The sequence below is a fragment of the Streptomyces sp. 351MFTsu5.1 genome (genome assembly GCF_000383655.1).
Lineage (GTDB): Bacteria > Actinomycetota > Actinomycetes > Streptomycetales > Streptomycetaceae > Streptomyces > Streptomyces griseorubiginosus.
Genome location: NZ_KB911795.1, coordinates 115,343 through 171,666 on the forward strand (window position 1 = coordinate 115,343; position 56,324 = coordinate 171,666).

The 56,324-nt window shown below is 72.0% G+C and carries 52 protein-coding genes, 1 other RNA gene, 2 pseudogenes and 1 riboswitch (2 of these 56 running past the window's edge); of the genes and pseudogenes, 26 read left to right on the forward strand and 29 right to left on the reverse strand.

From position 1 onward, the window contains the following. Positions 1-300, reverse strand: the 5' end (the start) of a protein-coding gene (locus tag H295_RS0135035) for a protein NO VEIN domain-containing protein (protein ID WP_020140024.1). Its footprint begins 717 nt before the window's first position; the window shows 300 of its 1,017 coding nt (coding positions 1-300); it begins with the start codon at positions 298-300; its stop codon lies beyond the left edge, outside the window. Positions 301-823: 523 nt separating this feature from the next. Between H295_RS0135035 and H295_RS48805 the strand changes: the two are divergent. Beyond that, positions 824-961 (forward strand): annotated as a pseudogene (locus H295_RS48805) (IS30 family transposase); the annotation flags it as partial. Positions 962-1,311: 350 nt separating this feature from the next. Here H295_RS48805 and rnpB read toward each other — a convergent pair. The 6 genes and pseudogenes from rnpB to H295_RS0135060 form a co-directional block, all read right to left on the reverse strand. Beyond that, positions 1,312-1,729, reverse strand: an RNA gene (rnpB, locus tag H295_RS44855) — RNase P RNA component class A. A 142-nt stretch (positions 1,730-1,871) separates the two neighbouring features. Beyond that, positions 1,872-2,654, reverse strand: a pseudogene (locus H295_RS48810) (DMT family transporter); the annotation flags it as partial. 19 nt (positions 2,655-2,673) lie between these two features. Continuing rightward, positions 2,674-3,507, reverse strand: a complete 834-nt coding sequence (locus tag H295_RS0135045; protein WP_020140026.1) for a helix-turn-helix domain-containing protein — start codon at positions 3,505-3,507, stop codon at positions 2,674-2,676. Between the two features lie 20 nt (positions 3,508-3,527). Next, complete coding sequence (locus H295_RS0135050; RefSeq protein WP_020140027.1) at positions 3,528-4,088, reverse strand: TetR/AcrR family transcriptional regulator; 561 nt, start codon at positions 4,086-4,088, stop codon at positions 3,528-3,530. Beyond that, positions 4,081-4,497, reverse strand: a complete 417-nt coding sequence (locus H295_RS0135055) for a DUF4260 family protein (protein ID WP_020140028.1) — start codon at positions 4,495-4,497, stop codon at positions 4,081-4,083. Before H295_RS0135055 ends, H295_RS0135050 begins: the two co-directional genes overlap by 8 nt. Before the next feature lie 99 nt (positions 4,498-4,596). Then, positions 4,597-6,024, reverse strand: coding sequence for an RNB domain-containing ribonuclease (locus H295_RS0135060; RefSeq protein ID WP_020140029.1), 1,428 nt, complete (start codon positions 6,022-6,024; stop codon positions 4,597-4,599). Positions 6,025-6,087: 63 nt separating this feature from the next. Here H295_RS0135060 and yaaA point away from each other — a divergent pair, with 63 nt between their 5' ends. Both yaaA and H295_RS0135070 read left to right on the forward strand, forming a co-directional pair. Continuing rightward, complete coding sequence (gene yaaA, locus H295_RS0135065; protein WP_020140030.1) at positions 6,088-6,870, forward strand: peroxide stress protein YaaA; 783 nt, start codon at positions 6,088-6,090, stop codon at positions 6,868-6,870. Positions 6,871-6,941: 71 nt separating this feature from the next. Then, entirely contained in the window at positions 6,942-7,583 is a 642-nt protein-coding gene (locus H295_RS0135070) for a bifunctional 4-hydroxy-2-oxoglutarate aldolase/2-dehydro-3-deoxy-phosphogluconate aldolase (protein WP_020140031.1), read from the forward strand. Here H295_RS0135070 and H295_RS0135075 read toward each other — a convergent pair. From H295_RS0135075 to H295_RS0135085, 3 genes are read right to left on the reverse strand one after another with little or no spacing between them, the layout of a single operon-like run. Next, positions 7,566-8,720: a bifunctional RNase H/acid phosphatase gene (locus H295_RS0135075; protein WP_028810027.1), complete on the reverse strand. Its 1,155-nt coding sequence runs from the start codon at positions 8,718-8,720 to the stop codon at positions 7,566-7,568. The two genes, H295_RS0135070 and H295_RS0135075, sit on opposite strands and share 18 nt — an antisense overlap. A 44-nt stretch (positions 8,721-8,764) precedes the next feature. Then, complete coding sequence (locus H295_RS0135080; RefSeq protein WP_078616839.1) at positions 8,765-9,508, reverse strand: zinc ribbon domain-containing protein; 744 nt, start codon at positions 9,506-9,508, stop codon at positions 8,765-8,767. Continuing rightward, a complete protein-coding gene (locus tag H295_RS0135085; protein ID WP_020140034.1) occupies positions 9,505-10,362 on the reverse strand; it encodes a Nif3-like dinuclear metal center hexameric protein in 858 nt (285 codons plus the stop codon). The genes H295_RS0135080 and H295_RS0135085 overlap by 4 nt, the downstream gene beginning before the upstream one ends. A gap of 187 nt (positions 10,363-10,549) precedes the next feature. On the opposite strand from H295_RS0135085, the gene H295_RS0135090 reads away from it, so the two are divergent. Further along, a complete protein-coding gene (locus H295_RS0135090) occupies positions 10,550-12,088 on the forward strand; it encodes a hypothetical protein (RefSeq protein WP_020140035.1) in 1,539 nt (512 codons plus the stop codon). Positions 12,089-12,184: 96 nt separating this feature from the next. Next, a complete protein-coding gene (locus H295_RS47665) occupies positions 12,185-12,337 on the forward strand; it encodes a hypothetical protein (RefSeq protein ID WP_020140036.1) in 153 nt (50 codons plus the stop codon). Between the two features lie 86 nt (positions 12,338-12,423). Here H295_RS47665 and H295_RS0135100 read toward each other — a convergent pair whose 3' ends face one another. From H295_RS0135100 to H295_RS0135110, 3 genes are all read right to left on the reverse strand, one after another. Further along, the gene (locus H295_RS0135100; protein ID WP_020140037.1) at positions 12,424-13,371 is read right to left on the reverse strand and encodes a 3-oxoacyl-ACP reductase; all 948 of its coding nucleotides are present in this window, start codon (positions 13,369-13,371) and stop codon (positions 12,424-12,426) included. An 11-nt stretch (positions 13,372-13,382) separates the two neighbouring features. After that, positions 13,383-14,459: a Zn-dependent alcohol dehydrogenase gene (locus H295_RS0135105; RefSeq protein ID WP_020140038.1), complete on the reverse strand. Its 1,077-nt coding sequence runs from the start codon at positions 14,457-14,459 to the stop codon at positions 13,383-13,385. A 78-nt stretch (positions 14,460-14,537) separates the two neighbouring features. Further along, positions 14,538-15,395, reverse strand: a complete 858-nt coding sequence (locus H295_RS0135110) for a MaoC/PaaZ C-terminal domain-containing protein (protein ID WP_020140039.1) — start codon at positions 15,393-15,395, stop codon at positions 14,538-14,540. A 354-nt stretch (positions 15,396-15,749) separates the two neighbouring features. Here H295_RS0135110 and H295_RS44100 point away from each other — a divergent pair, with 354 nt between their 5' ends. Both H295_RS44100 and H295_RS0135120 read left to right on the forward strand, forming a co-directional pair. After that, positions 15,750-17,222 carry a sensor histidine kinase gene (locus tag H295_RS44100; protein ID WP_020140040.1) on the forward strand — a complete coding sequence of 491 codons (1,473 nt, stop codon included), beginning with the start codon at positions 15,750-15,752 and terminating at the stop codon, positions 17,220-17,222. A 476-nt stretch (positions 17,223-17,698) separates the two neighbouring features. Then, positions 17,699-18,331: a response regulator transcription factor gene (locus H295_RS0135120; RefSeq protein ID WP_043218524.1), complete on the forward strand. Its 633-nt coding sequence runs from the start codon at positions 17,699-17,701 to the stop codon at positions 18,329-18,331. 47 nt (positions 18,332-18,378) lie between these two features. On the opposite strand, the gene H295_RS0135125 is transcribed toward H295_RS0135120, so the two are convergent. The 3 genes from H295_RS0135125 to H295_RS0135135 form a co-directional block, all read right to left on the reverse strand. Then, positions 18,379-19,197, reverse strand: a complete 819-nt coding sequence (locus H295_RS0135125) for a hypothetical protein (RefSeq protein ID WP_020140042.1) — start codon at positions 19,195-19,197, stop codon at positions 18,379-18,381. Then, positions 19,194-19,733 (reverse strand): SigE family RNA polymerase sigma factor, encoded by a 540-nt coding sequence (locus H295_RS0135130; protein ID WP_020140043.1) that lies wholly within the window; start codon positions 19,731-19,733, stop codon positions 19,194-19,196. The genes H295_RS0135125 and H295_RS0135130 overlap by 4 nt, the downstream gene beginning before the upstream one ends. 158 nt (positions 19,734-19,891) lie before the next feature. After that, a complete protein-coding gene (locus H295_RS0135135; RefSeq protein ID WP_020140044.1) occupies positions 19,892-21,325 on the reverse strand; it encodes an MFS transporter in 1,434 nt (477 codons plus the stop codon). A 136-nt stretch (positions 21,326-21,461) separates the two neighbouring features. Here H295_RS0135135 and H295_RS0135140 point away from each other — a divergent pair, with 136 nt between their 5' ends. From H295_RS0135140 to H295_RS0135165, 6 genes are all read left to right on the forward strand, one after another. Next, positions 21,462-23,195 carry an MFS transporter gene (locus tag H295_RS0135140; protein WP_028810029.1) on the forward strand — a complete coding sequence of 578 codons (1,734 nt, stop codon included), beginning with the start codon at positions 21,462-21,464 and terminating at the stop codon, positions 23,193-23,195. A gap of 501 nt (positions 23,196-23,696) precedes the next feature. Next, positions 23,697-24,350 carry a class I SAM-dependent methyltransferase gene (locus H295_RS0135145; protein ID WP_020140046.1) on the forward strand — a complete coding sequence of 218 codons (654 nt, stop codon included), beginning with the start codon at positions 23,697-23,699 and terminating at the stop codon, positions 24,348-24,350. 22 nt (positions 24,351-24,372) lie between these two features. Then, positions 24,373-25,281: an N-acetylmuramoyl-L-alanine amidase gene (locus H295_RS0135150; RefSeq protein WP_028810030.1), complete on the forward strand. Its 909-nt coding sequence runs from the start codon at positions 24,373-24,375 to the stop codon at positions 25,279-25,281. Positions 25,282-25,367: 86 nt separating this feature from the next. Then, positions 25,368-26,204 (forward strand): DUF5336 domain-containing protein, encoded by an 837-nt coding sequence (locus tag H295_RS0135155; protein ID WP_051135666.1) that lies wholly within the window; start codon positions 25,368-25,370, stop codon positions 26,202-26,204. 340 nt (positions 26,205-26,544) lie between these two features. After that, the gene (locus tag H295_RS0135160; RefSeq protein ID WP_028810032.1) at positions 26,545-27,555 is read left to right on the forward strand and encodes an LLM class F420-dependent oxidoreductase; all 1,011 of its coding nucleotides are present in this window, start codon (positions 26,545-26,547) and stop codon (positions 27,553-27,555) included. A gap of 40 nt (positions 27,556-27,595) precedes the next feature. After that, complete coding sequence (locus tag H295_RS0135165; RefSeq protein ID WP_028810033.1) at positions 27,596-27,889, forward strand: hypothetical protein; 294 nt, start codon at positions 27,596-27,598, stop codon at positions 27,887-27,889. A 79-nt stretch (positions 27,890-27,968) separates the two neighbouring features. On the opposite strand, the gene H295_RS0135170 is transcribed toward H295_RS0135165, so the two are convergent. Genes H295_RS0135170 through H295_RS0135180 form a run of 3 tightly spaced genes read right to left on the reverse strand, consistent with a single transcriptional unit; the run spans position 27,969 to position 31,398 of the window. Continuing rightward, a complete protein-coding gene (locus H295_RS0135170; protein WP_020140052.1) occupies positions 27,969-29,039 on the reverse strand; it encodes a prenyltransferase in 1,071 nt (356 codons plus the stop codon). Further along, the gene (locus tag H295_RS0135175) at positions 29,036-29,779 is read right to left on the reverse strand and encodes a class I SAM-dependent methyltransferase (RefSeq protein WP_020140053.1); all 744 of its coding nucleotides are present in this window, start codon (positions 29,777-29,779) and stop codon (positions 29,036-29,038) included. The genes H295_RS0135170 and H295_RS0135175 overlap by 4 nt, the downstream gene beginning before the upstream one ends. Then, positions 29,773-31,398 carry a glycosyltransferase family 4 protein gene (locus tag H295_RS0135180; protein ID WP_020140054.1) on the reverse strand — a complete coding sequence of 542 codons (1,626 nt, stop codon included), beginning with the start codon at positions 31,396-31,398 and terminating at the stop codon, positions 29,773-29,775. The genes H295_RS0135175 and H295_RS0135180 overlap by 7 nt, the downstream gene beginning before the upstream one ends. Before the next feature lie 227 nt (positions 31,399-31,625). Between H295_RS0135180 and H295_RS0135185 the strand changes: the two genes are divergently transcribed. Then, on the forward strand, positions 31,626-32,261 hold the full coding sequence (locus H295_RS0135185; protein WP_020140055.1) for a TetR family transcriptional regulator: 636 nt from the start codon (positions 31,626-31,628) through the stop codon (positions 32,259-32,261). Positions 32,262-32,312: 51 nt separating this feature from the next. Here H295_RS0135185 and H295_RS0135190 read toward each other — a convergent pair whose 3' ends face one another. The 4 genes from H295_RS0135190 to H295_RS0135205 form a co-directional block, all read right to left on the reverse strand. Then, positions 32,313-32,585, reverse strand: a complete 273-nt coding sequence (locus tag H295_RS0135190) for a hypothetical protein (RefSeq protein ID WP_020140056.1) — start codon at positions 32,583-32,585, stop codon at positions 32,313-32,315. Between the two features lie 43 nt (positions 32,586-32,628). Continuing rightward, on the reverse strand, positions 32,629-33,492 hold the full coding sequence (locus tag H295_RS0135195) for a tetratricopeptide repeat protein (RefSeq protein ID WP_020140057.1): 864 nt from the start codon (positions 33,490-33,492) through the stop codon (positions 32,629-32,631). 104 nt (positions 33,493-33,596) lie between these two features. Beyond that, positions 33,597-33,830 (reverse strand): ferredoxin, encoded by a 234-nt coding sequence (locus tag H295_RS0135200; RefSeq protein WP_020140058.1) that lies wholly within the window; start codon positions 33,828-33,830, stop codon positions 33,597-33,599. 4 nt (positions 33,831-33,834) lie between these two features. Beyond that, complete coding sequence (locus tag H295_RS0135205) at positions 33,835-35,292, reverse strand: aldehyde dehydrogenase (protein ID WP_020140059.1); 1,458 nt, start codon at positions 35,290-35,292, stop codon at positions 33,835-33,837. A 168-nt stretch (positions 35,293-35,460) separates the two neighbouring features. Here H295_RS0135205 and H295_RS0135210 point away from each other — a divergent pair, with 168 nt between their 5' ends. The 7 genes from H295_RS0135210 (at position 35,461) to H295_RS0135240 (ending at position 43,130) form a co-directional block, all read left to right on the forward strand. After that, positions 35,461-36,486, forward strand: coding sequence for an MBL fold metallo-hydrolase (locus H295_RS0135210; RefSeq protein ID WP_020140060.1), 1,026 nt, complete (start codon positions 35,461-35,463; stop codon positions 36,484-36,486). A gap of 93 nt (positions 36,487-36,579) precedes the next feature. After that, positions 36,580-36,652, forward strand: a riboswitch (cobalamin riboswitch). 132 nt (positions 36,653-36,784) lie between these two features. Further along, entirely contained in the window at positions 36,785-37,960 is a 1,176-nt protein-coding gene (locus H295_RS0135215; protein ID WP_020140061.1) for a prenyltransferase/squalene oxidase repeat-containing protein, read from the forward strand. Then, positions 37,957-38,607: an SCO2322 family protein gene (locus H295_RS0135220; protein WP_020140062.1), complete on the forward strand. Its 651-nt coding sequence runs from the start codon at positions 37,957-37,959 to the stop codon at positions 38,605-38,607. Before H295_RS0135215 ends, H295_RS0135220 begins: the two co-directional genes overlap by 4 nt. Then, the gene (locus tag H295_RS0135225; RefSeq protein WP_420706282.1) at positions 38,600-39,784 is read left to right on the forward strand and encodes an energy-coupling factor transporter transmembrane component T; all 1,185 of its coding nucleotides are present in this window, start codon (positions 38,600-38,602) and stop codon (positions 39,782-39,784) included. The genes H295_RS0135220 and H295_RS0135225 overlap by 8 nt, the downstream gene beginning before the upstream one ends. Beyond that, positions 39,781-41,550, forward strand: coding sequence for an ABC transporter ATP-binding protein (locus H295_RS0135230; RefSeq protein ID WP_020140064.1), 1,770 nt, complete (start codon positions 39,781-39,783; stop codon positions 41,548-41,550). The genes H295_RS0135225 and H295_RS0135230 overlap by 4 nt, the downstream gene beginning before the upstream one ends. Further along, a complete protein-coding gene (locus H295_RS0135235; RefSeq protein ID WP_020140065.1) occupies positions 41,547-42,425 on the forward strand; it encodes an ECF transporter S component in 879 nt (292 codons plus the stop codon). The genes H295_RS0135230 and H295_RS0135235 overlap by 4 nt, the downstream gene beginning before the upstream one ends. Before the next feature lie 285 nt (positions 42,426-42,710). Further along, on the forward strand, positions 42,711-43,130 hold the full coding sequence (locus H295_RS0135240) for a transglycosylase SLT domain-containing protein (RefSeq protein ID WP_020140066.1): 420 nt from the start codon (positions 42,711-42,713) through the stop codon (positions 43,128-43,130). A 46-nt stretch (positions 43,131-43,176) separates the two neighbouring features. Here the strand turns inward: H295_RS0135240 and H295_RS0135245 are convergent, their stop codons facing one another. Continuing rightward, positions 43,177-44,427 (reverse strand): hypothetical protein, encoded by a 1,251-nt coding sequence (locus tag H295_RS0135245; protein WP_028810035.1) that lies wholly within the window; start codon positions 44,425-44,427, stop codon positions 43,177-43,179. Between the two features lie 104 nt (positions 44,428-44,531). Here H295_RS0135245 and H295_RS0135250 point away from each other — a divergent pair, with 104 nt between their 5' ends. Beyond that, positions 44,532-45,230, forward strand: a complete 699-nt coding sequence (locus H295_RS0135250) for a YoaK family protein (protein WP_020140068.1) — start codon at positions 44,532-44,534, stop codon at positions 45,228-45,230. A gap of 5 nt (positions 45,231-45,235) precedes the next feature. On the opposite strand, the gene H295_RS0135255 is transcribed toward H295_RS0135250, so the two are convergent. Next, a complete protein-coding gene (locus H295_RS0135255; protein ID WP_020140069.1) occupies positions 45,236-46,069 on the reverse strand; it encodes an alpha/beta fold hydrolase in 834 nt (277 codons plus the stop codon). Between the two features lie 105 nt (positions 46,070-46,174). Between H295_RS0135255 and H295_RS44105 the strand changes: the two genes are divergently transcribed. Then, positions 46,175-48,496, forward strand: coding sequence for an ATP-binding protein (locus H295_RS44105; RefSeq protein ID WP_234021754.1), 2,322 nt, complete (start codon positions 46,175-46,177; stop codon positions 48,494-48,496). 79 nt (positions 48,497-48,575) lie between these two features. On the opposite strand, the gene H295_RS44110 is transcribed toward H295_RS44105, so the two are convergent. Both H295_RS44110 and H295_RS0135275 read right to left on the reverse strand, forming a co-directional pair. Beyond that, positions 48,576-48,884 (reverse strand): hypothetical protein, encoded by a 309-nt coding sequence (locus tag H295_RS44110; protein WP_020140071.1) that lies wholly within the window; start codon positions 48,882-48,884, stop codon positions 48,576-48,578. 333 nt (positions 48,885-49,217) lie between these two features. Then, positions 49,218-50,387 (reverse strand): steroid 3-ketoacyl-CoA thiolase, encoded by a 1,170-nt coding sequence (locus H295_RS0135275; protein WP_020140073.1) that lies wholly within the window; start codon positions 50,385-50,387, stop codon positions 49,218-49,220. A 222-nt stretch (positions 50,388-50,609) separates the two neighbouring features. Here H295_RS0135275 and H295_RS0135280 point away from each other — a divergent pair, with 222 nt between their 5' ends. Continuing rightward, positions 50,610-51,848, forward strand: coding sequence for a cytochrome P450 (locus H295_RS0135280; RefSeq protein ID WP_020140074.1), 1,239 nt, complete (start codon positions 50,610-50,612; stop codon positions 51,846-51,848). On the opposite strand, the gene H295_RS0135285 is transcribed toward H295_RS0135280, so the two are convergent. Then, positions 51,835-53,862, reverse strand: coding sequence for a phosphatase PAP2 family protein (locus tag H295_RS0135285; protein WP_020140075.1), 2,028 nt, complete (start codon positions 53,860-53,862; stop codon positions 51,835-51,837). The genes H295_RS0135280 and H295_RS0135285 overlap by 14 nt on opposite strands. A 311-nt stretch (positions 53,863-54,173) precedes the next feature. Between H295_RS0135285 and proP the strand changes: the two genes are divergently transcribed. Both proP and H295_RS0135295 read left to right on the forward strand, forming a co-directional pair. Beyond that, positions 54,174-55,538, forward strand: coding sequence for a glycine betaine/L-proline transporter ProP (proP, locus tag H295_RS0135290; RefSeq protein ID WP_020140076.1), 1,365 nt, complete (start codon positions 54,174-54,176; stop codon positions 55,536-55,538). Positions 55,539-55,625: 87 nt separating this feature from the next. Continuing rightward, complete coding sequence (locus H295_RS0135295) at positions 55,626-56,297, forward strand: O-methyltransferase (protein ID WP_020140077.1); 672 nt, start codon at positions 55,626-55,628, stop codon at positions 56,295-56,297. An 11-nt stretch (positions 56,298-56,308) separates the two neighbouring features. Here H295_RS0135295 and H295_RS0135300 read toward each other — a convergent pair whose 3' ends face one another. Next, on the reverse strand, positions 56,309-56,324 hold the final stretch of the coding sequence (locus tag H295_RS0135300; RefSeq protein WP_020140078.1) for an FHA domain-containing protein. 377 nt of this gene lie beyond the right edge of the window; only the last 16 of its 393 coding nucleotides appear in the window; its start codon lies beyond the right edge, outside the window; it ends in the stop codon at positions 56,309-56,311.

Below are 56,324 nucleotides of genomic sequence, written 5' to 3' on the forward strand. Positions count from 1 at the left end.
TGCCTGGTAGAAGTTCTCACGTACTTCGAACAGGTACAGAGTGATCTTCTTGGTACTCCATACGTCGAGTTGTACGCGCGGGCCCACTCCCGTGGCCAGCACGGCGAAGCGTGGGCGCGCGAACCGGTACTCGGGCCTCCATACAGGGAACCCCCACGACCGAGTTTCGATCCCGTACTGCAGGTTGCGCTGGTTTCCGGTCGATTGGCCTACGTGAACCATCACGAACGAGGCTGTCCGCGAGAGACCGTCGAGGGGAGCAGGATCGTAGTCCTTGCGGCTGTCCGCGTGCCTCGCCAAGTGCCTTCCTCCGTGACCGCCTACCTCTGCGCCGATCCCAAACGATCGACTGAGCCCATGACCATGCCACATGGCAGTCAGATTTTCATACAACTAAAGCCCACGGTTGGCGAGTTGGCGGCACAAATCAGACACTGGACGGGAGGACATCTCAGTGCTCTACCCGGACCTGCTCAAGGCGGGCCGGTCAACAAGCTGGCGTCCCGCGCCCACGCACGCGCCAAGTGGCTCAGCCCCCGAAGACGGACCACGCCTATCTGCCGGGCAGCGTTAGGAGTGTCCTGCTGACGAGACGCCGTTGTCGCCAGCGACGAAGGTCCTTCGCAGACTCATCGCTAGACCAGCAGCGACTGAAGCACTTCTCGCGGCCCGCGGTCACGATCAGCAAAGATCCGGCCGAGGCTGCTGACCGGGCCGAAGACCGGGCCGCTGAACGGAGAGAAAGGCTCTGCCATCGGGATACCGGTTGAACGCAGCATCCGCTTCGGCTCGCTCATTCATTGCCCACGCACACCGCCGCCAGCTGAAGCGGTCTCTGACGTGGGATCAGGACTCTGGGATGGCCGCGTACTACGACTTCACCGTCGCTACCAATGTCCCGGTCTGCTCTGGCGACCCGGCCAGCGCGGGCTCCAACGAGAACACGAACGGCCTGCTGCGCACTTCCCCAGGGTGCCGGCCTGTCCACTCATGCCCCGTGAGGAACTCAACGCCTCGCCATCGAACCGAACCGTCACCCACTCAAGACGTTCGGCTGAGAAACCCCAGCCGAGCCTGTGTCTACTGCTCGCTGACTGACCCAGCCGCTACGTGTTATGCGGTCACTGGAACTCCAGCCCCCCTCGGACTCGGTGCCGGTAACTCATCGAACCCGCCGCCCAGCACCGCACCCCGTGCACAACGCGTGCACACTTGCTCGGAACTCCAGGGAACTCGCAGCTAGAAGCGGAAGCGCATGAAAATGATAACGAACCCTGACCATGCCATAAGGCCAGGTCAGAGCCCTGCTGGCAGACGAGTCGGGCTGTACGCCGGGTTCTGTTCCGAGGGGGTCTCGCGAACCCCTCGGCGACGGCCATCCATCTAGGGCCTACGTTGCCGTAGGCCTCGTGCGGTCTACCCACGGACTTGGGCGGGCAGCCCTCAAACGTCCGCGCAGGAGCCCTTTCCTATCCTTGGAAGGAACTCCCTTTTGACCTTGCTCCGGGTGGGGTTTACCTAGCTGCCCAGGTCGCCCTGGGCACTGGTGGTCTCTTACACCGCCGTTTCACCCTTACCCAGCGCCGAAACGCCGGGCGGTTTGTTTTCTGTGGCACTTTCCCGCGGGTCACCCCGGGTGGCCGTTAGCCATCACCCTGCCCTGTGGAGCCCGGACGTTCCTCGGGGAGTCCTCCAAGAGGGGATTCCACGCGGCCGTCCGCCCGGCTCGTCTGCCGTGGGGACCATGCTACCGGGGACACCGGGGACTCAGTGCAGGACGGTTCGGCGGTCACCCGCACCGGGCCCGCCGTGGCCAACACCGAGCCCGCCAGGATCAGCGCGAAGGCCACACCCACGCCCACCGTCAGGGGCTCGGAGAGGAACAGCACCCCCGCCACCACCGCCACCGCCGGGTTGACGTACGTGATCACCGTCGCCCTCGTCGGGCCGATCTCCTTGATCAGTTCCAGGAACGCGACGAACGCCACCGCCGTGCAGATCACTCCCAGGCCGGCCAGTGCGACCAGGACGGAGGTAGAAGGAAGAGAAGAAGGCCACGTCAGCGCCGCCCCCGGCGCGTACACCAGCGCCGCAAGCGCCAGGCACGGGGCCGTCAATTGCAGCGACGGGATGTCCTTCAACCAGCGTGCCGCGATCAGCGGGGCCGTCGCATAGCCCACCACCGTCACCAGGACCTCCGCCATCGACTTCGCGTCGCCCCCGGTGAGGTGCGGGACGGTCAGGACTCCCACCCCCGCCAGTCCCAGCGCCAGGCCCATCACCCTCCGCGCGCCCAGCCTCTCCGTGTCTCCGAAGAAGCGGGCCAGCAGCACGCCGACTATCGGTACGCCCGCTATCAGCAGGCCCGCCGTCGAGCTGGACAGGTGGCGTTCCGCGTCCGTCAGCGTGTACCAGGGGCCCATGATCTCGATGACCGCGAAGGCCAGCATCGGCAGCCAGTGCGACCGTACGACATTCAGAAGGCCGCCCTGCCTGATCGCGAACGGCAGCAGGAGCAGCGCGCCCAGGGCGCAGCGTACGAACACCACCATCGCTGCCGACAGCGGGGCGTCCACCGCCACCTTGATCATCAGGTAGGGGATGCCCCACACCACTCCCATCAGGGAGAACAGGAACCAGCCGCGTGCACTCATACGGCCATCGTCGGCGTCCTCAGCGGCTCGCGTCTTGAACGCTGTTGCGGTACGCCGCCGGGGTCACCCCCAGCACGCGCCGGAACCAGCGTGTCAGGTGCGCCTGGTCCGCGAAGCCCACCGCTCCCGCGACCTCGGCCGGCCGGAGGCCCGACTCCAGCAGGCACCGCGCTCTGCCGACCCGGTACTGGGCCAGCCATGCGTACGGCGGCACCCCCATCGTCGTACGGAACGCCCTGAGGAGCTGGTAGCGGGACAGGCCCAGGTCCGCCGCCAGGTCGGCCAGGGACGGGGGTGACAGCAGTTCGTCGGCCAGGCGGTCGCGGACCACGCGCGCCACCGCCGCCGCGCCCGGGATCGCGCAGGTCTCCACGCGTGCCGTGGAGTGGCGGCAGGCCAGGGCCGTCAGGAGCCAGGGGAGGCGGGACTCGGCCTCCAACGGGTCTGGGCAGACGCTCAGTTCGGAGTGGGCCGAGAGGATGGCCGCGGCCAGGTCCGGGTCGTCCAGCAGGGGGTTCCGGAAGTGCGGGAGGGACTCGTCGAGAGAGCCGTCCGCGAGGAGGGTGGGTGCTGCGTAGAGGGCTCGGTAGGCGTAGCCGTCAGTCGTGTTTCCCGGGCCGCCCGTGTGCATCTCCCCCGGGGCCAGGACGACGATCGAGCCGGGGCCCGTGCGGATGTGGCCGCCGCGGTAGTCGATGATCTCCGAGCCGCCGACGCAGACGCCGATCGTGTACTCGTCGTGGGCGTGCGGGGCGTAGATGTGCTTGTCGAAGCGGGCCGTCAGGAGGTCAAGGGGCGGGCCGCAGCGGCCCAGCCTGGTTCTCGTCCACAGGGCCTGTTCCCGTGCGCTCATCCCCACACCCCCGACCGTCGCTACTGCGGGTGCAACGTCAGAAGGCCCCGCTTCCATGCCGCGTCCAGGTCCGCGTCCTCCGGAAACCTGCCGTGGATCTCCAGGATCACCATGCCGTGGGCGAAGGCCCAGACCGAGCGGGCCAGGTCCAGGTCGCCGTCGCAGGCCCGCATCAGCGGCATCGCGGCCCGGTCCTCCAGGCCCGGCGGGAGCGCGGGGCGCGGGAGGGGGCGTTCGGTGCTGAGGCAGTAGAGGTGGGGGTGGTTCAGGGCGTACGCCCGGTAGGCCTCGGCCAGGGCCGGGAGGGAGCCGGGCGCTCGCCGCTCCGCCGCCTCCAGAGCCTCCGCCGACTCCTCCAGCATCTGCGCGATGAGCTCGACCTCCACGGCCTGCTTGTCCGGGAAGTGCTTGTAGAGGGAGGGCGCCTTGATGCCGAGGCGGTCGGCCAGGGCCCGCAGGGTGAGCGCGGTGGGGCCGGACTCCTCCAGCAGTTCGCGTGCGGCGGTCGCGATCTGCCGGGCGCGGGGGGTGAGACGGTCGCGCTGCCCCTGCGTCGCGCTCCCCGGTTCGCCGTCAGCCACGCTGGAACCCCTCCTTCGTCCGCAGCCCGTACCCGAAGGCGCGATCGTACGAGATGTGGGCGAGCCAGCCGCACAGGGCCGCGAACGCCGGGGGCCAGGCCACGGGGCCGAACGTGTACGCCACCATCAGCGCCAAGGGGACCACCGCCCGGTGCAGCGCGTTGTAGTACGGCACCGCGCGGGGCGGCAGCTGCCCCTTCTCCATGCCGGGTGCCTCGTCGAGGGCCACCAGGAACGTCAGGTCCGGGAGGACGAAGAAGGCGAGGGCGAGGGTGCCCGCGAGCCAGCCGTGGTTGACGGCCTCCAGGACCGCGAACGCGGACCAGAACAACGCCCCGGCGAACCAGGCCGTACGGCGGACGACGGTGAGGGTACGGCGGGTTCGGGCGGGGGTGGCGACCGTGCTCATGATGACCTCCGGCAGCTCGGCTAACGTCGTTAGCCAGAACCGTACGGCTAACGCCGTTAGCCGTCAAGGTGTCGAGGGGTCTCCGGCGTCAGCGGCGGCTCACGCAGGCGCGAACCGCACCGTTCCGCCGCCCGGCCCCCCGACGTCCGCCCGGGTGAGCCTGACCCGCAGCCGCTCCCCCGGCTCGAGCCCCTCCCCCTCCACCCGGCCGATCACCGCCGGCGTCTCCAACTGCACGGTTCCCACGGTCGGCCGGTGTTCGTCCAGGTCCACGACACAGCCGTCGAACACCTCCCCCACCCGGTCCTCCAGCACCGCCGCCTCGACCAGGTCGACGCACGCCCGTTCCACCGAGGCCGCCCGCCGACCGCCCTCGGACATCTCGCTGGGCAGGGCATCGAAAGCCGCGAGCACCCACTCCGGTACGGCCTCCCCCGCCACCGCCGCCAGACAGATCTCCGACGCGTACCGGTCGACGAGCCGCCGCAGCGGGGCCGTGCAGTGGGCGTAGGGGGCGGCCACCGCCGCGTGAGTGGTGAGGGCGGGCCGGACACCGTCGCGGAAGACCGTGTAGCCCGCCCCCCTCAGCAACGTCGTGCACTCCTGGAGGAACGCCGCGTGCGACGGGACCCCGGGATCGAGCGAGCGGACCAGCGCCGCGTACGACACATGGTGCGGCCACTCGATGTGCAGGGCGAGAGCGGTGCGGCGCAGGCGGCCGACCGCGCCGTCCGGGGCCGCCGGAAGCGTACGCAGCACCCCCGTCCCGTACGCGAGCATCAGGTCCGCCGCCGCCATCCCCGTGAGCAGGGAGATCTGGGCGTTCCAGCCGTCGGCGGGCACCCCCGCCCGGTACGTCAGCTCATAACCGCCGTCCCGCTCCACGATCTCCTGCTCCGGGACCCGCAGCGAGATCCCGCCCCGCTCGACCTCCAGCGCCTCCCGCAACTCACCGATCTCCTTCAACAGCAGCAGCGGTTCCTCGGCCGTGCCCGTGTCGATCGACTTCTGCACGCCCTCGTAGTTCAGCTTGGCGCGGCTGCGGACGAGGGACCGGTGGACCCCGGCCGCGGTCGTACGGCCCTCCGCGTCGAGGTCGATCGTCCACAGCGCGGCCGGGCGCACCTGGTCCGGGAGGAGACTCGCGGCAGCCTCGCTCAGCACCGGCGGGTGGAGCGGGACGCGGGTGTCCGGGAAGTACAGGGTCATCACCCGTCGGTGCGTCTCCGCGTCGAGCGAGCCGCCCGGTACGACGAAGGCCGCGACGTCCGCGATGGCGTACCGCAGGCGATAGCCCGTGCCCCGCCGCGCGAGGTGCATCGCCTGGTCGAGGTCGGTGGAGGCGGGCGGGTCGATGGTGAAGAGGGGGATGTCGGTCGCGTCGACGTGAGCCCCTGGACGTGGGGGGCGGTCGGCCTCGGAAAGCACCTCCGGCGGGAAGTCCGCCGGCACATCCAGCTTGGTGCGCAGGGCCGTGAAGGCGGCCCGGAGCGGGTCGTCGGTCACACGTATGCGGCGGCGGGGCATACAGCGAGGGTAAGCAGATCGGGCCCCGTACGCTGTCCGGAGCTCAACAGAAGGAGATCCTCCGTGCTGGTCCTGCTGCCTCCCTCCGAAGGCAAGGCGTCCTCCGGTCGTGGCGCCCCGCTGAAGCTGGAGTCGCTGTCGCTGCCCGGGCTCAGCGAGAGCCGGGAAGCCGTCCTAGACACGCTCGTCGAGCTGTGCGCCGGCGACGAGGAGAAGGCGCGGGACGTCCTCGGGCTGAGCGAGGGGTTGCGCGGCGAGGTCGCGAAGAACGTCGAACTCCGGACCGCCGGAGCGCGGCCCGCGGGTGAGATCTACACAGGAGTGCTTTACGACGCCCTCGACCTGGCATCTCTCGACGCGGCAGCGAAGAGGCGTGCAGGGCGTTCCCTTCTTGTGTTCTCGGGGCTTTGGGGAGCGGTCCGGGTGACCGACCGGATTCCGTCGTACCGCTGTTCGATGGGGGTGAAGCTGCCGGGGCTCGGGGCGCTGGGCACGCACTGGCGGGCACCGATGGCCTCCGTGCTCACCGAGGCCGCCGGGAACGGGCTCGTGCTGGACCTGCGCTCCTCCGCCTACGCCGCCGCCTGGAAGCCGAAGGGCGAGGTGGCCGGGCGGACGGCGACCGTGCGGGTGCTGCACGCGCCGACCCGGAAGGTCGTCAGCCACTTCAACAAGGCGACGAAGGGGCGGATGGTGCGGAGTCTGCTGTCGGCGGGGGTCGCGCCGAAGGGGCCGGCCGAGCTGGTGGAGGCGCTGCGGGACCTCGGGTACGTGGTGGAGGCGGAGGCACCGTCGAAGGCGGGGCAGCCCTGGGCGCTGGACGTGCTGGTGGACGAGATTCACTGAGCACACCGTGCGGTGTTGCACAGGATGCAATGACCTTTGCGTAAGGTGCAGCGCTTGGCCATGATGACGTCGTGGCCACCTCCCCGCTCGACCTCGCGCCCGTCCTCCCCGTCGTCGTGCTCCACGACGCCTCCGACGCCGTACCGCTCGCCCGGGCCCTCGTCGCCGGGGGGCTCCCCGCGATCGAGGTGACCCTGCGGACCCCCGTCGCGCTCGACGCGATCCGGGCGATCGCCGGGGAGGTGCCGGACGCGGTGGTCGGGGCCGGGACCGTCATCGCCCCTCAGCAGGTGAAGGAGTCGGTGGCGGCCGGCGCCCGCTTTCTCGTCAGCCCGGGCTGGACGGACGTACTGCTTCAGGCGATGCGGGAGTCCGGAGTGCCGTTCCTGCCGGGGGTGTCGACCGCCTCGGAGGTCGTGGCGCTGCTGGAACGGGGCGTGACGGAGATGAAGTTCTTCCCGGCGGAGGCCGCCGGCGGTACGGCCTACCTCGCCTCGCTGGCCGGCCCGTTGCCACAGGCGCGGTTCTGTCCGACCGGAGGGATCGGGGCCGCGAACGCGCCGGAGTACCTGGCGCTCCCCAACGTCGGCTGCGTGGGCGGGACTTGGATGCTCCCGGCGGACGCGCTCGCCGCGCGGGACTGGGACCGGGTCGAGAGACTGGCCCGGGAGGCGTCCGAGCTTTCCCGGCTACGCCTACGGCCGCAGGTGTGACGTGTCGTTGAGCAGCCGTACGCTCGCGTTGCCGTCGGCGTAGTACGCGACCGCCGAGAGGGAGGCCGCGGAGAGTTCCATGCGGAACAGGGACTCCGGCGGGGCGCCCAGGGCCAGGCGTACGAACGTCTTGATCGGGGTGACGTGGGTGACGAGCAGGACCGTGCGGCCCGCGTAGGCCGCCACCAGCCTGTCCCTGGTCGCGGCGATCCTCGTCGCGGTGGCCGCGAAGCTCTCGCCGCCGCCGGTGGGTTCGGCCTCGGGGTCCGCCAGCCACTTGGTCAGGTCGTCCGGGTAGCGCTCGCGCACCTCGCCGAAGGTGAGGCCCTCCCAGGCGCCGAAGTCGGTCTCGATGAGGCCGTCCTCGACGGTGACCTCGATACCGAGCCGTTCGGCGACCGCGGCGGCCGTCTGACGGGTGCGGGTCAGCGGCGAGGCGAGGATGTGCTGGATCGTGCCCCGCCTGGCCAGCGCTTCGGCGGCCCGTTCGGCCTGCTCGCGGCCGATGTCGGAGAGGGAGGGATCCGTGCCGCCGCTTCCCGAGAACCGCTTCTGGGGGGTCAGCGGGGTCTCACCGTGCCGCAGGAGCACGAAGGTGGCCGGTGCGCCCATGTCGGCCGGGGCCCAGCCGGGGGCGGCGACGGTCTTGGCGGCTCGTACGTCGGCGTCGGCTTTGGCGGCACGCACATCAGCAGCTTCGCCGGAAGTCGGCTTCCGTACCGAACTCGCCGAACCCTCTGAGTCCATCGCCTCGTTCGCCAACCGGTCCGCCCTCTTGTTCTGCTCGCGCGGGATCCACTCGTAGGTGACCTGCCCGGGAGGGAACACCCGGCCCGCCTCCAGGGCCAGCGGCTTCATGTCCGGGTGCTTGATCTTCCAGCGGCCCGACATCTGTTCCACGACGAGCTTGGAGTCCATGCGGACGTGGACGCGGGCCGAGGGGTCGAGGTCGTGCGCGGCGCGCAGGCCGGCCAGCAGCCCCCGGTACTCGGCGACGTTGTTCGTCACGACGCCGAGGTACTCGTACGTCTCGACCAGCGTCTCCCCCGTCGCCGCGTCCAGCACCACGGAGCCGTAGCCGGCCGGGCCCGGGTTGCCCCGTGAGCCGCCGTCCGCCTCGACGATGAACTCCCGCACGTCCACAGCTCCTTGGCTTCCTCGCTACCTGGCTGCCCGCGTCCTTACAGACCGGAGTCGGACGTGCGCACCAGGATGCGGCGGCAGTTCTCGCAGCGCACCACGGTGTCGGGCGCCGCCGCGCGGACCTCGTTGAAGTCCGTGATGGAGAGCTCCTGGCGGCAGCCCTGACAGGTGCGCTGGTACAGCTTGGCCGCGCCGATGCCGCCCTGCTGCTCGCGGAGCTTGTCGTAGAGCTTGAGAAGGTCCGCGGGGACGACGGCCGCGATGACCTCGCGCTCCTTGGTCACCGAGGCGATCTCGCCGTCCAGCGTCTCGAAGGCCGCGTCACGGCGGGCCGTCGCGTCGTCGATCTTCGACTGGACGGAGGAGACGCGCTCGGTCAGCTCGGCGACACGCTCCTGCGCGGACTCGCGGCGCTCCATGACCTCCAGGACGACGTCCTCCAGGTCGCCCTGGCGCTTGGCGAGGGAGGTGATCTCGCGCTGGAGGTTCTCCAGGTCCTTCGGGGAGGTCACGGCACCGGAGTCCAGGCGCTGCTGGTCGCGGGCGGCGCGCTGGCGCACCTGGTCCACGTCCTGCTCGGCCTTGGTCTGCTCACGGGCGGTGTCGCTCTCTTCCGTCTGCGCGGCGACGAGCAGGTCGCGCAGCTGGGTGGCGTCCTTGGTGAGCGCCTCGATCTCGGCGTGCTCGGGCAGCGAGCGACGCTTGTGGGCGAGCTGCTGGAGGCGGACGTCCAGGGCCTGGACGTCGAGGAGTCGGATCTGGTCGGCGGGCGCGGCGTTCAGTTGGGGGCTCCCAGTGAGCTAGAGGTCGGGTTGGACGCCGCGTGGGCGGTCCAGGGGTCGGTGACCGTCTTCGAGACATGCACGCGCAGGTCCCAGCCGTGACGGTCGGAGATCTCGTCGAGCTGGGCGGCGGCCAGCTCGCACCAGGGCCACTCGGTGGCCCAGTGCGCCGCGTCGAGCAGCGCGAGGGGACTGTGGGCGACCGCTTCGGACACCGGATGGTGGCGCAGGTCGGCGGTGAGGAAGGCGTCGACGCCGGCCGCGCGGACCTGGTCGAAGAGGCTGTCGCCGGAACCGCCGCTGACGGCGACCGTGCGGACCGTCGCCTCGGGGTCGCCGGCCACGCGGATGCCCTGCGCGGTCGCGGGCAGGCGTTCGGCGGCCCGTGCGGCGAGCTCCCTGACCGACAGGGGGTGCTCCAGCTCGCAGATCCGCCCGAGGCCCCGCCGCCCGTCCGGGTCCGACGGGTCCGGCACCAGCGGCCGTACGACACGCAGGTCCAGCGCGCCGGCGAGGGCGTCCGAGACACCCGGGTCCGCGGTGTCCGCGTTGGTGTGGGCCACGTGCAGCGCGATGTCGTTCTTGATGAGGGTGTGGACGACCCGGCCCTTGAAGTGGCTCGCGGCGACAGTCGTCGTACCGCGCAGATAAAGGGGGTGGTGGGTGACCAGCAGGTCCGCGCCCAGCTTCACCGCCTCGTCCACGATCTCCTGGACCGGGTCGACGGCGAAGAGGACCCGCGTGACTTCCTGGTCGGGTTCGCCCACGACGGTGCCGACCGCGTCCCAGGACTCGGCCCGCTCGGCGGGCCACAGGTTCTCCAGCGCGGCGATGACTTCAGACAGACGGGGCACGGGGAAAGGCTACCTGCCTGGTCCACCCGGTTGAACCTGAGCCGCCCGAGGCGGCCCCGCTCAGCACAGCCGCCCCGCTTCCCTCAGGCGAATCGTTCCTCTGCCATCCCTTTGTGTGAAGCGGAAGCCCGCCCGTCCCACGCCCGTGCGTACGAAAACTACTTTCGTGGCTGGAGGTGACCAGACGATGACGGCCTGTGCCATCGAGCCCGCGACGTCGGACGAGGACGTGGACGGCGACGGGGACGGGGAGATCCCGAGGACGGAGTACGTGATCGCTGAGGACGGGGGCGGGGGAGGTCCGGCGGCGGAGTATCCGGGCGCCAGGGATGCGGATGAGTACGGGGGTGCCGAGCACGGGGTGGCCGCGGCGGCGGAGTACCCGGGCGCCGGGGACGGGGAAGCCCTGGGGGCGGAGTACCCGGCCGCCGGGGATGCCGACGAGTACGGGGAGAGCGACCACGGGGTGGCCGCGCCGACGGAGTACCCGGCCACCGCCGCGGAGGCCGGGTACAGGGGCGCCGGGTACGGGGATGCCGACTACGGCCCCGCCGCGCACGCCGCCTGTGTGATCACCGTCGCCGGTTCCTACGCCGCCCGGCTCGCCCGGCACGGTGACTCCTGGTTCCCGGAGCGGTGGACGCTGGACGGGCCCGAGCCCTACGCGGTGCCGTTGCCGGGCCGGCAGCCGGAGGAGCCCGGCACCGAGGTGCACCCGATGGGGGACGGGCGGGTCCTGATCAGGCGGTTCGCCGACGGGCGGCACAACTTCGCGCTGCTGTACCCGACCGGGCCCGAGACCGGCGAGCTGCCGCTGGGCGCGGTCGAGTGCCCGGACCGGGCCACGCTCCTACGGCTGCTGCCGCCGGCGCCGGGCGGGGAGAAGGCGTACGCCCTCGCCGTGGGCCGGCGTTCCAGTGCCGTGTGGCTGGTGGCGGGCGGTGCGTTCGGGCCCGAGCATCTCGCGGAGATCCCGGGGCGCTGCTCGGGCGGGGTGTGGCTGGACGGGACGGGGCGGATGCTGGCCCTGGACCGTGAGGTGGGCGGGCGGACCAAGACGATCGTGGTGGACCTGGAACGGGGCGGCGAGGTCTCGCCGCTGCTCCAGATCGCCGACGGCAGCGACGACCGGCTGCTGCTCGCCGACCCGGACAGCGGACTGCTGCTGATCTCCTCGGACGCACCGTCGCCGGGGCGGGCCCGCCTGGGCTGGGGCGTCCTGGGCAGCACCCTGCCGGTGCGCTTCCCGGAGTGCCTGCGGGTGCCCGACTGCGCGGTGACGCCGTTCGCGATCCAGCCCGGTCAGGTCCTGATGCCGGAGAGCTGCGGGGTGGCGCTGCGGGTCGACGGTCCGACGGGCAGCTGGGTGGGCGTGTGGCGGCCCGCGGCCCGCCAGGTGGAGCATCTCCCGGCGCCCGAGGGGTGGTTGACGGGTGCGGGGCTCTGGACCGGGGAGGGGGAACTGCTGCTGCCGTACGCCACGGAGGGGATGCCGTGCGGGGTGGTGCGGTGGGCGGCGGCCGGGTCTCCTTCCGGGGTGGCGGGCGGCCACGGGAACCCGGGGTCAGGGGAGCCCGGGGTGGGGGAAACGGGGGTCGGGGGCGTGGGCCCGGAGGATCCGGACGGAGGTGTCGGCCCGGCCTCGGAACCGGGTCCTCCGGAGCCTGTCGCACTGCGCCCTGTGCCCTTGCAGCAGGCCCCGTTGGGCAATCTTGTAACGAAGTAGTGCCGGTTGGTCCGGCCGCCTGGAATCGCCCCATGGGGTGCCGGTTAAAATCGCCCCGCTGTAAGAAAGATCATGTTGACGGGGTGAATCACTTCCATGAGCGACGCCAGCACGAAGCAGTCGACTGCCGACGTCCAGGAGCCTACGGGCCACGGCAAGCACCGGGGCCCGGTCTCGGTCCAGGACAGCGAGACGGCCCCGCGTGGGCGGCACCGCAAGTCGGTCGAGCAGACCGAGGCCGCGGCCTGACGGTGGACGACGGCACACGGCCCGCTCCTCTCACGGGGAGCGGGCCGTTGCGCGTCTGCTCCCCCCGGTTTCTACCCCCCCCGTTTCTACTCCCCTCGTTTCAGCCCCAGCACTTCGGCCGCCGCGAACGTCTCCCCCGTCGGCCGCCGCGCGTAGTGCGGAGTGAGCAGCGCGTCCAGTTCGTCGTAGGTGAAGGTGTCCTGCTTGCTGTCGAACTTGGCCTGCACCCGCGGTCGTTCGACGACGGCGATCATCCCTCCGTGTACAACGAGCAGCTGGCCGTTGACGCGTTCGGCGGCGGGTGACGCCAAGTAGCCGACGAGCGGGGCGACATGCTCGGGGGCGAGCGGGTCGAGTCCCGACTCCGGTTGCTCGAAGCCCGCTCCCGCGAAGACGTCCTCGGTCATCCGGGTGCGGGCGCGCGGGCAGATGGCGTTGGCGGTGACGCCGTACTTGGCGAGCGCGAGAGCGGTGGAGGTGGTGAGTCCGACGATTCCCCCCTTGGCGGCCGCGTAGTTGGGCTGCCCCGCGGACCCGGCGAGGAACGCCTCCGAGGAGGTGTTGACGACACGGCCGTACACCGGCCTGCCGGCCACCTTGGACCGCTCACGCCAGTGCGCCGCCGCGAACCGGGTCGTGTTGAAGTGGCCCTTGAGGTGGACCCGGATCACCGCGTCCCACTCGCCCTCGGTCATGGAGAAGACCATGCGGTCGCGCAGGATGCCCGCGTTGTTGACGAGGATGTCGAGCTTGCCGAACTCGGCGATCGCCAACTCGACCAGTTCGCGCGCCTGTTGGTGGTCGCCGACGTCACCCGTGTGGGCGCGGGCCTGTCCTCCCGCGGCCCGGATCTCCTCGACGACCTGCTGGGCGGGGCCCGCGGAGGCCTCGCCGGAGCCGTCCCGGCCGGGCTGTCCGTAGTCGTTGACGACCACGGCCGCACCGAGCCGGGCCAACTCCAGCGCCTCGGCCCGGCCGAGCCCCCGGCCGGCGCCGGTGACGACGGCCGACAGTCCCTCAAGTGGCAGCGACATCAGCGGGGCCCTCAGATCTCGATGCAGGTGCGGAGGGAGGTCCCCGTCCGCATCTGGTCGAGCGCCTCGTTGATCTCGCTGAGCGCCACCCGGTGGGTGATCAGGCCGTCCAGGTCGACGCGGCCGGCCCGCCACAGGGCGATGGTCCGCTCGTAGGAGCGCAGGACGTCCCCGCCGCCGTACATGGACGGCAGGATGCGCTTCTCGTCGAAGAACAGCTCGAACATGTTGAGCTGGAGGAAGTCGTCCATGGCGCCCGCGCCGACGACCACGAGGGTGCCGCCGCGCCGGGTCGTCTCGTACGCCGTGCGGGCGGTCGCCGACCTGCCGACGACCTCGAAGACGTAGTCGAAGCCCTCACCGGCGGTGACCTGCTGCTTGGCGTCGGCGAGTTCGTCCGGGGAGACGGCCCGGGTGGCGCCGAACTTCAGGGCGGCCTCGCGGCGGGAGGCGACCGGGTCGACGGCGACGATCTCGGCGGCGCCCTTGAGACGGGCCCCCTGGATGGCGGAGATGCCGACGCCGCCGCAGCCGATGACGGCGACCGACGAACCGGCCTCCACGTCCGCGGTGTTGAGCGCGGCCCCGAGCCCGGTGGTGACCCCGCAGCCGATCAGGGCCGCTATGTCGAAGGGCACGTCGTCGGGGATCGGCACCGCGCAGCCCGCGTCGACGACGACCTCCTCGGCGAAGGTGCCGGTGCCCGCGAAGCCGAAGACATCGCCGCCGGGGCGCCGGAAGTTGGGGGTGCCCGCGTTCATGAACCCGGCCAGGCACAGCTCGGTCTGGCCGCGTTTGCAGGCCGGACAGACCCCGCAGGCCGGCAGCCAGCACACGACGACCCGGTCACCGGGCTTCAGGTGCCCGACTCCCTCGCCGACCTCGAGGATCTCCCCCGCGCCCTCGTGGCCGGGGACGAAGGGTGCCGGCTGCGGCAGGACCCCGCTCATCGCGGACAGGTCGGAGTGGCACAGGCCGGTGGCCCGGACCCGGATCCGCACCCTGCCGGGCCCGAAGCCCACCGCCTCGACGTCGTCGAGGACCTCGAGTTTTTCCTGGCCTATCTCGTGCAGTACGGCTGCGCGCATGGTGCGGCTCCCCTCGTACGGCGTGCTGGTTCAGGAGTGTTCTGGAGCAGGTGCTCAGGCGTGTCCTGGAGCGGGTGCTCAGGCGTGTTCGACGACGGTGTCGGCGAGGACGGGCGCGTCGTCGCGTTCCACGGCACTGACGGCGACCCTGGTGGACTCCGGCGTGTGCCACATCCGGATCCGCAGCGTCTCCCCCGGGTAGACGACCCCGGCGAACCGGGTGACGTAGGACCGCACCCGGGTCACGTCCCCGCCGAGCAGGGTGTCCACGACCGCCTTGAGCGTGATGCCGTAGGTGCACAGCCCGTGCAGGATGGGCCGCTCGAAGCCCGCCACCTTCGCGAACTCCGGGTCGGCGTGCAGGGGGTTCCAGTCGCCGGAGAGCCGGTACAGCAGGGCCTGGTCCTCGCGGACGGGGCGCTCGACGGTCCGGTCGGGCTCGCCGGCCGGGGGTTCGAGACGGGCGGAGGGGCCCCGGTCGCCGCCCCAGCCGCCCTCTCCCCGGACGAAGATCTGGGCGTCGTTGGTCCACAACGGGCCCTCGGCATCCGCGACTTCGGTCCGCATGACCAGAACGGCCGCCTTGCCCTTGTCGTAGACGGCGGCGATCCGATTCGTGGCGGTGGCGGAGCCCGCAGCCGGGAGGGGGCGGTGGATCACGAGACTCTGCCCGCCGTGCAGCACCCGGGCGAGGTCGACCTCGATGCCCGGCATGGACAGGCCGCTGATCACCCCCGGCGACCCGGAACCCGCGACGGTGGCGAAGCTCGGCAGGACGTGCAGCCGGGATTCGAGGGTGTAACGCAGTTCGTCGGGGTCGGTGGCGGGGATGCCCGCGCCGATTCCGAGGTGGTAGAGCTGGACGTCCTTCGAGGTCCAGGAGATCTCGCCGGTCCGGGGCTCGGCGGCGAGGGCTGCGGCGGCATCGATGGGCATACGGCTCCTGACAGTGACGGATTGAAGACCTCGGTACGGCCGTCCGCACCGTCGGCCGCACCGAGGTCGTCGCGGGCCGATCTAGAACGCGTTCCAGTCCGGCGCCCTCTGTATAGCCGAGCCCACCGCACTTGTGAAGGCTCCTGACGGAGTGTCAGGTCTGTCGCTTCTGCGGGCTCACGGCTTCTCCTGGCGCGGCTTCTCCCGGCGCGCGGCTTCTCCCGGCTCCGGCACCCGGGACATTTGTCCTGCCCGAGTCCGTACATCCGCATCTCCCGGGCCGGGGTGCCGCTCCGTAGCGTTGTTCCCGTCGTCCCGGCCGCCCGCCGGGAACCCCTGAGCGGAGGAACGGTCATGTCCTGGTCGCGCAAGCTCTCGTGCCGCGTGGGCGAACTCCGCCAGGAGGTGCGCTCGGCGCGGGAGCACCAGCGGTACTACGAGGCCAACAAGAAACAGCTCAAGGCCGAGTACAAGGCCGCGCAGAAGGCCGGGAACGTCCCCACCAACGCCGGCCTGGGCAGCGGCTTCGGACTTCTGCCGTGGCTGCTGCTGGGGATGGGCGCCTTCTCCAACCTCTTCCAGGGCGAGGCCGCCGACCCCTGGATCGCCGGCCTCGGGCTGCTCACCTTCAACTCGCTCTACATCTACGTCACCTTCCGCGCCTTTCGCAGGGAGACCCGGGACTCGCTCTCCACACGGCTGGCGCTGGTGGTGCTGGGTCTGGTGACCTGCGGTCTGGCGATGGGGTACGGCGGGAACTGGCTGCTGTTCTTCCCCCTGTTCGGACTCGCGACCGGTGCGGTGGTGCGGCTGCCGCACCTGCGCTGGGTGGCTGCCGTGGTGACCGTGGTCGCCGGTGCGGCCTCCGTCCTCCGCGACGGCTGGGGCGGGCTCGACACCGCCTACGCCACCTGGATCTCCACGATGGTCACGGCCGCGATCCTGTCCCTCTCCGAGGCGGTACGGCAGTTGCGGGAGGCCCGTGAGGAACTGGCCCGGCGCGCGGTCGAGGAGGAACGCCTGCGGTTCTCCCGGGACCTGCACGATCTCCTCGGCCACACCCTGTCGGTCATCGTGGTCAAGTCGGAGGCGGCCCGTCGGCTGGCCCCGGGCAACCTGGACGCGGCGCTCGTCCAGATCTCCGATATCGAGTCGGTGGGCCGCCAGGCCCTCACCGAGATCCGCGAGGCGGTGACCGGCTACCGCGAGGGCAGTCTCAGCACCGACCTCGACCGGGCGGCCTCCGCGCTGCGCGCCGCGGGCATCGAGCCGACCGTCCACCTCTCCGGCCCGCCCCTGGCCGCCCAGACCGAGGCGCTGCTGGGCTGGGTGGTGCGCGAGGCGGTGACCAACACCGTCCGGCACAGCGGGGCAACCCGGTGCGAGATCTCCGTAGACGGCTCGGCGGAACGGGTGCGGCTGCGGGTGTGGGACGACGGCCGGGGAGGGCTCGCGGGGCCGGGGGTCGGTGTGGGGAGCGACGACACCGGGACTGCGCCTTCTGAGCTGCGTGACCTGCCTGACCTGTCTGAGCCGTCTGTGTCGCCTACGCGGGCTTGTGCCGATGTGGTGGCCGGGGCGCAGACACCGGGGATCGGCGGGACCGGGCTCAAGGGGCTCGCCGAGCGATTGGCCGCGGCCGGGGGGCGGTTGGAGGCCGGGGCCGGGCCACGGGGAGGTTTCGTGGTGCGGGCCGAGCTGCCGGTCGAGTCGGTGGAGCCGGGGTGGAGTGGTGGAGAGGTACCGGGTGGTGCAGCGGGGCGGGCCGACGGGGCACGGCAGGCCGATGCGGCGGGGGCGGCCGGTGGGCCGGTGCGGGCCGGTTAGCGGATCGGCTCGCGGGTGCGTCGGCGCCGACCGTCAGCGAGCCCCGGGCGGGCGGGTCGGTGGGGTCGCTCGCGTGGCTTCGATGGCGCCTGTACGGGAGGAGCCGGGGTGCGGACGTGGGCATGGGTCCGTACGCCGGGAGGGGCTGGCGTACGGGTGTGGGCATAGGTCCGTGCACCGGGAAGGGCCGGCGCACGGACGTGAGCACCGGTCCGTGCGCCGGGCGCCACCGTCAACGGCGTCTCCGCCGACGGCTCGACCGCCCGGGTCGGCTTCGTCCCGCCGGAGCGTCGGAACGGCAAGAGACCTCGCCCCCCGGGTTCCCTGCCCTGGGCGCCCGTCCGCCCCGCGCCCCTGCACCCCGCACCCCTCGGCCTCCCGCCCTAACCGCTCACTCTTCAGTTCTCAAGGACCACGCGCGTGAGCGCACCCAGGTCAAGTCGCCCCTCGCCCCCTACGCTTGGGCCGTGAACGAGATGCCCCGGGATCACCGGCCCTCCAAGTCGATCCGCGTCCTGCTCGCCGAGGACCAGGGCATGATGCGCGGGGCGCTCGCGCTGCTGCTCGGGATGGAGCCGGACATGCAGGTGGTGGCCAAGGTCGCGGCGGGGGACGCGATCGTGGACGCGGCCCTCACGCACCGCCCCGACGTGGCCCTGCTCGACATCGAACTGCCGGGCATGAGCGGTCTGGACGCCGCCGCCGAGCTGCGCGACCAGGTGCCGGACTGCCGGGTGCTGATCCTGACCACCTTCGGGCGGCCCGGCTATCTGCGCCGGGCGATGGAGGCGGGTGCCGCCGGTTTCCTCGTCAAGGACGGGCCCGTGGAGGAGCTGGCCGCGTGCATCCGCCGGGTGCTGACCGGTGAGACCGTGATCGACCCCGCCCTCGCCGCGGCCGCCCTCAGCGCCGGCCCGAACCCTCTCACCGCCCGTGAGTGCGAGGTCCTCAAGGCCTCCACGGACGGCGCGACGGTGGCCGACATCGCCGACAGGCTCCATCTGTCCGAGTCCACCGTCCGCAACTACCTCTCCTCCGCCATCGGGAAGACCGGCACGCGCAACCGGATGGAGGCGGTGCGGGAGGCCCGGCAGCAGGGGTGGCTGTGAACTCCGGCCCTTTGTCCTTGATCCCCCTCCCCACCTGATTCCCCTCCCTACTTGATCACCTCCGCCGACTTGTACTCCGTACCCTTCGGAGCCAGGCACACGAACCAGTCGTAGGGCGAGCCCTCAGCCGAGCGGATCACCCCGGCCTTGGTGCCGCTGCCGGTGCCGGCCCGCTCCACCACGGTCACCGTCTGGTTCGTCCAGTTGCAGTTGACGCGCTGGGCGGTCCTGGCGAGGGAACCGACGACGAGACGGATGTCCTTGTCGCCGGGTGCGAGAGGGAGGGCTCCTGAAATGAGGTCCGTGGTGGTCATCCTGTCCGACGCGGGGACCACGTTCTCCATGACCTTCGACCAGGTACCGCCGTAGTCGCGGTGCACGAAGTACGCGATCTTGCCCACCAGGTCCGAGGCCTTGCGGACGTCGGCCGGGTCCTCGCCGTGCGCCCGCATCGCGTTCAACGTGGCCTGGGCCTCGGCGGTGTCGACCGGTGCCGGCCAGGTGTCGAGGGTGACCCGCCACTCCTTGCCGTCCTCCGTGCCCGACGCCAGCGTGACCCGCTTGGCGGGCTCGGACACGCCGGGCGTGTGGGTGGCCGTGGCCGGTGGCTGGGTGGCCACCGCCGCTGCGCCGCCGCTGTCCCGGCCCGGCAGCCCCGCCGCGGCGAGCGTCGCCGAGGAGCCCGCGAGCACCAGTGCCGTGGCCGCGGCCACCGCCCAGCGGCGGGCCCTGCGCCTGCGGCCACCGCGGATCACCGCGTCGTAGGGGGCTATGCCGATCTCGACCTCGTCGGCGGCGTCGGCCAGCAGGAGGGCGATGTCGCTGTCGCTCATGTGGTGGTTCGTCTCCCGGTCCGCGCTCGTCACTTCCGGCCTCCCTGCGTCACCATGTCGGCCAGTCCGGGTATGGCGCGAAGTTTCGCGATCCCCTTGGCCGCGTTGCTCTTCACCGAGCCGACCGAGCAGCCCATCGCCTCGGCCGTCTGTGTCTCGGTCAGGTCCTCCCAGTAGCGCAGGACCACCGCCTCCCGCTGCCGGGGAGGGAGTTGGGCCAGCGCCTTCAGCAGGGCGCTGCGGTCGTCGGCCTGGGCGATGCGGTCGCCGGTGTCGGCGACCTCGCGCACCAGGCCGGAGTCGTCGCCCCTCGCCAGGAACTCCCTGAGCCTTTTGCGGTGCTTGCGCGCGTGGGCGTTGACCATCACGCGCCGTACGTAGGCCTCGGGGTCATCGGCCGAGCCGACCTTTCTCCAGGCCACATAGACCTGTTCGAGCGTCGACTGGACCAGGTCCTCCGCCGCGTGCTGCTCCCCCGTGAGGAGAAATGCCGTCCGCATCAGCCGTGGCCAGCGGCCGATGACGAAGCCCTGGAACTCCTCGTCCCGGGCCTGTTTCCGATCCCCCATGGGCACCTCCTAGATGTCTTAAGGAGTCCATGAGCACGCCGGACCGTTGCCTCGCCCGAGCGGAATCTTTGCACTGCCCCGCCCGACCGGAACTTCTCACCACCCCACCCGACCGGAAACCGTTCACCGCCCCGCCCGACCGGAAACTTTGCACCGCCTCACTCAGCCGGAATCCTCCGCGGCAGCCACACCACCATCAGCACCACCGCCCCCGCCAGCACGACCGTCCCCGCCCGGAAGGCCAGCGCGTACCCCTCCGTCAGGGCCACGCTCGAAACCTCGCTGCCCGTCCGGGCCGTCGCGAGGGTCGAGAGGACCGCGAGGCCCAGGGAGCCGCCCATCGTGCGCGAGGTGTTGACCAGGCCGGACACCAGGCCCGCCTCCCCCGGCGCCGCCCCGGACGTGGCCAGCGAGGCGAGCGGGGTCGAGGCGAGGCCCGCGCCCAGCATCATCAGGATCCCGGGGATCATGATCGAGGTGACGTATCGGCCGTCCGCCGTCATCGTCGACTGCCAGGCGTAGCCGGCGAGCGCGACGAGGGTCCCGAGGACCGCCACCCGGCGAGCCCCGGAGCGGCGCATCAGACGGGGCGCGAGCTTGGAGCCGAGCACGATGGCCAGGGAGCTGGGCAGCATGGCGAGTCCGGCGTCCAGCGGGGAGTACCCGAGGACGTTCTGGGCGTAGAGCGTGATGAAGTACCACGTGCAGAACAGGGCGGAGCCGCTGAGGAACATCGCCGCGTTCGCCGACGCCACCGCCCGCACCCTGAGCAGTCCGAGCGGCATCAGCGGCGCGGTCGTACGGGACTCGACGAGGAGGAAGGCGGCCACCAGCGCCGCTCCGACGGCCAGCGGCACCAGCGTGGCGGCGGCCGTCCAGCCCGAGGCCTCGGTCTGTGAGATGCCGTACGCGAGGACGGCCAGGCCTCCGGTGACCAGCAGCGCGCCCGGCAGGTCGAGGCGCCGGCCGTCCCCGGCGCGGCTCTCGGTCAGCCACAGCAGCGAGCCGAGCAGGACCACCGCGCCGACCGGCACGTTGATCAGCAGCACCCAGCGCCAGGACAGGGTGTCCACCAGGAGGCCGCCGAAGAAGCCGCCGGCCGCGCCGCCGCCCGCGCCCACGGCGGTCCAGGTGGCGATCGCACGGGCCCGCGCGGGGCCCTCCGGGACGGCCGAGGTCACGATGGTGAGGGTCGCGGGGGCCAGTACCGCCGCGCCGAGACCCTGTGCCGCGCGAGCGAGCAGCAGCTGTCCGCCGCCCTCGGCCAGGCCGCCGGCCAGCGAGGCCGCGGTGAACAGGCCGAGCCCGACCAGGAACATCCGCTTGCGCCCGTAGAGGTCGCCGGCCCGGCCGCCGAGCAGCATGAACCCGGCGAAGGCGATGGAGTAGGCGTTCACGACCCACTGGAGTCCGGTGCCGCTCATGCCCAGGTCGGCGCGGATGGACGGCAGCGCCACGTTGACGACGGACACGTCGAGCACGACCAGGAACTGGCCGGCGCAGGCCAGCGCCACGACCAGCCAGGCGGGGGGCGCGGGACGGGACCGGCCGGACACAGGAGCGACGTCAGGGGCTTCGAGCATGACGGTCATGGTCTCAACCGGGGCCCGCTTCCCCAAGAGAATATAAAGAATTCGTTAGTACGTCGAAGCATCGGAATAGTTGCCCATGCATACGTAGTTCACCCCACACGTAAGCCGATCTTCCAGGCCCGGAGGCCTCCCTCACATGACGCACACGCCGACAGACCAGCCCAACCGGAGAGCGTCCGGCGCTGTCGTCCCGGTGCTCGCCTTCGCGGGCATCGTGGTCGCGGTGATGCAGACCCTGCTCGTCCCGGTCATCAAGGACCTGCCGCAGCTGCTGAACACGGAGCCCAGCAACGCCACCTGGGTCCTGACCTCCACCCTGCTCTCGGGTGCCGTCGCCACCCCGATCATGGGCCGCCTCGGCGACCTGTACGGCAAGCGCCGCATGCTGATCCTCAGCCTCGCCGTGATGGTCGTCGGCGCGCTGGTCAGCGCCCTCACCAGCGATCTGCTCACGATGATCGCCGGCCGCACCCTCCAGGGCTTCGCCATGGGCGCGATCCCGCTCGGCATCGGCCTCATGCGCGACATGCTGCCCCGCGAGAAGCTCGGCTCGGCGATGGCCCTGATGAGCTCCTCGATCGGCGTCGGCGGCGGACTCGCGCTGCCGCTCGCGGCACTGGTCGCCCAGCACGCCGACTGGCACGCCCTCTTCTACGGCGCGGCCGGCCTCGGCGCCCTCGCGATCGGCCTCACCCTCCTCGTCGTACCGGAGTCCCCGGCGCGCGCCGAGGGCACCTTCGACGTGCTGGGCGCGATCGGCCTCTCCGCCGGCTTGGTCCTCTTCCTCCTGCCGATCACCAAGGGCAGTGACTGGGGCTGGACCTCCGGCACCACGCTCGGCCTGTTCGCCGCCTCCGCGGTCGTCCTCGTCCTGTGGGGCGTCATGGAGCTGCGGGTGAAGGCCCCCCTGGTCGACCTGCGCACCACCGCCCGCCCGGCGGTCCTCTTCACCAACCTGGCGTCGATCATGGTGGGTGTCTCCTTCTACGTCGTCTCGCTGGTCCTTCCGCAGCTGCTCCAGCTCCCGAAGGCGACGGGCTACGGCCTCGGCCAGTCGATGGTCGTCGCGGGTCTGCTGGTCGCCCCGCTGGGCCTGACGATGATGGTCACGGCGCCGGTGTACGCCCGCCTGTCCGCGAAGTACGGGCCCAAGTTCACCCTCATCCTCGGCATGCTGATCATCGCGATCGGCTACGGCGCGGGCCTCGGCCTCATGAGCGCGGCCTGGCAGAGCCTCGTGATCGCGGTCGTGCTCGGCGCGGGCATCGGCCTCGCGTACTCCTCGCTCCCCGCGCTGATCGTCGGGGCGGTCCCGGCGTCGGAGACGGGCGCGGCGAACGGTCTCAACACGCTGATGCGGTCCATCGGTACGTCCGTGTCGAGCGCCGTGATCGGCATGGTCCTTGCGAACACGGCGAACGACGTCGGGGGTGTCGCGATCCCGACGATGCACGGCTTCCGGGTGTCGTTCCTGATCGCGACGGGTGCGGTGGCGATCGGACTGCTGATGGCGGTGTTCCTGCCGAAGCCGAACCGGGCTCCGCAGCTGCGGGCCAGCAGCGAGGAGGAGGCGAACCTGGAGCACGCGGAGGAGGTTCTGCGGGGCTTCCGGGGCCGGGTCCTCGACGCCTCCGGTGCTCCGGTCGCGCGGGCCAAGGTCACGCTGATCGACCGGCGGGGGCGTCAGGCGGGTTCCGCCGTCGCCGACGAGGACGGGGTGTACGCCCTCGGCGTGCCGGGCGGCGGTGCGTACGTGCTCGCCGCGCGAGCCGTGGGGCACGGTCCGCTCGCGTCGTCGGCGACGCACGCCGGGGACGAGCGCGCGGTGAGCCTGGACCTGTCCCTGCCAGGCGAGACGGTCACGACCTGACCGACGCCGCCCATCCCACCGCACCCCCGTTCCGCGCCTGGGACGGGGGTGCGGTGCGTCGGGGGGGGGAGTGCTGACGGCCGTAGGACGGGCAGACGGTGACCGGACTCACGCCGATCCGGCCGGGTCCGGTGCGACCGGCTCCGGTGCGACCGGGTGCGGTTCGAGCGGGTCCGGTCCGGTGAGGTCCGGTCGAGCCTGGCCCGGTGGGGTCCGGTCCGGTGAGGTCCGATCCAGTCGTCGCACCCTCGCAGAACGACCGGCACCCGCCCCCCGTCTCTCCTCCGACGACGCGTGCGGCAGCATGGGCGGTCGCAGGGGTTCCGGCACCTGCTCCCCGCACGACCGACCCGCTCGACCGACCCACACACCAACGCGCGCGCCCGATCCACCGACCCGCCGCAACAGCTCCACCGCTCCACCGATCCGTACGACCGACTCGCACGAGCGCCCCGTACAACCAACCGGCACAAACAACCCCGCACCACCGAGAGGAACCCCATGGCCGCGGCCGCACCCAAGCCCGAGATCCTCGCCTCCTTCGAGGCCGCGAAGGGGTTCATGCCCCTGGGCGAAGGGCTGGCCCTGTACGAGGCCGCTCTGGAGGCCGGGCGGCTCGGGCTGCCGCTGCTCGAGGTCGGCACGTACTGCGGCCGCTCGGCGATCCTGCTCGGGGACGCCGCCCGGGAGGCCGGGGTGGTCGCGCTGACCGTCGACCACCACCGGGGCAGCGAGGAGCAGCAGCCGGGGTGGGAGTACCACGACCCGGAGACCGTCGATGCCGAGCTCGGCGTGATGGACACGCTGCCGGCCTTCCGGCGGACCCTGTACCGGGCCGGCCTCGAGGAGCACGTCGTCGCGCTGGTCGGACGGTCGCCGCAGATCGCGAAGGTCTGGGGGACGCCGCTCGGGCTCGTCTTCGTCGACGGCGGCCACACCGACGAGCACGCGAACGCCGACTACGAGGGCTGGGCCCCCCACGTGACCGAGGGCGGACTGCTCGTCATCCACGACGTGTTCCCGGAACCGGAGGACGAGTTCACCGGTCAGGCGCCGTACCGGATCTACCTACGGGCCCTCGCCTCCGGCGCCTTCACGGAGGTCTCCGCCACCGACTCGCTCCGGGTGTTGCGGCGGACGCGGGCGGGGATCTGAGCGTCGTATTAGAGTCGCAGGCGTGTCGTACGCAGGCCCTGAATTCGAGTCCCCGCAGCCGCGCCGCCCCCGCCGCCGGCCCCTGACCCTCGCCCTCGCTGTACTGGTGCCGGGCGCGCTGCTCGGGTGGCTGCTGTACGAGGGGGTGGGCGGGGCGGCCGACGCAGGCGGCGGGACGACGGCCGCGGTGGGCAAGGTGACGAGCACCGCTCCGCCGAGCGTCTCCTCCACCACCGCCGACGACAGGAGGCCGCCTCTCCCGCTCAAGGGGAAGGTCGTCGTCATCGACCCGGGTCACAACCTGACCAACTTCCGGCACACGGCCGAGATCAACCGCAAGGTCGACATCGGTACGAACCGCAAGGAATGCGACACGACGGGGACGTCCACCAACTCCGGTTACGCGGAGGCCAAGTTCACGCTCGACGTCGCCCACCGGCTGCGCACGCTGCTGGAGCGGCAGGGCGCCACGGTGAAGTTGACGCAGGACGCCGACCGTCCCTACGGCCCCTGCGTGGACGAGCGGGCGCGGATCGGCAACAGGGCCAAGGCCGATGCGGTGGTGTCGATCCACGCGGACGGCGCGGGCTCGGGCCAGCGCGGCTACCACGTGATCCTGCCGGGCCGCGTCCACAAGGGCATCGCCGACACCCGCCGTATCGTCGCCCCCTCCGCCACCCTCGGGAAGCGCATCGCGGCCGACTTCAAACGCGTGACGGGCACCAAGCCCTCCAACTACGTCGGCCACGGCACCGGCATGGTCACCCGCACCGATCTGGGCGGCCTCAATCTGTCGACGGTCCCCAAGGTCTTCATCGAATGCGGCAACATGCGCGACAGCAAGGACGCGGCGTTGCTCACCAGCGCGGCCTGGCGCCAGAAGGCCGCGCAAGGAATCTCTGAGGGAATCGTGAGTTTCCTGCGCGGGTGACGATCAGCGCGCTGCACCCGTCGTACGCTCCGCCAGGGCGGACGATAGGGTCTACCGACGACGAGACGACCTACGAAGGACCTGAAGTGAATATCCGCTCTCTCACTCGAGGCGACGGCGTGGTGATCGGAGCAGCGGTATTGCTGTTCATCGCGTCGTTCCTCGACATCTACGCGGTCGACGGGGCTCCGGACGACGCCGAACTCCCCAACTCCTGGGAGAGCGGCCCGGTTCTGATGGGGGTCGTCCTCGCGGGCCTCATCGGTGCCGGGCTCGTCGTCGCCTCGCGCGGCCTGCCGCAGGTCCCCAAGGTGGCGGGCCTCGACCTCGGCCAGTTCGGCGTCGCGTTCACCGTGTTCGCCGCCTGGACCGCGCTCGGGAACATCTTCGACCCGCTGGGCGGCACCGACAACGCGGGCTCCGGTTCGGGCAGTGGTGTCAGCGCCGGTATCGGCCTGATCCTCGCTCTCGTCGCGACCCTCGTCATGGCCGGCGCCGCCGTCGCCACGCCGCTCGTCCCCGCCCTCCAGGCCGGTCTGGTCCCGGCCCCCAAGCCGCCCCAGCCGCAGCCCTACGGCGCCCAGCCGCCCGGTGGTTACGGCTACCCGGGCGCCCAGCAGCCGGCGCAGGGCGGTCAGCCTGGTCAGCCCTACGGCGGTCAGCCGCAGCCCGGTCAGCCCTTCGGCGGGCAGCCGCAGGCCTCGGCCCCGCAGCCGCCGGCCGCGGAGTTCTCGCCGTTCTGGTTCGCCGTGCCGGTCCCGCGTCCGCTGTTCGCGGAGGACGGTTCGCCGACGCCGATCGCCGAACTCGCGCCGGGCACCTGGTACTTGGCCGTGGAGCAGCGCGGTCCGAGTCTGGTCGCCCAGACGCAGGACGGGCGCCGCGGAGTGCTCCAGGACACGAGCGGCATCCAGCGCGGCTGACCCCTTCGAGGTCGTACGACGGCCCCTCGCCCTTTCCGGGCGGGGGGCCGTCGCCGTTCCCGCACCTTCCGGGCGGGAGGGCGGGGGCCTCGCCGTTCACGACACTGACGGTCGGTGGCCGTTGGGCGACAGCGCCCCTTCCCGTCGGTGGCCGTTGACAGCGCGCGCACCTTCTGGACCGGGGCAGGTGACCGTGCATGCCCCTTCCCGTCGGCGGCCGTTGACCGTGCGCGCACCTTCCAGACCAAGGGCCGGTGACGTGCGCGCCCCTTCCGGGCCGGGGCCAGGTGCCGTACATTCTCGGACGGTCCCGATATCTGACATACCGTCAGGAGGCGTCGTGCGGCTCGGTCTTGCGCTTGGTTACTGGGGTCGCGGTCCCTCCCCCGACCATGTGCCGCTGGCCCAGGAGGCCGAGCGGCTCGGCTACCGCTCGGTGTGGACGGCGGAGTCGTGGGGGTCGGACGTGTTCACCCCGCTCACCTGGATCGCGGCGCGGACGTCGACGATCGGGCTGGGTACGGCGGTTGCGCAGATGGCGGCCAGGTCGCCCACCACGACCGCCATGCACGCCCTCACCCTGGACCATCTCTCCGGCGGCCGGGTCATGCTGGGCCTCGGCCTGTCCGGCCCGCAGGTCGTGGAGGGGTGGTACGGGCGGCCGTTCCCGAAGTCGCCGCTGACCGCGACCCGGGAGTACGTCGAGGTCGTACGGCAGGTGCTGCGGCGGGAGGCGCCGGTCGCCTCGGAGGGGCGGTTCCATCCGCTGCCGTACCGGGGGCCGGACGGGACGGGTCTCGGCAAGGCACTGAAGCCGATCACCCATCCTCTCCGCTCCGACCTGCCGATCCTGCTCGGTGCCGAGGGGCCGAAGAACATCGCCCAGACGACCCGGATCGCGGACGGCTGGCTGCCGTTGTACTGGTCGCCGACCCGTCCCGAGGTGTACGAGGCCTCGCTCGCCGACGCCCCGGAGGGGTTCCTCGTCGCGCCCATGGCCCAGGTGCGGGTGTGCGACGACGTGGCCGAAGGGCTGCTGCCCGTCAAGACGATGCTCGGCTTCTACATCGGCGGGATGGGGCACGCGGCCCGCAACTTCCACGCCGACCTCATGGCCCGGATGGGGTACGAGGAGGAGGCCCGCAGGATCCAGCGGCTGTTCCTGGAGGGACGGCGCGAGGAGGCGGTGCTCGCCGTGCCCGACGCGTTCGCCGACGAGATCTCGCTGGTCGGTCCGCGTGAACGGATCGCCGAGCGGCTGGAGTTGTGGCGCAAGGGGCCGGTGACGGACCTGTTGGCCCTGGCGCCGGACGCGCACACTCTGCGGGTGCTGGCGGAGCTCAACGGATGATGCCAGGTTTCGTTCGAGCAATCCCGGCCATTCGAACACCATGTCCACTCATACGCGCCGTGGTGCCAATTCCGCCGGGACGGTCATAGCGGTCGTCGCCGACATCATGGCCCTCATCCTGGGCCTGTGGATCCTGATGTACCTGCTGGACGCCAACCGCGGGAACGACTTCGTGCAGTTCATCCACGATGCCGCCCGCTGGCTCGCCGGCTGGTCCTACGACCTCTTCACCTTCGACGAGGCCTGGGCCCGAGTAGTCGCCGGCTACGGCCTGGCAGCGGTGGTCTACCTGTTCGTCGGCCACGCGATCGCGAACCGGGCCCACCGTCACTGAATCCGGTCAGGGGCGCGGGGAACTGCGCGACCAGCCACGGATCATCCGCAGCCGCCGTCGGGCAGAAGTCCCCGCGCTCTCAGGCGCAGCAGTCCGGGTCCAACCCCAGCGGCAGACGGTCCCCGCCGAACACCGCGCACGTGGCCTCGTGGCCACCGAGCGCGGCGACGGCCAGCAGCAGTGAGCCCGCCGTCCAGGTCGTGAGTTCGCGGGGCCAGATCGCCTGGTCCTCGAACACGAACCCCGTCCAGTACAACCCGCTCTCCGGGTCCCGGAGATGCTGGATGGACTGGAGGATGTCCAGCGCCCGGTCGGACTCGCCGGTCGCCCACAGGGCGAGGGCGAGTTCGGCCGACTCCCCGCCCGTCACCCACGGGTTGGGGACGACACACCGCACGCCGAGACCGGGCACGACGAACCGCTCCCAGCCCTCCTCGATACGGGACTTGGCCTCCGTACCGGTCAACGCCCCGCCCAGGACCGGGTAGTACCAGTCCATGGAGTAGCGGTCCTTGTCGAGGAAGCGCTCGGGGTGGCGACGGATCGCGTGCCGCAGGGCGCCGAGGGCCAACTCCCAGTCCGGCTGCGCCTCTTCGCGCTGATCGGCAATCGCGAGAGCGCACCGCAGCGCATGGTGGATCGACGACGACCCGGTCAGCAGGCCGTCCGCGACCGCCGTACCGTCCTCGTCCCGCTTCCAGCCGATCTGCCCGCCCGGCTGCTGGAGCGCCAGCACGAACTCCGTCGCGGCGTACACCGCGGGCCACATCCGGTCCAGGAAGGTGTCGTCGCCGGTGGACAGGTAGTGGTGCCACACCCCTACTGCTATGTAGGCGACGAAGTTCGTCTCGCGCCCCCGGTCGGTGACCTCCGCGAAGTCGCCGTCCTGGTAGGCCGCGTACCAGGAACCGTCCTCGTTCTGGTGCCGGGCGAGCCACTCGTAGGCCCGCTCGGCGGCTTCGTGCTCGCCCGCCGCGTCCAGGGCCATCGCGGCCTCGGTGTGGTCCCACGGGTCGAGGTGGTGCCCGCGGAACCACGGGATGGCGCCGTCCTCGCGCTGCACGGCCAGGATCCCGGCGACGGTCCCGGCGGCCTGCTCGGCGGTCAACACCCCGGGCAGGACGAGGTGTTCGGTACGCGGAGTCGTCACCGCGCGTCCACGGAGGACACGGCGGGCAGGTGCGGCTTGGTCGCGTAGGCCACGAAGCTCTTGCCGATCAGGGGGTTGAGGGCCTGTTCGGCGACCCGCGTCGCCAGCGGCTTCTTCATGATGTCCCAGACGAGGAGCTTGTGGTACGCCTTCACCGGCAGCGCCTTGTCGTTGTCGACGCCGAACGCGCACTTCAGCCACCAGTACGGGGAGTGCAGGGCGTGCGCGTGGTGGGTGCCGTACGGCTTCAGCCCGGCCTCGCGGATCTTCGCGAGCAGCTCGTCCGCCTTGTAGATGCGGATGTGGCCGCCCTCGACCTCGTGGTACGCGTCGGACAGCGCCCAGCAGACCTTCTCGGGGCCGTAGCGCGGCACGGTGATCGCGATCCGGCCGCCGGGCCTGAGCACCCGGACCATCTCGGCGAGGACGCCCTTGTCGTCGGGGATGTGCTCCATGACCTCGGAGATGATCACGACGTCGAAGGACTCGTCGGGGAAGGGCAGGGCGAGCGCGTCGCCCTCCATGGCGGTGGCCGTGGCGCCCTCGGGGGCCTCGCCGGCCTCCTTCATCGCCGCGAACCACTTGGCGACCTCGCGGATCTCGTCGGCGTTCTGGTCCAGGGCCACGACCTGGGCGCCGCGCCGGTAGCACTCGAACGCGTGCCGGCCGGCCCCGCAGCCGAGGTCCAGGACGCGGTCGCCCGGCGCGAGCGGAAACCGGGAGAAGTCGACGGTCAGCACGTGGCCCTGCTTTCGGGATAGACACCGGTGTCGGAGGGGGAGGCGGCGGGATTGCCGGGACCGGCGGACCCGGCACCGGCCCGGGCGGCCGCCGGCCCGGGGACGGCGACGGCGGACGGCTCGGGAACGGCGGTGGCGGCCGGCTCGCCACCCTCCACGGCCGCCGCTTCCGCCTCGCGGCTCACGGGAACCGCAGGCGCCTCGGGAGCGGAAGCAGCCGCTGGGGTCGCGGCAGCGGGAGATGCGGTGGCGGGAGGAGCCGAGTCGGCCGCAGCAGCCGCAGAGCGCGCTCGGGTCCGGACCGTCGGGCGGACGGCAGTCCGTCCCGCACCGGCGGCGATCGCCTCCCGGTACCGGGTCACCGTGCCCTCGGCGGCGCGGGCCCAGGTGAAGCGGGCCAGGACGCGCTCGCGTCCCGCCGCTCCGAGCCGGGCCCGCAGGTCCGGGTCGCCCAGCAGTCGGCTCAGCGCCACCGCCAGCGCGCCGGGGTCCCCCGGCGGTACCGCGAGGCACGTCTCGCCGTCACGGCCGGCGACCTCGGGGATCGCGCCGCCCGTGGTCGCGACCAGCGGGGTGCCGGTCGCCATCGCCTCGGCGGCCGGGAGGGAGAAGCCCTCGTAGAGCGACGGCACGCAGGCGACCTCCGCCGAGCGGACCAGGTCGACCAGTTCCGCGTCCGAGATGCCCTTCACGAAGTCCACGGCACCTTCGAGGCCGTAGCGCTCGACGGCGGCCGCGACCGGGCCCTCGGCCGGGCGCTTGCCGACGACGACCAGGTGCGCGCCGGGGTGTTCGGTGCGCACCTTCGCGAGCGCCTCGACGAGGAAGACCAGGCCCTTGAGGGGGACGTCCGCGCTGGAGGTCGTGACGATCCGGCCGGGGACGACCGGCACGGACGGGTCCGGCCTGAACAGGCTGGTGTCGGCGCCGATGTGGACGACATGGATACGGTCGTCGCGGACGCCGAGGTGGTCGACGATCTCCTGGCGGGAGGTGCCGGAGACGGTGAGCACCGAGGGCAGCCGGCGGGCCACCCGCTTCTGCATCCGGGTGAAGGCGTACCAGCGGCGCTTGGACATCCGCTGCTGCCAGCCCTCGGCCGCGTCCAGCTCCAACTGCCGGTCCACGGTGATCGGGTGGTGGATGGTGGTCACGAGCGGCGCGCCGATGTCGCCCAACAGGCCGTAGCCGAGCGTCTGGTTGTCGTGGACGACGTCGAACTCACCAGTGCGGGCCCGGAGATGGCGTCGGGCCCGCAGGGAGAAGGTGAGCGGCTCGGGGAAGCCGCCGGTCCACATCGTGGCGACTTCCAGGGCGTCGATCCAGTCCCGGTACTCGTCGCGTTTCGGGGTGCGGAAGGGGTCCGGGGAGCGGTACAGGTCGAGGCTGGGCAGCTCCGTGAGGGGGACGCCCCCGTCGAGGACGGGATACGGCTGGGAGCCGATCACCTCGACGCGGTGCCCGAGGCGGGCCAACTCGCGTGAGAGGTGCCGTGTGTAGACCCCCTGACCCCCGCAGAACGGGTTCCCCTTATAGGTGAGGAGCGCGATACGGAGCGGTCGCTCGCCGTCGGCGGCCAGGTCCTCGGAAGACCCCGCCTGACTGGCCTCAGCGGTCACTCTGGGCCCCCTTCTGCCTGCACTGTCCCGCGAGATTACGACGAGACGGTAATCTAGAACAAGTTTCAGACTTGATCGTTCAGGAGGCTCTGAATCTACCGGCAGGTAGGAGTCCTGTGAGCGGTGGATCAGGTGATTCACGCCACGAACGCCGCGCCCGCGTCACGGCCCGGCACCCTGTCATGCTGAGTGATCACACGCCCTCACGGACTGTCACGGAACCCAAGGTGGACAAGGTGGCCAAGCCGCCCAGAGTCGAAGCCAGTACCGCGCGACCCGACGCGCCGCCGCTGACCGAGCGGCAGGAGGCGCGGCGTCGCCGCATCCTGCACGCGAGCGCGCAGTTGGCGAGCCGGGGCGGGTTCGACGCGGTGCAGATGCGGGAGGTCGCGGAGTCCTCGCAGGTGGCGCTCGGCACCCTCTACCGGTACTTCCCGTCCAAGATCCATCTGCTGGTCGCCACCATGCAGGACCAGCTGGAACACATGCACGGCACGCTCCGCAAGAAGCCGCCGCAGGGCGAGACCGCGGCCGAGCGGGTCGCGGAGACCCTGATGCGGGCCTTCCGCGCCCTCCAGCGCGAGCCGCATCTGGCGGACGCGATGGTCAGGGCGCTGACCTTCGCGGACCGCAGCGTGAGCCCGGAGGTCGACCAGGTCTCCCACCAGACCACGCTGATCATCCTGGACGCGGTGGGCCTCCAGGACCCGACGCCGGAGCAGCTCTCGGCGGTCCGCGTGATCGAGCACACCTGGCACTCGGCACTGATCACCTGGCTGTCGGGCCGTGCCTCCATCGCCCAGGTGAAGATCGACATCGAGACGGTGTGCCGCCTGATCGACCTGACGGAACCACGGCGGTAGGCCTCCTGGCCCACGCGGCTGCCTCGCCGGGCACCCGTGCCGTACGGCCGGCTAGGACTTGTACGGCCGGTCCTCGGCGGGCCGCTGGTGCCCGCACGGCACCAGGTCACCGTTCCTGTCGAGGACCTCGGCGTCATGACCCCCGTTCACCCACACCGTGATGCCCTGGTCATGCACGACCACGTTGAACGGCGACTGCTCCGGCTCCGTCTCGGTCACCACCGTGAACTCCTCACCCGGACGCAACCAGTGATCGGTTCCCCACGGCTCGACCCACAGGCAGACCATCTCGCCGGTCTCGTTGCTCACGCTCGTCCGGGACACGCTCGAACCTTGCCAGCGACATGACCGGCCGGACAAGCCCTGGCTATCCGACCGTCGCGAGTCCGCTCCAGGTCCGTCCGATTCCCGGCTCCCCCGCCCAGCGCTCCAGGAGCCGCCTGGCCTCCTCCTCTGGGGCGGCGAGGGAGATCTGCTGGGCGCCGGTGTCGACGGTGCGCTGCTGCTCGTGGGTGCCCTCGCTGCAGCAGGCGCACAGCATGCGGACGCCGCTCGCGGGCTCGGCACCGAAGCCGTGGTCGGTGAAGAGGGCGACGAGTGCCTCCAGGTCGGCCGCCTCGCCCGCGGCCACGGTGACCTCCAGGGTGGGCAGCGGGGAGGCCTCGAAGAGCAACAGCTCGTCGAAGACGGGGTAGTTCGAGCCCTCGACGACCCGCTCGCCCTTGGGCTCGCCGTCGTGCACGACGATCTCGCCGTAGCGCCGACCGCCCGTCACGGGCACGTTGACGACCCGGCCGCGGGTCGGGCACAGCCGCTCGATCCAGACGACCTCGCGCTGACCGCCGGTGTCGAGGCGGACGCAGGCGTGCCCGAAGCGGCCGTCGATCTGCCCCTCGCCGTCCGGGAGTCGGATGCCGAATCCGGTCCAGGCGTCACGGGCGGTCGCCCAGTCCCGCTGGATCGTGGCCGCGATGCCGAGGTTCCAGTACGCCGGGTCGCCCTCGCCGCGGGGGCTGCGGGCGACCGCCTCCCGGCCCAGCTCGTACGCCTTGGCCCAGTTCCGCAGGAACTTGTGGGCGAGCGCGGCGTCGTACCACCACACCGCGCTCACTTCGAGGTCCGGGAAGTGCGCGAGCACCCGCTCGTACAACTCGGCGGCCCGCAGCCACTCCTCGGCGTCCCAGGCCGCACGCGCCTGCTCGATCAGCTTCTCGGCCTCGGACTTGGTCATGTGTTCCACCCCTGCTGTACGACGACCGCAGGAGCGTACGCGGTCGCGCCCGGGGCACGGACACCGGACCGGCACCGACTACTCCGCACCGGCACCGGCACGGACTACTCCTCCGGCGGAAAAACCGGCTCCCCGTTCCCCAGCAAGCTGATCATGATCGCCTCGACCGGGCAGTTCTCGGCGGCGGCCAGGATCCTCTCGTGGGCGTCGGTCTCCGGGTCGGTGGGGTGGGACTGGCGGGCGGTGTCGAGGTGGAAGCCGTCCGGGGCGGTGTGGACGCACTGGGCCGAGCCGATGCACAGGGAGCGGTCGACCTCGACGTGCCAGCGGTCCCCCATCGCCTCAGCCCTCCCAGCCGGCCGGCAGGTGGATCATCTTGTGCTCCAGGTACTCGCCGAAGCCCTCCGGGCCGAACTCCCGCCCCACACCGGAGTTCTTGTAGCCGCCGAAGGGACCGAGCATGTCGAGGCTGAAGGTGTTGACGTTGTACGTGCCGGTGCGCACCTGCTTCGCGACCTCGATGCCGTGCGCCACGTCGGCCGTCCACACGCTGCCCGAGAGGCCGTAGTCGGAGTCGTTGGCGATCTTCACCGCCTCGGACTCGTCGCCGTACGGCAGCAGACAGATCACCGGGCCGAAGATCTCCTCCCGCGCGATCCGCATCGAGTTGTCGACGTCCCCGAAGAGGGTCGGCTCGACGTACCACCCGCGGTCCAGGCCGGCGGGGCGTCCGCCGCCCGTGAGGATCTTCGCGCCCTCCTCCTGGCCGATCCTGATGTAGTCGAGGTTGCGGCGCTGCTGGCGTTCCGCGACCAGGGGGCCGACCTGGGTCGCCGGGTCCAGCGGGTCGCCGACGACGAGTGAACTCGCCGCCGCGGCAAGGGCTTCGGCGAACTCGTCGTAGCGGGAGCGGGGCAGCAGGATGCGGGTCTGGGCCACGCAGGCCTGGCCGTTGTTCATCCACGCGGACGGGACGATCCCCGCGACGGCCGCCTCGACGTCCGCGTCCGGCAGGACGACCGCCGCCGACTTGCCGCCCAACTCCAGTGTCACGCGGGTGAGGTTGCGGGCGGCGACCTCCATCACGCGCTTGCCCGCGCCCACCGAGCCGGTGAAGGAGACCTTGTCGATCCCGGTGTGTCCGACCAGGTACTCGCTGACCTCGCGGTCGGCCGGGAGGATGGACAGCACGCCCTCCGGCAGCCCGGCCTCCCGGGTGATCTCGGCCAGGATGTAGGCGTCCAGCGGCGACTCGGGCGACGGCTTGAGCACCACCGTGCAGCCGGCGAGCAGCGCGGGCGCGAGCTTGGCTGCGGCGACGAACTGCGGGACGTTCCACGGGACCACGGCCGCCACGACCCCTACCGGCTCGCGGCGCACGAGGATGCGGCCGAGGACTCCGTCGCGCTGCTCCTCGTAGGTGAAGTTGCGGGCGACCGTGATCGCGGAGTCCCAGACCATCATCGCGCCGAGGGCCTGCGCGAGGACGCTCCAGGAGTACGGGGAGCCGTTCTCGGAGGAGATCACGCGGGCGATCTCCTCGTGCCGTATCGCGATGGCGTCCTTGATCCTGGTGACGACCTCGATGCGTTCGTCGAGCGTCATCCGGGGCCAGGGTCCCTCGTCGAAGGCGGTGCGGGCGGCGGCGACGGCCGCGTCCACGTCCGCGCGGGAGGCGTGCGGGACCCGGCCGATGACCTCCTGGGTGTGCGGGGAGATCACCTCGATGACGTCCTCGCCCAGGGGGTCGGTCAACTCCCCGCCGATGAACAGCTGTCCGTGTTCCACGAGCTCGGTCATGGCGAACGCCTCCCTGCGGCGGCTTGCTGACGATCCATCAGATACGGAACTGATACCAGTTCCACTTCGAGGAGTCCACGGACCGCGCACCACGGCCATTGGTGACCTCGGGCTACCGTCGAAACCCGTTCTAGTTATAGTGACGGGGACGCGGTGATTGGGGAACTCATGGCGCAGGTGCACGACCACGGCGGCGGTGTCAGGTCCGTTCAGGTGCCGATCCCCGACAACCCTCTCGGCCACACGCTCGTGTACGTCGTCGAGACCGACCGGGGCCCGGTGCTGGTCGACACCGGATGGGACGACCCGGACTCCTGGGACACCCTCGCCGCGGGACTGACCGCGTGCGGGACCGGCGTCGGCGAGATCCACGGGGTCGTCATCACCCACCACCACCCCGACCACCACGGCCTGTCCGGGCAGGTGCGCGAGGCCTCCGGCGCCTGGATCGCGATGCACGCGGCGGACTCCGCGATCGTGCGGCGCACCCGGGAGACACGGGCCGAGCGCTGGTTCACCTACATGACGGCCAAGTTGGAGGCCGCGGGCGCCCCCGAGGAGCACATCGCCCCCCTGCGCACCGCACGCCGTCGCCGACTCCCGGGCTTCTCCCCCGCCTTGCCCGACCGCGAGATCGTCCCCGGTGAGCTCCTCGACCTCCCCGGCCGCAGACTCCGTGCGATCTGGACCCCCGGGCACACCCCCGGCCATGTCTGCCTGCACCTGGAGGAGGAGCACCCCGCCCGACTCCCCGGTCACGGGCGGCTGTTCTCCGGCGACCACCTGCTCCCGGAGATCACCCCGCACATCGGCCTGTACGAGGACCCCGACGACACCACCGTCACCGACCCTCTCGGCGACTACCTCGACTCCCTGGAGCGGATCGGCCGGCTCGCGCCCGCCGAGGTCCTCCCGGCCCACCAGCACGTCTTCACCGACGCGAGCGCCCGGGTGGAGGAGCTGCTCGCGCACCACGAGGAACGCCTCACCGACCTGCGCTCCCTCCTCGCCGAGCCCCTCACCCCCTGGCAGCTCGCCGAGCGCATGGAGTGGAACCGGCCCTGGGCACAGATCCCGTACGGCTCCCGCAACATCGCGGTCTCGGAGGCCGAGGCGCATCTGCGGCGGCTGGTGAAGCTGGGGCGCGCGGAGGCAATGGCGGGGAGCGATCCGGTGACGTACGTGGCGGTATAGGGACGAACGACCACCATCGAGACCTCACAGGCGGCCCTCAGCGGCTTCTCTACGGGCGAGTACAGTAGCCAGGTCGTCATCACACCCGTACGGGGGGAAGCCGGTGCAATTCCGGCGCTGACCCGCAACCGTGAGCCGCCGGTCACGGCGGTGAGCCGGACTGCCCCGCACGGTTCGTGACCGGCTCGCGCATCGGCAACCGGCCGGTGCACGGCACCGTCGAGGTATACGGAGCCGAGCCGCCCGGGGCTCCTCCCGTGCTGCCCGGCTCCCGCAGGGAGAAGGGCATCCGCCGATCATGAACGTCCGCCGCAGCGCAGCGGTCCTGGCCGCCACCGTCGTGATCGGCGCGGCCGCGCCCGCCGTCGCCGCCTCGCCGTCCCCGTCGCCGTCCCTGCCCTCGGGGCTGTACGGCAGCGGCGACCCCACGTACGACGGGGTCTGGCGGCAGTCCTACGCCCTGATCGCCCTGCACCGCGTGCACGCCCCGCTCCCCGCCGAGGCCGTCGACTGGCTGGCCGGACAGCAGTGCGCGAACGGGGCCTTCCCGGCGTACCGCGCGAACCCGGCCAAGGCCTGCGACCCCAAGCTGATGGTCGACACCAACAGCACCGCGGCGGCCGTCCAGGCCCTGTCCGCGGCCCGCGGGCACGCCGACGCGGTCACGAAGGCGGTGTCCTGGCTGAAGTCCGTCCAGAACAAGGACGGCGGCTGGGGTTTCGCCCCCGGCGGGGCCAGTGACGCCAACTCGACGTCCGTGGTGATCGGCGCCCTCCTCACCCAGGACCTCTCCGTCCCGGAGGTCAGGAGCGGCACGAAGTCGCCCTACGACGCCCTGCTGAAGCTGTCCCTGCCGTGTGCGGACGGCGGCGCCTTCGCCTACCAGCCGGACAAGAAGGGCAAGCTCAGCGCCAACGCGGACGCGACCGCGGCGGCCGTCGTCGCCGTCCTGGGGGGCGGCCCGCTGACGGCGAAGGCCGACGTCCGGGGAGAGATCGCCTGTGCCGACCTGCCCGACCTCACTCCGCGGCAGGCCGCGGCCAACGGGGCCTCCTATCTCGCCGAGTCGGTCGCGAAGGACGGCTACCTGAAGTCCGCCCTCCCCGGCGCCGAGGACCAGCCCGACTACGGCAACACGGCGGACGCGGTCGTCGCGCTGGCCGGGCAGGGCGGTACCGGGGCCGCGCGGAAGCCCCTGGCGTGGCTGGAGCGGAACTCCGCGAAGTGGGCCGAGCAGAGCGGTCCGGCGGCCTACGCCCAGTTGATCCTGGCCGCCGAGACGGGCGGCGCCGACCCGAGGGACTTCGGCGGCAAGGACCTGGTGGAGCAGCTGACCGAGAGCGGCCCGACACCGGTCGCCGCGTCGAAGGACGACTCCGGCGTCTCGCCGTGGTGGATCGTGGGCGCGGGTCTCGCCGCCGGCGCGGGCATCGGTTTCCTCATCAGCGGCCGCAACAAGAGGAAGCGGCCGTGATCCGCCGGGCGGCCCGCCCCACCGTCGCGGCGGCCCTCCTCGCCGTCCTGGCGGGGCTGCTCCTCGCCGTGGCGGGACCGGCCCGGGCCACCGGCTACCGCTACTGGTCCTTCTGGGACCGCGCGGGCACGAGGTGGACGTACGCCACGCAGGGGCCCTCGACCGCGGTCCCCTCGGACGGTGACGTCCAGGGCTTCCGTTTCGCGGTGAGCGAGGACTCGTCGGACGCGAGCAGGCCGCGCGGGACGGCGTCCTTCGCGGCGATCTGCGCGCACACGCCGGCCCAGGCGGGCCGCAAGCGCGTCGCCCTGGTCATCGACTTCGGCACGGCCGCGGACGCGCCCTCCGGTGAGAAGCCCCCGGCGGGGCGGGACGCCTGCGCGGTGGTGGACCGCGACGCGACGACGGCGGAGGCCCTGGCGGCGGTCGCGAAGCCGCTCCGGTACGGCACGAACGCCCTGCTGTGCGCGATCTCGGGGTATCCGCAGGCAGGTTGCGGCGAGGCGGTGACCGGGGCGAGGAAGCCGGCCTCCGCCGAGAAGAAGCACGACGGCGGCCCGTCCGTGGGGCTGTGGGCGGGAGCGGCGGCCGTGCTGGCCCTGGCCGCGGCGGCTGCCTGGCAGGCGAGGCGCCGCCGCCATGCGTGACAACGCCGGGGCGCCTTCCGGCGCGAGGCCTCGCGGCACCGGCGTGAGCGTGAGACCGGACACCGGCGCCGACCAGCCCCCTCGCCCCGTCGCCGACCGGCCCCCTCGCCCCGTCTCCCTCCACCCGGGTGCCTGGTGGCTGTGGGCCCTCTCGCTCGGTGTCGCGGCCACCCGGACCGGCAACCCGCTGCTCCTCGCCCTCCTCGTCGCCGTGTCCGCCTATGTGGTGGCCGCCTGCCGCCGTCCCTCCCCCTGGGCCCGCTCCTACGCCGCGTTCCTCAAGCTCGCTCTCGCCGTCCTCCTCGTCCGTCTCGTGTTCGCCGTCGTCCTCGGCTCGCCGGTCCCCGGCACCCATGTCCTGGTCACACTCCCCGAACTCCCCCTCCCCGAGTGGGCGCAGGGCATCCGGCTGGGCGGCAGGGTGACCGCGGAGTCCCTCGTCTTCGCCCTCTACGACGGTCTGAAACTGGCCGCGCTCCTCATCTGCGTGGGCGCGGCGAACACCCTCGCCAACCCGCACCGCCTCCTCAAGTCCCTCCCCGGCGCGCTCTACGAACTCGGCGTCGCCGTCGTCGTGGCGCTCACCTTCGCCCCCCACCTCATCGCCGACGTCCAGCGGCTGCGGGCCGCCCGGCGTCTCCGCGGTCGCCCGGACACCGGTCTGCGGGGCCTCCTCCAGGTCGGACTCCCGGTCCTGGAGGGCGCGTTGGAGCGTTCGGTCGCCCTCGCCGCGGCGATGGACGCCCGCGGCTACGGCCGTACCGCCGAGGTCCCGCCCCGCGTCCGCCGGACGACCACGGCCCTCACCCTCGGCGGTCTGCTCGGGGTCTGCGCGGGAACGTACGGGCTGCTCACCGCCGAAGGCGGCACGTACGGCCTCCCCGTCCTCCTCGCCGGCCTGACCGCCGCCCTCGCGGGGCTGCGTCTGGGCGGTCGCCGCACGCCGCGCACGCGGTACCGGCCGGACCGCTGGACTCCGCGTGCCTTCCTGGTCGCCGGTTCCGGCGCGGCCGTCGCCGCGGCGATGTCCGTCGCGGCCGTCACCGACCCGGCCGCCCTGAACCCAGGCGTGGTCCCGCTGGTCGCGCCCACCCTGCCGCTGTGGCCCGCCGCGGCCGTCCTGCTGGGCCTCCTGCCGGCCTTCCTCGCCCCCGCCCCCAAGGAGCCGTCGCCGTGATCCGCTTCGAGGACGTCTCCGTGACGTACGACGGGGCCGCCGAACCCACCGTCCAGGGCGTCGACTTCGAGGTGCCCGAAGGTGAACTGGTGCTGCTCGTGGGCCCGTCGGGCGTCGGCAAGTCCACGGTTCTCGGCGCGGTCAGCGGACTGGTCCCGCACTTCACCGGCGGCACCCTGCGCGGCCGGGTCACGGTGGCCGGCCGCGACACCCGCACCCACAAGCCGCGTGAACTGGCCGACGTGGTGGGCACGGTGGGCCAGGACCCGCTGTCCCACTTCGTGACGGACACGGTCGAGGACGAACTCGCGTACGGCATGGAGTCGTTGGGCCTGCCCCCTGCGGTGATGCGCCGCCGGGTGGAGGAGACGCTCGACCTGCTGGGCCTGGCCCCGCTCCGCGACCGCCCCCTGGCCACCCTCTCCGGCGGCCAGCAACAGCGGGTGGCGATCGGCTCGGTCCTCACCCCGCACCCCGAGGTCCTGGTCCTGGACGAACCGACCTCGGCCCTGGATCCCGCGGCGGCCGAGGAGGTCCTGGCCGTCCTCCAGCGCCTGGTCCACGACCTCGGCACCACGGTCCTCATGGCCGAACACCGCCTGGAACGCGTCATCCAGTACGCCGACCAGGTCGCCCTCCTCCCGGCCCCGGGCGCCCGCCTGCGGGTGGGCACCCCGGCCGGGATGATGGCCGAGTCCCCGGTGTACCCGCCGGTGGTGGACCTGGGCCGGCTGGCGGGCTGGTCGCCACTGCCGCTGACGGTGCGGGACGCCCGGCGCAGGGCGGGAGACCTGAGGGAGCGGCTGGCCGGGCACGTGGCCGAGGTAAGCAAGCCCGGGGGCAGCAGGCCCGAGGACGGCGCACCCGCGGCCGCCGACGGCAGGACCGCCCCACAGGGGCCACCCGCACCCGACCACGAAAGCGAAACGGTTGGTGTGGGTGGGAACCCCGGGACGCCCCGCCGAAGGCGGGCGTTCCGCACCCGTCCCAGCCACCTCACGGCGAACCCCGCGGACGTCACCGCCCACGTCACCGCCCTCTCCGTCCGCCGAGCCCACGTCCAGGCCCTGCGCCACATCGACCTCACGATCCGCCCCGGCGAGACCATCGCCCTCATGGGCCGCAACGGCGCCGGAAAGTCCACCCTCCTCAACACCCTCGTAGGGCTCGTGGCACCGAGCACCGGCACGGTCGAGGTCGGCGGCGCCCCGCCTCACCGCACCCCGCCCCGGGACCTCGTCCGCCGGGTGGGCCTCGTCCCCCAGGAACCCCGCGACCTCCTCTACGCGGACACCGTCGCCGCGGAGTGCCGGGCCGCCGACAAGGACGCCGCCGCCGTACCCGGCACCTGCCGCGCCCTCGTGACCGACCTGCTCCCGGGAGTCACCGACGACACCCACCCCCGGGACCTCTCCGAGGGCCAGCGCCTCGCCCTCGCCCTCGCCGTGGTCCTGACCGCCCGGCCACCGCTGCTGCTCCTGGACGAGCCGACCCGCGGCCTGGACTACGCGGCCAAGGCCCGCCTGGTGGGCCTGCTGACGGACCTCGCCGCCGCCGGCCACGCGATCATGCTGGCCACCCACGACGTGGAACTCGCCGCCGAGCTCGCCCACCGGGTCGTCCTGCTGGCCGAGGGCGAGGTGATCGCCGACGGTCCGGCGGCGGACGTCATCACGTCCTCCCCGTCCTTCGCACCCCAGGTCAGCAAGATCCTCGCCCCGCAGCGCTGGCTCACGGTGGCCCAGGTGCGGAAGGCCCTGTCATGACCGAGGTCCCCGGCGAAAAAGGCCCGGCCACGACCCAGGCCCCCGGCAGGCCCCGCACACCCCGCACCACCAGAGCCGTCCGCCTCGGCCCCCGCTCCCTGCTCACCCTCGCCCTCGTCAGCGCGGTGGGCGTCGCGGCCTTCGGCTGGCCCTTCCTCGCCCCGCCCGACTCGCAGGTCGGCAGCCACACCCAGGACGCCCCCTGGCTCTTCGCCGGACTGCTCGTCCTCCTCGTCGCGGTGGTCGCGGCGGCGATCGCGGAGTCCGGACTGGGCCCCAAGGCCGTGGCGATGCTCGGCGTGCTCGCCGCGACCGGGGCCGCCCTCAGGCCCATCGGCGCGGGCACCGCCGGTATCGAGCCGATGTTCTTCCTGATGGTGCTCAGCGGCCGGGTCCTCGGCCCCGGCTTCGGCTTCGTGCTCGGCAACGTCACGATGTTCGCGTCCGCCCTGCTCACCGGCGGGGTCGGCCCGTGGATGCCGTTCCAGATGCTGGCGATGGGCTGGTTCACGATGGGCGCGGGCCTGCTGCCGGTGCCCGCCCGCGCACCGGGCCGCACCGAGGTCCGGATCCTGGCCGCGTACGGCTTCCTCGCCGCCTTCGCCTACGGCACCGCCATGAACATGGCCGGCTGGCCCTTCATGGGCGCCCTCGCCTCGAACATCGCCTTCGACCCGCACGCCGGCGTCCCCGCCAACCTGGCCCGCTTCATCGCGTACTGCCTGGCCACCTCGCTCGGCTGGGACCTGGGCCGGGCCCTGATCACCGTCGTCCTGACGCTCACCCTCGGCCCGGCTCTCCTCAGGGGGCTGCGCCGGGCCACCCGCCGAGCCGCCTTCGAGGCCCAGGTCACATTCGAGGGGCCCGAGCGGTGAAGCACCCCACATGACGCAGCTCACCTACGAAGCGGAACAGTAGGTGAATTTCGGACATAACACCCAGCAGGCACCCCCTCTGACCTGCGCTTTGCGAGCCAGGTCACACCGGCGGTGATACCCGGCGATTCGACCACAACTAGTAAAAGGGGTCATTGCGGACGCCTTCCGGACCTGTTTCTGTGGACGACGTCGCACGGCGCCGACAAGCCCACGGGCCTCGGCGCCGACGCATGTCCCCCGGGACCGCGAGCGACACCACCGTCCCCGAAGAAAAGGTTCTCCGTGTCCGTCTCCCGCATCGCCCGCCGCATCGCTTCCCCGAAGAAGGCCATCACCACCGCCGCGATGGCCGCCGCCACCGCCGGCCTGGTCCTGACCGCGGCGCCGGCCCATGCGGCCACGACCAGCTCCTCCGCCCAGGCCAAGGCCATCGCGCACCAACTGATCCCGAACGGCGCCCAGTACGCGGCCTTCAGCAAGATCGTCGAGCACGAGAGCGGCTGGAACGTCAACGCGACGAACTCCTCCTCCGGCGCCTACGGTCTGGTCCAGGCCCTGCCCGGCTCCAAGATGGCCTCCGCCGGCTCCGACTGGAAGACCAACCCCAAGACCCAGATCAAGTGGGGTCTGGACTACATGAACTCCCGCTACGGCAGCCCGACCGGAGCCTGGGCCTTCTGGCAGGCCAACGGCTGGTACTGAGCCGACGCGCACAGCATCGCCGTACACCTTCGACCCGCCGCGCGGCTCACCGCCGTACCCCGTCGAAGAACCGCACCACCTGCGGGGCCGACACCACGACCGAGCCGAAGTGGTCCACGGCCCCCTGATCGACCACCCGCACCCTCGCTCCCTGACCTGCGAGGGTGCGGGCGCATGTCCGGGTGTTGGCGAGGGGCACGTCGGTGTCCCCGGCCGCGGCGTACAGCCGCACCGGCACCTCCGGCTTCCAGTCGCAGGTGTGGTCGGCGGCGCGCATCGCGTCCAGCACCGCGCCGGACGGGTGCCGCAGCCGCTCGTAGAAGGCAGGCGTGAGCAGCTCCCTCACCGAGGGGGCGAGTCCCCTGACGACGTCCTCCTGCTCGTGGCTGCCGTCGAGGAGCCCTTCGACCCGGCTCGCCCAGGGCGCGCGGAACGCCTCGGAGGGGTCCCTGTAGAGGGGGTGCAGGCGGTTCTGCGCGACCAGCCAGTACGCGGTGTACAGGACCCCGCTGACGTCGTTGACCCGGCCGTCGAACAGCGCGGGCATCTCCTGGCCCTCCAGGTCGTACGGGCCGCTGACCGGGGCGAGCGCCGTCAGCCGGAAGTGCCGGTCGGCGCCCCCGTCCAGCGCCTTCCCCAGCGCCATCGCCACCTGCCCGCCCTGGGAGAACCCCGTCACGTACAGGTCCCCGGTGAGCAGACGGCCGAGCCGGTCCGCGGCGGTCCGGGCGGCCCTCAGCATGTCCAGGGAGGCCGTCACGGACGAGGCGGTGTCCATGTACGGGTGCGGGCCCGGCCCCTCACCGAGGCCGAGGTAGTCGGGGGCGGCGACCGCACGGCCCGCGCTCGCCTGGAGATACGACGGTATCCGCCCGAAGTCCTCGCTCACCGAGGGCGCGTAGCCGCGGTCGACCATCGTGCCGTGGGTGTCGGAGACCAGGTCGAGGCGGTGCGGGCCGCCCGCGGGCAGCGTCAGCAGGCCGGTCGCCGTGGTCGGCGCCCCGTGCGGGTCGACGGTCCGGTAGGTCAGCCGGTACGTCCGTACGCCGTACCGCACCACGTCGGCGTCGACGTCCCGCCCGGTCAGGAACGCCCTGACCTGCTCGGCGTCCCGGTCGGCGACCGGCGTGACCGACAGCAGCCCACCGCGCGGCGCGGACCGTGCCTGTCCGTCCGCGGCCACCGCCACCGGGGCCACGACGAGCCCGGCGAGCAGCAGGGCCGCCGCCGCGGCGAGTGCCCTGCGGGTCCGCCCGCTCGTCCTTCTTCCCTCGCCCTTGCGCGTCTCATCCCTCATGCCCGTCGACGCTACGGACGCGCCGCGCACCCCGGCATCCGAGAGTCCCCCGCTTCCGTGGTGGACTTGGGTGCACCCCGACCGTCCGGCTGTCCGGAGAATCGATGAGCGAACAGAGCGGCACCGGCACGAAGCCGGCCGACGACCCCGAGGCGCGCGGACTGCGGCTGGTGCCCGTGCTGCTGGGGCTGACGGTGGTCAGCGGGCTGATCGACGCGGTCAGCTATCTGGGCCTGGAGCACGTCTTCACCGCGAACATGACCGGCAACGTCGTCGTGCTCGGGTTCGCGGCGGCCGGCGCCCCCGGCTTCTCGGTGGCGCACACCCTGACCTCACTGGGCTCCTTCGTCGTGGGCGCGATGGCGGGCGGCCGGGTCGCCGTACGGCTCGGCTCCGGCTCCCGGCGCACCTGGGCCCGGCTCACGCTCGCCGCCGAGGCGGTTCTCCTGGGCGTCTCGGCCGTGGTCGCGTTCGCCGCGCCCGGCGCCACGGCCACCGCCTACACCCTGATCGCCGTCACGGCGTTCGCGATGGGCCTGCGCAACGCCACGGTCCGCAGGCTCGGCATCCCTGACCTGACGACGACCGTGCTGACCATGACGTTGACCGGCCTGGCCGCCGACTCGCGCGCGGGCGGCGGCCCCGGCACCCGCTCCCCGCGCCGTACGGCGTCCGTGGTCGCGATGGTCGCCGGGGCCGGGCTCGGCGCGTGGCTGGTGCTCCACCACGGCCTCGCCCTGCCGCTGGCGATCGCGGCGGGGCTGGTGGCCGTGCTGGCGGTGGTCGCCTCGGGGCGCGAGTAGCCCGCTTACTTGGCCAGGAAGGCCAGCAGCGCCGAGGTGACCTCCTCGTGGTGCGTCCACAGCAGGCCGTGCGGCGCGCCCTCGATCTCGACGTACTCGGCGGACGGCAGCAGCGCGTGGAAGGGCCGGCCCGTGGCGTCGATGGGCAGGATGCGGTCGCCGGTGCCGTGCAGGATCAGCGCCGGTACGTCGATCTTCGCCACGTCGGCCCGGAAGTCGGTGATCCAGGTCGGCACGCAGGCCACCGAGGCGTGCGCCGAGGCACCCGCGGCCACGTTCCAGCTGCCGCGCACGGCCGCCTCGCTGATCCGGCTGCCGAGCGTCTCGTCCAGGTTGTAGAAGTCCTGGTAGAAGGCGTCGAAGTAGGCGTACCGGTCCTTGGTCACGGCCTCCAGGATGCCGTCGAACACCGACTGGTCCACCCCGGTCGGGTTGTCGTCGGTCTTCAGCAGGAACGGCTCCAGGGAGGCCAGGAAGGCCGCCTTCGCGACCCGGCGCGAGCCGTAGGTGCCCAGGTAGCGGCCGACCTCGCCGGTGCCCATCGAGAAGCCGACGAGGACCGCGTCGGTCAGGTCCAGGGTGGTGAGGACCTTGTCGAGGTCGGCGGCGAAGGTGTCGTAGTCGTAGCCCGTGGTGGGCTGCGAGGAGCGGCCGAAGCCGCGGCGGTCGTAGGTGATGACCCGGTGGCCTGCCTCCAGGAGCGCGGGCAGCTGCTTCTCCCAGGAGTGACCGTCGAGCGGGTAGCCGTGGATCAGGACGACGGGCTGTCCGGTGCCGTGGTCCTCGTAGTAGAGCTCGATCGGGGCGCTGTTCTCTTCACCGACGGTGATGTACGGCATGGGGTTCCTCTCCCTAGGACGGAGGTTCCAGCTCACCAGGAACGGTCCAAGGTCACCAGGCAGAAGTGCAGGCGGAAGTAGCGCGCGCTTGTTCTAATTGTCGTGATGACCAGTCATGTTTCCGAAGTCCCGCAGCCCGAAATCCCCCGGTCCGAGGTGCCACGGGCCGAGGTGCCCCAGGCCGAGGTGCCCCAGGCCGGCACCGCTTTCGGTGTGATGCTGCGCTCCCTGCGCCGGGCCGCCCGGCTGACCCTGGAGGAGCTGTCCGAGGCGTCCGGGGTGAGTGTGCGCGCCCTCGGTGACCTGGAGCGCGGCCGCAGCCGGGGCCCGCAGCGCCGCACCGTCGAGGCGCTCGCCGGCGCCCTCCACCTCGACGCCGAGCAGCGTGAGCGCCTCCAGCGGCTTGCCGACACCGGCCGGGAGCGCGCGGCGGCGCCGGCCCCGCCGTACCTACTGCGGACCGTCCCGGACTTCACCGGCCGGCGGCAGGAGCTGGCGGACCTGGAGGCGCTCGCCACCGGCACCCGCACACGGGCCGCGGTGCTGTTCGGGCCGGGCGGGCAGGGCAAGACGACCCTGGCCGCGGAGGCCGTACGGCGGCTGAGCGGCTCCTTCCCGGACGGCAGTGTCTGCGTCCAGCTGCACGGGATGAGCGAGGCCCCGCTGCCGCCTGCCGAGGCCCTGGTCCTGCTGCTCACGGCGCTCGGCCAGCCGCCCGACCGGATCCCGGTGGACCCGGTCGCCCGCGAGGCGCTGTACCGGACCACGCTCGCCGGCCGGCGGGCGCTGATCGTCCTCGACGACGCGGCCGACGAGGCGCTCACCCGGCCGCTGCTGCCGGACGCCGAGGGCAGTTTCGTGCTGGTCACCAGCAGACGGCCGCTGGCCGGCCTCGAAGGCGTACGGCGGATCAGGCTGGGCGGCCTCAGCGGCGGGGAGTCGGCGCGGCTCCTGGAGCGGATCCTCGGCGCCCCGCGCACCGACGGCCAGTCCGAGGCGATCACCCGGCTGACCGAGCTGTGCGGCCATCTCCCGCTGGCGCTGCGGATCGTCGGCAACCGCCTCTCCAGCCGCCCGGGCTGGACCCCGGCCCGGCTGGTGGAGCAACTCGCCGACGAGGAGCGCCGGTTGAGCGGGCTGGTGGCGGGCGACCTCGCCGTGCGCAGCGCGCTCGCCCTGTCCTGGGGCCAACTCACCGACCCGCACCGGCGGTTGCTGCGCCGGCTCGCCCTGGTCCCGGGCCATGACACCGGCCCGGAACTCGCGTCGGTGCTGACCGGCGAGGACCTGTCGGCCACCGAGGACTCCCTGGACCTGCTGGTCGACCGGGGCCTGCTGGAGGAGACGGCACCCGGCCGGTACGCCCTGCACGATCTGGTACGGCTCTTCGCGCGGGAGCAACTGGGCGCCGAGGAGCCGGAGTCGGTGGTCCGGGAGGTGCGGCTGCGGATGGCGGACTGGCTGTTGCGGTCGCCCGCGGCGGCCGGCCGCCGGTTCGAGGCGCCGGGTGCGCCGCAGCCGTGGCCGGGCGAGGTCCCGGCGCTCACGCCCCGGTCCGCGCGGGCGGCGGAGGAGTGGCTGACGGCCGAACGCGCGAACTGGGCGGGCGCCCTGCCGGTGCTGTTCGCGGCGGACCGGCACGCGGAGATCCTGCATGTCTCGCGCACCCTGTACTGGTTCTCCGACCGCTGGGGTCTGTGGCCCGAGTGGCGGACGCTCTTCTCCTACGGTGCCCGGTCCGCGGCCGCCCTCGGGGACCGGGCGGCCGAGGCCCACCAGCTCAACTGTCTCGCCTGGGCCCACTCGGTGGGCGCCTCCGAGTACGAGCGGGCCGGGCAACTGGCCCGGCAAGCACTGGAGTTGGCGACGGAGACCGGCGACCTCGACCAGCAGGCCTGGTCGTGGTCGTACATCAGCGGGTCCTGTATGGGGCTGTCCCGGCCCGCTGAGGCGGCGGAGGCGGCGGCGCGGGCCACCCGGCTCTTCGAAGAGACCGGCGACTCGGCGGGCAAGGCGGTCTCCCAGCGGGTCCTCGGCAAGGCGCTGCGTGAATCCGGCCGCGCTGCCGAGGCGTTGACCCTGCACCGGGCCCTGCTGGGCACCTCCACGGGGGACGTACCGGGCCTGGACGCGTACGTCGAGGCCCTGCTCCGGTACGAGATAGCGAGCGACCTGCTGGCCCTGGAGCGCTGGCCCGAGGCGGTGGCGGCCTACCGGACCGTCACCACGCCCCTCTCCCACGGCGGCCTCGACCGCCTCCAGGCCCAGTCCCTCACGGGCCTCGCCACGGCCCTGCGGCACTGCGGCGACCTCACGGAGGCACGCGAGCACCTGAGCCGGGCGCACGGGCTGTTCCTGTCGGTGGGTGACGTACTGTCCGCGGAGCGGACGGCGGCGGAGATCGAGGAGCTGGGGGGTGCCGGCTGAGGGGACGGGGCGGAGCGTCGGCACCAGGCAACGGCTCGCCTCGATGATCCCGCGCGCGTTCCCGGCGCTCGGTCCCATCTCAGCGGCGCCTTCGATACGTCAGCCCGAAGTCCGTCTCCCACTCCGCCGAGGCGGCCTTCGAGCGCTCCCACACGCCGTGGATGCTGTCGCCGTCCGCGCCGAGCCGCCCGGTGAACCGCTGCCGGAAGGAGAGCGGCGTGAAGTCCGCCTCCTCGCGCAGCAGTTGCCACACCGCACCGTCGAAGGTCATCGCGTACACGCGCACGACGCCCCGCGAGTCGAAGTAGTGCTGCGTGTACGCCCCGCTGTCCGGATCGACCGACACGACGGCCATGCTCTCGGGCGCGGGCTCCGCCGTCGCGCCCATCACGACCACTTCCTGCGAGTGAGGACCGCGTCGGCACACGGAAATCATCGGCGGACCGAGATCAACTGTGGATCGAAGTCATCGGCGGGTCGACAAGCCCGCCGCCGGAAGCCGGCGCCCCTCGGAGTGCAGGCCAGGCGAAGGCCGACGGGTCCTCGCCGTCGTCGTACCCCGGGACCCCGGGGTCGAAGGAGGACAGCACCCGCCCGTCCACCGCGTACTCCACCCGCTGCGTGGCGTTAGCAACTGGCGTCCGCGACTCCGAGACCCCCGCGGGACCGATCCCCACGATCGACCCCGCCGTCTTCACCACCTTCGTCAACTGGACGCCGGCTACAGCCGCTGAATGATCGTGCCGGTGGCCAGCGCCCCGCCCGCACACATCGTGATCAACGCGAACTCCTTGTCCGCGCGCTCCAGTTCGTGCAACGCCGTGGTGATGAGCCGCGCCCCCGTCGACCCCACCGGGTGTCCGAGCGCGATCGCGCCGCCGTTGACGTTGACCTTCTCCAGGTCCTGGTCGAAGACCTGGGCCCAGCTGAGCACCACCGACGCGAAGGCCTCGTTGATCTCGACGAGGTCGATGTCCTTCAGGGACATGCCCGCCTTGCCGAGGACCGCGCGGGTCGCGTCGATCGGGCCGTCCAGGTGGAAGTGCGGGTCGGCCCCGACCAGCGCCTGCGCCACGATCCGCGCCCTCGGCTTCAGCTTCAGCGCCCGCGCCATCCGCTTGGACGCCCACATGATCGCCGCGGCCCCGTCGCTGATCTGCGAGGAGTTGCCCGCCGTGTGGATCGCCGTCGGCATGACCGGCTTCAGGCCCGCCAGCGCCTCCATGGAGGTGTCCCGCAGCCCCTCGTCCCGGTCGACCAGCCGCCACATGCCCTGCCCGGCCCGCTGCTCGTCCTCGGTGGTCGGCACCTGGACCGCGAACGTCTCCCGCTTGAAGCGCTCCTCGGACCAGGCGACGGCCGCCCGCTCCTGGGAGACCAGACCGAGCGAGTCGACGTTCTCGCGGGTCAGCCCCCGGCGCCGGGCGATGCGTTCGGCCGCCTCGAACTGGTTGGGCAGGTCCACGTTCCACTCGTCGGGGAACGGCTTGCCCGGCCCGTGCTTGGAGCCGGACCCCAGCGGCACCCGGGACATCGCCTCGACCCCGCAGCTGATCCCGACGTCGATGACCCCGGCGGCGACCATGTTGGCGACCATGTGGGAGGCCTGCTGCGAGGACCCGCACTGGCAGTCGACCGTCGTCGCCGCCGTCTCGTAGGGCAGCCCGACCGTCAGCCAGGCGGTGCGCGCGGGGTTCATCGACTGCTCGCCGGCATGCGTGACCGTACCGCCGACGATCTGTTCGACCGCGTCGGCGGGGATGCCGGTGCGGCCGAGGAGTTCACGGTAGGTCTCGCCCAGCAGATACGCGGGATGCAGATTGGCGAGCGCGCCGCCGCGCCTGCCGATGGGAGTGCGGACGGCTTCGACGATCACGGGTTCGGCGGCCATGGGTGCGGGTCCTCTCCTCCGAACGGATCCCTGGAACTAGTACGTGTTCTAGTTAGCGCACTGCTTGCAGTCTGCGGACGATCCGGCCGCCACCGCAAGGGTCTTGCAGGCAATTGGGGTCTCCGCACCCCTTGCCTCTTGTAGAACCCGTTACTACCTTCACGGCAGCTCTGTTCCTGATGGGCCGTCAGAAAGCTGTCGAACAGCTGGAGTGAGTTGCCGATGCAGTGTCCAGCGCTTCCCGACGGGTTCGACTTCACCGACCCCGACCTGCTGCAAAGCCGCGTACCGCTGCCGGAGTTCGCCGAACTGCGCCGGGCCGAACCGGTGCGCTGGATCCCCCAGTCGGGCAACATCGCCGGCTTCCAGGACGGGGGGTACTGGGCGGTCACCCGGCACGCGGACGTCAAGTACGTCTCCACCCACCCCGAGATCTTCTCGTCGTACCTCAACACGGCGATCATCCGCTTCAACGAACACATCCAGCGGGACGCGATCGACGCCCAGCGCCTGATCCTGCTGAACATGGACCCGCCGGAACACACCCGGGTGCGCGGGATCGTCCAGCGGGTCTTCACGCCCCGGGCCATCCGCGCCCTGGAGCAACGGCTGCACGACCGCGCCCTCGCGATCGTGGAGACCGCCCGCACCCTGCCCGGTGACTCCTTCGACTTCGTCACCCAGGTCGCCTGCGAACTGCCCCTCCAGGCCATCGCCGAGCTCATCGGCATTCCGCAGGACGACCGGGCGAAGATCTTCGACTGGTCCAACAAGATGATCTCGTACGACGATCCGGAGTACGCGATCACCGAGGAGGTCGGCCAGGAGTCCGCCATGGAACTCATCGCGTACGCGATGAACATGGCGGCCGACCGCAAGCAGTGCCCGGCCCAGGACATCGTCACGAGGCTGGTGTCGGCGGAGGACGAAGGCAGCCTGAACTCCGACGAGTTCGGCTTCTTCGTGTTGATGCTGGCGGTCGCGGGCAACGAGACGACCCGCAACGCCATCACCCACGGCATGCACGCCTTCCTCACCCACCCCGACCAGTGGGAGCGGTACAAGGCCGAACGCCCCTCGACGGCCGCCGAGGAGATCGTCCGCTGGGCGACCCCCGTCAACGCCTTCCAGCGCACGGCCACCCAGGACACCGAACTCGGCGGCAAGCAGATCAGGAAGGGCGACCGGGTCGGCATCTTCTACGCCGCCGCCAACCACGACCCCGACGTCTTCGAGAACCCGGACGTCTTCGACATCACCCGCGACCCCAACCCCCACCTCGGCTTCGGCGGGGGCGGCCCGCACTACTGCCTCGGCAAGTCCCTGGCGGTCCTGGAGATCGACCTGATCTTCAACGCGATAGCCGACGCCATGCCCGACCTCCGCGCGGCCGGCGACCCCCGCCGCCTGCGCTCGGCGTGGATCAACGGCGTCAAGGAACTCCAGGTCACCCTGGGCTGACCCCGGTTCCGGCGCGACGGGCCGACGGCTCCAGGGAGCCGTCGGCCGCTCGCGACGTCATCCGGGCCCGGGGCCCCTGGAGCAGGTACGACAACCCGAACCCGCCGGCGACCACGGCCGCACCGCCCACCGCGTCCAGCACCCAGTGGTTCCCCGTGGCCACGATCGCCGAGACGGTGAACAGCGGGTGCAGCAGCCCGAGTCCCTTCATCCACCACCGGGGTGCGACGACCGCGATGACGACCCCGCACCACAGCGCCCACCCGAAGTGCAGCGAGGGCATCGCCGCGTACTGGTTGGTCAGCGCGGTCAGGGTCCCGTAGTCCGGCTTGGAGAAGTCCTGCACGCCGTGCACGGTGTCGATGACCCCGAGCGCCGGCATCAGCCGTGGCGGGGCGAGCGGATAGAGCCAGAACCCGACGAGGGCCAGCAGCGTCGCGAACCCGAGCGAGGCCCTGGCCCACCGGTAGTCCACCGGGCGCCGCCAGTACAGCACGGCCAGCACGGTCAGCGGGACCACGAAGTGGAGGGACTCGTAGTACTGGTCGAAGAAGTTCCGCAGCCAGTCGACCTTGACGACCGCATGGTTGGCCCAGTGCTCGATGTCGATGTGCAGCAGGCGTTCCAGATCGAGGATCTGCTGCCCGTGCCGCTCGGCGGTGGCCCGCCCCGCGGAGTTGCTGCCGCCGGTCGCCGCCAGCCGGACCTGCTGGTAGGCGGCGTACGTGACCCGGATCAGCAGGAGTTCGAGGAGCAGGTTCGGCCGTGTCAGCACCCGCCGCAGGAACGGCAGCAGCGGCACGTGCCGGAACCGGGCGGGCTCCTGAGGGGCGTACTGCGGGGCGATCGGTGTCCGGTAGTACGGCGAGGTCCGCGACAGGAAGGGGATCACGGTGGCGGCGGCGAGCGCGGCCAGCAGCACCATGTTGTCCCGCAGGGGGTACAGCGTCGCGATGTGCGGCAGCAGCATCTTCGTCGGCAGGGTCATCACCACGACGACGGCGACCGGCCACACGTACCGGTCGGAGGCCCGCTTGCCGACCCGTCCGACGACCGCGAGCAGCACCCACAGCAGCTGGTGCTGCCAGGTGGTCGGCGAGACCGCGATCGCCGCGCAGCCGGTGATCGCGACGGCGAGCAGCAGCTGGCCGTCGCGGGCGTAGCGCACGGCCCGGCGCACGCCCAGCGCGGCGACGGCCGCGCCGAGCACCAGGAAGAGGGAGATCTCCAGCGGCCCGGCCACACCCAGGCGCAGCAGCAGGCCGTGCAGGGACTGGTTGGCGAGGTCGTCGGCGGGGCCCCCGAGGCCGGTGCCCGCGATGTGGTGGACCCAGTAGGTGTACGAGTCGTGCGGCAGCGCGGCCCAGGCGAGCGCGGTGCCGGCGGCGAAGGTCCCGGCCGCGGTGAGGGCGCCCCGGCGGCGGCCGGTGAACCAGAGCAGGGCCGCGAAGAGCAGGACCGTGGGCTGGAGGGCGGCGGCGAGCCCGATGAGCACTCCGGCGGCCCGCTCACCCCGGACGGCGAAGCAGGCGACGAGGACCAGCAGGACCGGGATGATGCTGGTCTGCCCGAGGTAGAGCGTGTTGCGCACGGGCAGCGACAGCATCAGGAGGCTGATCGCGACCGGCGCGGCGAGCAGGGAGGTGCGGCGGCCGACCGGCTGGGGCAGCGCTCGGGCGGCGAGGAGACCGAGGGCGACGACCAGGAGCAGGGTGCCGAAGGTCCAGCCCCAGCCGAGCGCCTGTTCGGCGGCGCGGGTGAGCGGCTTCAGCACAAGTCCCCCGAACGGGGTACCGGTGAACTGCGTCGAGTCGTACAGCGACCCCTTCAGATGCAGGACGCCGTCCGGGCCGACCCAGGTCTCCAGGTCCGTCAGCCGCTCGCCTCTGGGAGTGCGCAGGACGACGGCCAGCTCGCGCAGGGCGAGGGCGGCCGCCACCAGCCACAGGGCGATCCTGGCCGCACGCATCCGCGTGTGGATCTCGGTGGTCCCCCTGTGCTCCGCATTCGCCACGCCGCGCCGGCCTCTCGTCCTGTACGTGCCATGCGTCCGTGAAGAAGGACGCAGGCCACCCCGACTTCACCTGACATCCGCTTCGATTTGTCCGAATGACGATAGTCCGCCGGAAGCGTCACCACGCGATCGGAGCGCGAGATGGGTCACAGGCGTCGCGAGAGGAGGCGTCCTCGACCGAGGGCGGGGTAGCTGCATAGAGCACGTTTATTCACACAAGGCGACTGGACTTGAGCGCTCCGTAGGCCCGGCAAGTCCACCTATGGTCGCTTTTTGCCCTTGTCCCCGTCGAAAGGCAGGCGAGCGAAGTTTTGCCCGGTGCTCAAGTCATCACCCCGTCGGCCCACACCCCGGACGCCCCGGATCCCTCCGAAGCCGTAACCGTCGACCCCGCGCTCGTGAAGCGCGCGGTGAAGGCCGCCGCGCTCGGCAACGCCATGGAGTGGTTCGACTTCGGTGTCTACAGCTACATCGCGGTCACCCTGGGCAAGGTGTTCTTCCCGTCCGGGAACCCGACCGCACAGCTCCTGTCGACGTTCGGCGCCTTCGCCGCGGCCTTCCTGGTCCGCCCGCTCGGCGGACTGGTCTTCGGCCCGCTGGGCGACCGCGTCGGCCGGCAGAAGGTCCTCGCCGTCACCATGATCATGATGGCGGCCGGCACCTTCGCCATCGGCCTGATCCCGTCGTACGCCTCCATCGGCGTCGCGGCACCCCTGCTGCTCCTGCTTGCCCGCCTGGTCCAGGGCTTCTCGACCGGCGGCGAGTACGCGGGCGCCTCCACCTTCATCGCCGAGTACGCCCCCGACAAGCGGCGCGGTTTCCTCGGCAGCTGGCTGGAGTTCGGCACGCTGGCCGGGTACATCGCCGGTGCCGGCCTGGTCACCGTGCTGACGGCCCTGCTGTCCAGCGACGACCTGCTGTCCTGGGGCTGGCGGATCCCGTTCCTGATCGCGGGTCCGATGGGCGCGGTCGGCCTCTACCTGCGGCTGCGCCTGGAGGAGACCCCGGCGTTCGCGGCCGAGACCGAGAAGGCGAAGTCGAACCGCCCGAAGGTCCCGCTGCGCGAGATGATCACCGGCCAGTGGCGGACGCTGCTGCTCTGCGTGGGCCTGGTCCTGGTCTTCAACGTCACCGACTACATGCTGCTGTCGTACATGCCGAGCTACCTGACCAGCGAGCTCAAGTACGACGAGACGCACGGCCTGCTGGTCGTCCTCGGCGTGATGGCGCTGATGATGGTCGTCCAGCCCTTCGCCGGCGCCCTGAGCGACCGGATCGGACGCCGCCCGGTGATCGCCGCGGGCTGCGCGGGCTTCCTGCTGCTCTCGGTCCCCGCCCTGCTGCTGATCCGCCAGGGCAGCCTGTTCGCGATCGCGCTCGGCATGGGCGCCCTGGGCCTGCTCCTGGTCTGCTTCACCTCGGCGATGCCGGCCGCGCTCCCGGCCCTCTTCCCCACCCGGGTCCGCTACGGCTCCCTCTCGGTCGGCTTCAACGTCTCGGTGTCCCTCTTCGGCGGCACGACCCCGCTGGTGGTCACCGCGCTGATCGGCGCGACCGGGAACGTGATGATGCCCGCCTACTACATGATGGCCGCGGCCGTGATCGGCGGCGTGGCGGTGTGGTTCATGACGGAGTCGGCGGGCCGCCCGCTGCCCGGCTCACCGCCCCAGCACTGAATTCCCTGACAGGAGCCGGGAGCACGCCTATATTCATTAGCGCAACTAGTTAGCTGACCTAACTAGGCTTATGGAAGGCACAGGTGCATGAACGAGTCGCAGTTCTGGGACGACGTCGACGACTACTTCACCACCCACCTCGCCCCGGAGGACGACGCGCTCCGGGCGGCCTTGCGCGACAGCGAGGCCGCCGGGCTCCCGTCCATCGCCGTCACGGCGCCGCAGGGCAAGCTCCTCCAGCTCCTGGCGCAGATCCAGGGCGCCCGCACCATCCTCGAGCTCGGCACGCTCGGCGGCTACAGCACGATCTGGCTGGCCCGCGCCCTGCCCGCCGACGGCCGCCTGGTCTCACTGGAGTACGACCCGAAGAACGCCGAGGTCGCGCGCCGCAACCTCGCCCGGGCGGGCCTCGACAAGGTGGCCGAGATCCGCGTGGGGGCCGCCCTGGACTCGCTCCCCCTGCTGGCCGACGAGAACCCGCCCCCCTTCGACCTGGTCTTCATCGACGCGGACAAGGCCAACAACCCGCATTACGTGGAGTGGGCGCTCAAACTCACCAGCGCGGGCAGCCTGATCGTCGTCGACAACGTCGTACGCGGCGGCCGGGTCGCCGATCCCGACAACCTGGCCCCCGACGTCCAGGGCACCCGTACCGCCCTCGAACTGATCGGCCGGCACCCGCGGCTGAGCGGCACGGCGATCCAGACGGTGGGCAGCAAGGGCTACGACGGCTTCGCGCTGGCGCGCGTCCTGCCGTAACCCTTTGACGATCACACCTCGTGGTAG

What these genes read in the sequence shown, in the direction of transcription:
- H295_RS0135250 (WP_020140068.1), top strand. Translation starts at nt 44,532, where the DNA reads ATGAGCGAACAGAGCGGCACCGGCACGAAGCCGGCCGACGACCCCGAG.
- H295_RS0135135 (WP_020140044.1), bottom strand. Translation starts at nt 21,325, where the DNA reads ATGACCGTCATGCTCGAAGCCCCTGACGTCGCTCCTGTGTCCGGCCGG.
- H295_RS47665 (WP_020140036.1), top strand. Translation starts at nt 12,185, where the DNA reads ATGAGCGACGCCAGCACGAAGCAGTCGACTGCCGACGTCCAGGAGCCT.
- H295_RS0135120 (WP_043218524.1), top strand. Translation starts at nt 17,699, where the DNA reads ATGCCCCGGGATCACCGGCCCTCCAAGTCGATCCGCGTCCTGCTCGCC.
- H295_RS44110 (WP_020140071.1), bottom strand. Translation starts at nt 48,884, where the DNA reads ATGGGCGCGACGGCGGAGCCCGCGCCCGAGAGCATGGCCGTCGTGTCG.
- H295_RS0135140 (WP_028810029.1), top strand. Translation starts at nt 21,462, where the DNA reads ATGACGCACACGCCGACAGACCAGCCCAACCGGAGAGCGTCCGGCGCT.
- H295_RS0135210 (WP_020140060.1), top strand. Translation starts at nt 35,461, where the DNA reads ATGGCGCAGGTGCACGACCACGGCGGCGGTGTCAGGTCCGTTCAGGTG.
- H295_RS0135225 (WP_420706282.1), top strand. Translation starts at nt 38,600, where the DNA reads ATGCGTGACAACGCCGGGGCGCCTTCCGGCGCGAGGCCTCGCGGCACC.
- H295_RS0135090 (WP_020140035.1), top strand. Translation starts at nt 10,550, where the DNA reads ATGACGGCCTGTGCCATCGAGCCCGCGACGTCGGACGAGGACGTGGAC.
- H295_RS44105 (WP_234021754.1), top strand. Translation starts at nt 46,175, where the DNA reads ATGACCAGTCATGTTTCCGAAGTCCCGCAGCCCGAAATCCCCCGGTCC.
- H295_RS0135215 (WP_020140061.1), top strand. Translation starts at nt 36,785, where the DNA reads ATGAACGTCCGCCGCAGCGCAGCGGTCCTGGCCGCCACCGTCGTGATC.
- H295_RS0135060 (WP_020140029.1), bottom strand. Translation starts at nt 6,024, where the DNA reads ATGCCCCGCCGCCGCATACGTGTGACCGACGACCCGCTCCGGGCCGCC.
- H295_RS0135100 (WP_020140037.1), bottom strand. Translation starts at nt 13,371, where the DNA reads ATGTCGCTGCCACTTGAGGGACTGTCGGCCGTCGTCACCGGCGCCGGC.
- H295_RS0135110 (WP_020140039.1), bottom strand. Translation starts at nt 15,395, where the DNA reads ATGCCCATCGATGCCGCCGCAGCCCTCGCCGCCGAGCCCCGGACCGGC.
- H295_RS0135165 (WP_028810033.1), top strand. Translation starts at nt 27,596, where the DNA reads ATGTCCACTCATACGCGCCGTGGTGCCAATTCCGCCGGGACGGTCATA.
- H295_RS0135235 (WP_020140065.1), top strand. Translation starts at nt 41,547, where the DNA reads ATGACCGAGGTCCCCGGCGAAAAAGGCCCGGCCACGACCCAGGCCCCC.
- H295_RS0135055 (WP_020140028.1), bottom strand. Translation starts at nt 4,497, where the DNA reads ATGAGCACGGTCGCCACCCCCGCCCGAACCCGCCGTACCCTCACCGTC.
- H295_RS0135200 (WP_020140058.1), bottom strand. Translation starts at nt 33,830, where the DNA reads ATGGGGGACCGCTGGCACGTCGAGGTCGACCGCTCCCTGTGCATCGGC.
- H295_RS0135045 (WP_020140026.1), bottom strand. Translation starts at nt 3,507, where the DNA reads ATGAGCGCACGGGAACAGGCCCTGTGGACGAGAACCAGGCTGGGCCGC.
- H295_RS0135195 (WP_020140057.1), bottom strand. Translation starts at nt 33,492, where the DNA reads ATGACCAAGTCCGAGGCCGAGAAGCTGATCGAGCAGGCGCGTGCGGCC.
- H295_RS0135145 (WP_020140046.1), top strand. Translation starts at nt 23,697, where the DNA reads ATGGCCGCGGCCGCACCCAAGCCCGAGATCCTCGCCTCCTTCGAGGCC.
- H295_RS0135275 (WP_020140073.1), bottom strand. Translation starts at nt 50,387, where the DNA reads ATGGCCGCCGAACCCGTGATCGTCGAAGCCGTCCGCACTCCCATCGGC.
- H295_RS0135255 (WP_020140069.1), bottom strand. Translation starts at nt 46,069, where the DNA reads ATGCCGTACATCACCGTCGGTGAAGAGAACAGCGCCCCGATCGAGCTC.
- H295_RS0135280 (WP_020140074.1), top strand. Translation starts at nt 50,610, where the DNA reads ATGCAGTGTCCAGCGCTTCCCGACGGGTTCGACTTCACCGACCCCGAC.
- H295_RS0135130 (WP_020140043.1), bottom strand. Translation starts at nt 19,733, where the DNA reads ATGGGGGATCGGAAACAGGCCCGGGACGAGGAGTTCCAGGGCTTCGTC.
- H295_RS0135295 (WP_020140077.1), top strand. Translation starts at nt 55,626, where the DNA reads ATGAACGAGTCGCAGTTCTGGGACGACGTCGACGACTACTTCACCACC.
- H295_RS44100 (WP_020140040.1), top strand. Translation starts at nt 15,750, where the DNA reads ATGTCCTGGTCGCGCAAGCTCTCGTGCCGCGTGGGCGAACTCCGCCAG.
- H295_RS0135245 (WP_028810035.1), bottom strand. Translation starts at nt 44,427, where the DNA reads ATGAGGGATGAGACGCGCAAGGGCGAGGGAAGAAGGACGAGCGGGCGG.
- H295_RS0135105 (WP_020140038.1), bottom strand. Translation starts at nt 14,459, where the DNA reads ATGCGCGCAGCCGTACTGCACGAGATAGGCCAGGAAAAACTCGAGGTC.
- H295_RS0135205 (WP_020140059.1), bottom strand. Translation starts at nt 35,292, where the DNA reads ATGACCGAGCTCGTGGAACACGGACAGCTGTTCATCGGCGGGGAGTTG.